Raw genomic sequence first — 56,259 nt, 5'->3', positions numbered from 1 at the left:
CTGGCGCGGGTCAAGGCCTACATGCTGGCCAATCTCGACGATCCCGGGCTCGATCTCGATGCGATCGCCACGGCACAGAACATGGCGCCGCGCACGCTCAATCGCCTGTTCGCGCGCGAAGGCACGACGCCGATCCGCTGGCTGTGGCAGCAGCGCCTTGCCGGCGCCTATCAGGCGCTGGCCGAACGGCGCTTCAGCCATGTCACCGATGTCGCGCTGAGCTTCGGCTTCAGCGACGTCTCGCATTTCAGCCGCGCCTTCAAGGCCGCCTTCGGCCGCTCGCCGCATCAGGTGATGGGGTGAGAATGCGTACAGCGCTGAGAGGCTAATACAGATTGTTATCCGTCATCCTGAGGTGCGAGCCTTGCGGCGCAATTGCGGCGCTGGGCGAGCCTCGAAGGATGTACGGCCACTAGCGGGGCCGTCGATCCTTCGAGACGCGCGTGCCGCGCTCCTCCAGCGACAAAGGCGGAGCCTTTGCGCGGGGATGACGGATAACGGGATAGCGCAGCGCCGAGTCACCTACTGCGCGACCTTGCTGCTGCCTTGTGTGATCAGCCGTGCGGCGCGCTGGTCGCGGGTGTGGATCCAGAGCCAGTTCATCGCCACCGCAATCCGATGCCGCACGCCGATCAGGAAGTAGATGTGGGCGAGGCCCCAAATCCACCATGCCAGAGAGCCGCGCAGCTTGAGCCAGCCGAAATCGATCACCGCCTTCTTCTTGCCGATCTGGGCGAGGCTGCCGGCATGCTTGTAGCGGAACGGCGGCAGTGTCTTGCCGTCGAGCCGGGCCTTGATCAGTGCGGCGACGTAGCGCCCCTCCTGCTTGGCGGCCGGCGCGATGCCCGGCACCGGATTGCCGTCGGGATCCTTGATCGTGACGGTGTCGCCGACGGCGAAGACATCGGGATGGCCCGGCACGGTGAGATCCGGCTCGACCTGCAGCCGATGGGCGCGATCGGCCGGCGCGTTCAGCCACTCGGCGGCGCGCGAGGCGCGCACGCCGGCGGCCCAGACGATGGTACGCGCCTCCAGCCTCTTGCCGCCGAACACCACGCCGTCGGCCGAGCATTCGGTGACCGGCTCGCCCAGCATCACCTCGACGCCGAGTTTTTCCAGCGACGCCTGCGCGTAGGCCGAGAGATCGTCGGGAAATCCTGCCAGCACGCGCGGGCCGGCCTCGATCAGCACCACGCGCGCCTTGCGCGTGTCGATGTGACGGAAGTCTTGCGGCAGCGTGTCCTTGGCGAGGTCGGCGATGGTGCCGGCCATCTCGACGCCGGTCGGCCCGGCGCCGATGATGACGAAGGTCAGCAGCGCAGCGCGCTTGTCCGGATCGGTCTCGCGCTCGGCGCGCTCGAAGGCGACCAGGATACGCCGCCGCAGCGTTGTCGCGTCCTCCAGCGTCTTCAGGCCCGGTGCGAACGGCTCCCATTCGTCATGGCCGAAATAGGCGTGGCGGGCGCCGGTGGCGAGGACCAGCGTGTCGTAGGGAATGCTGCCGCCGTCGTCGAGCTGCACCTGCTTCGCCGCGGCGTCGATGCCGCAGACATTGGCGAACAGCGTCGTCACCTCGGGCCGGTCGCGCAAGAGATAGCGGATCGGCCAGGCGATCTCGCTGGTGGCAAGCGAAGCGGTCGCGACCTGATAGAGCAGCGGCTGGAACAGATGGTGGTTGCGGCGGTCGATCAGCGTGATCTCGACCGGCGCCCCTCTGAGACCGAAAGCGGCTTCCAGGCCGCCGAAGCCGGCGCCGACGATCACCACGCGATGAGGTTTGGCCGGCGCTTGCGTCATCTGATGTCGCTCCCGGTTTCGAACGGCTTCGTCGTTTGATTATGTATTCATTCGCAGCCCCATTCCAACACGAAATGCCCGATCGCCCGATAGCAAAACCCAATCGCCGCAAGCCTCACGCATCCTGCGGCGCGGCCGCGGCGACGGCCCGCCGCCGCATCGGCAGGAACAGTCCCGCGACCGCGCCGGCGAATGACAGCGTTGCGGCAAGGCTCATCGCCGACGCGAATCCGTTTGTGAAATGACCGGATGAATCGGCCGCACCGTTGGCGGAGAAGCTCGCCACCAGCGCCGCGATACCGAACATGCCGCCGAGGAAGCGGCCCATGTTGAAGACGCCCGACGCCTTGCCCATCTCGCTGACGGCGACCGCACCCAGCACCGCGTTCTGCGCGGCCGGCATCGCCATCGACACGCCGACGCCGGCGAGCACCAGCGGCGCGACCAGCGCCGAATAGGGCACTGCGGGGCTCACGATCTCGCTGATCCAGCCGAGCCCGATCGCCTGCATCAAGAGGCCGGTGACGACCAGCGTGCGCTCGCCGAACCGGTTGACCGCGGCGCCGGCGATCGGCGCGGCGACGAACAGCGTCGCCGTCCACGGCAGCAGACGAAGCCCGGCGCCGAAGGCGTCGAAGCCGAGCGCGATCTGCAGGAACTGCGGCAGCAGGAACAGCACGCCATACATCGCGGCGTAGAACAGCACGCTTGCGGCCATGCCCGACGCAAACGGCCGTGCCGCGAACAGCCGCATCGGCACCATCGGGCTTGTGGCGCGCAGCTCCCACAGCACGAACAGCGCCGCCAGCGCGACGCCGGCGATCAGCGCGCCCGTCACTTCCGCGCTGGCCCAGCCGACGCCGTTGCCGCGCAGCAGGCCCCAGACCAGCGCCAGCGCCGCGAGCGCGACCAGCGTGAGTCCGGCGATGTCGAGCGGCGCTGGCGCCCCGAAGCTTTCGCGCAGGCGGGCGATCACGAGGGCGATCGCGACCAGGCCGATCGGCAAATTGATCCAGAAGATCCAGCGCCAGCCGAGATGTTCGGTGATGAAGCCGCCGATCGCGGGACCTATGATCAGCGCGCATCCGGTGATGCCGCTGAAAATGCCGAGCGCGCGGGCGCGCTCCTCCCGGCCGAACGCGCCGCTCAGGATCGCCATCGCCAGCGGCATCACCAGCGCCGCGCCCGCGCCCTGCAGGGCGCGGGCGGCGATCAGGGCCGCGGCGTTGCCGGCCAGCGCGCAGGCCGCCGACGCCACGACGAACAGGCCGATCCCGGCCGCGAACATCCTGCGCCGCCCGAACCGGTCGCCGAGCGCCGCGCCGGTCAGGAGCAGCACCGCGAAGGTCAGGTTGAAGGCGTTGACGGTCCATTGCAGCGTCTCCACGGCGCTTCCGAAATCGGCGCGGATGGTGGCGAAGGCCGTGGTCATGATCATGGCGTCGAGCGCCATCATGAAGGATGCCAGCGCGGTGAGGCCGAGCACCCAGCGCTGTTCGGCGCGCTCTCGAGGGGTCTGCATGGTCGTTTCTCCGTTGCCGCGCCGCGAGATTGCGGCGCGCTTCGCCGGCAAGGACGAACCGGAACGGGCAAAGGATGCGGCCGAAGTTTGTTTTTGCCGGACCGCATCCTTTGGCGGTTCGCAAACGTCCTTGGGTCTGACGCGGCCGGTTCGGGCCGCAGAACCAGGCCAAGGAGGCTGCGATGAGACGGACCCTGATCAGGTACAAGGCGAAGCCGGAGATGGCGGAGAAGAATGCAGCGCTGGTGTCGGCCGTGTTCGCCGAGCTGAAGGCGGCGAGGCCCGACGGCGTGCGCTATCTGACCCTGCGGCTGGAGGACGATACCTTCATCCACATGGTCGAGACCACGGCCGAGGACGGCTCGAGCCCGTTCCCGAAACTGGCCGCGTTCCAGGCGTTCCAGGACGGCATCCGCGATCGTTGCGCCGAGCCGCCGCTGGTTCGCAGTGCGGTGATTGTCGGGAATTATCGTATGCTGGATGAGCCGTGAACCGGCGGGCAGTGCACCGATCTGGCGGAGCCATCATGACGTCACCACACCAAGCGCCGGCCGCGACCGACGTCGACACGCTGTTGGCGGCGATGCGGCCGAGGCTGCATCGCTACTGCGCCCGCATGGTCGGATCCGTCATCGACGGCGAGGATGTGCTGCAGGACGCGCTGATCAAGGCGGTGGAAGCCTTCGGGTCCGCCGCGCCGATCCAGAATCCGCAAGCCTGGCTGTTCCGGATCGCGCACAACACCGCGCTCGATTTCCTCAGGCGGCGCAACCGCCAGGAAGCGCTCCACGCGCCGGAGGAGGTGGACATGATGGCCGGAGAGCTCGATGATTTGGGCCGCCGCGAGATCGCCGCGACCAGCCTGCGCACCTTCATGCGCTTGCCGGTGGCGCAGCGTTCCAGCGTGATCCTGATGGACGTGCTCGGCTGCTCGCTGCAGGAGATCTGCGGCATCATGGATTTCAGCCTGCCCGCGGTGAAGGCCGCGCTGCACCGTGGACGCACGCAGCTGCGCGAGTTTGCCAGCGAGCCGGACGACGCGCCGCGGCCCGGCCTGTCGCCGGCCGATCGCGTCAGGCTCAACGCCTATGTCAGCCATTTCAACGCCCGTGACTTCGACGCCATCCGCGCCATGATCGCCGATGACATCAGGCTCGAGCTCGTCAACCGCACGCGGCTGAACGGCAAGGCCGAGGTGTCGCGCTACTTCGGCAATTATTCGAAGATCGACGACTGGCACCTGGTGACCGGACAGGTCGAGGGACGCCCCGCGATCCTGGTGTTCGACCCGAACGCACAGGGCGCGCCGCCGCGATCGTTCATGCTGCTCGACTGGTCGGCCGACAAGGTCGCGACGATCAGGGATTTCCGCCACGCGTCCTATGCGATCGACGGCGCCGAATGGGCGGTGGACAAGGGGTGATCGGCTTTCGCCCCAGCCTTTGGCTCAGTGATCGCGCCACAAACTCCGCGTCGTCCCGGACAAGCCAACGGGTCGGCGCGAAGCGCCGCCCGATGACAGGCTCCGCGCGATCCGGGACCCATAACCACCAATGGGAATCGTCTTGGTCGCTGGGGCCCCAGCGCTCTTCAACAATCTGATCCTGTGGTTATGGGTCCCTGCTTTCGCACTAGGGGATGCACACATTTCTGAGGCTCCATCCGAGAGCGACGGCGCGGAAGTAATCGAGACCGTTTTTGAAGGTGATGGGGCCTGGTAGCTTGGAGGACGGATAGCCGTCCCATCCTCCAATGCGGCCGATAATCCAGGCCGCCCAGGCAAGACGATCGGAGGGATGCGGGTTCTTCAGTCGTCTGTTCCTGGCTTCAAGCTGCTGATTGAGGGCGGTCAGCGCATCGATCTCGCTGTGATTGAAGGCAACGTGAAGCGACTGCTGGCTCCCGTTGCGCGCTTGCAGGAGCTGGATGGTGATGATCGCGGCCTTGGCAGCGATGGCAACCAATTTGAGAAGCCGGCCGGCGGTGCCGATCTGGCTATCCTCGAGCTTGAAGCCCTGCGTCTTGAGGACGCGGAAGAACTGCTCGATGATCCAGCGCTGCTTGTACCAGGCGACAATGCGCCAGGCATCGTCTGAACTGGTGACCTCGTGAGAGGTGAGAAGACGCCAGTGCAACGGCTCGACGTTGGGATCGGCATTGATCTCGCGGACGTCAACGATGGCCAGATGCAGGCTTTTCGGCAAATGGCGCAGGAACTTGCTTTGCGGCCGGGCCAGCTCGATTGCGCCGAAGCGAAGTTCGAGGTCCATCGGACGTGCAGGCCGCCCCGCACGCGCAGGCAACTCGATGATGCGACGCTCTACCGCCGTCATGGCGTCGATCGCCGCATACAAACCCGTCGTGTCGGCCAGCTTGCGATCATGCATGCTGCGGGCGATCACGCGGTAGTCTTGCTCGGCTGCGCTGGCATAAAGAGCAAAGATGTCGCTCTCGCGGTCACCAAGCAGGGTCACCATTGCAGCACCGGTAAGCAGCGGCTTGACCGCAAGGGCGGTGGCAATCCAGCGCTGCGATTCCTTGTCCGACAGGTCGCGGCTGTCATGCGAGACGCTCCGAGGGCCTTCACGCGTCCACACCTCGCCGCTCAAAAGTCCCAGGCAGGTGCCATTGTCCGCATCCACCGCCAGCATCGGGTGCAGCAGCACGCCGTGGTGATTGCCCTTGCCGATCTCCCCGAGCCCGCGCCGGCGTTGCGGCGTGGTGTTGAAGTGGATCTCGCTGGTGTCCTGGATCGCCAAAACATGGCGGCCTGTAACCGCCGCAGCCGTGCTTTCGCTCCAGCTTTCGATGATGCGCTCCTTCGTCACCTTGGAGTTACCGAGAAAGCGGTTGAACCGCACCTCCAGCGCGCGGTCTCCCTTGGAAAGCCGCCGAAGGCATACATCCTTGCCCGCGACCATGCGTCCGATGAGCGCCGCCCCCCTTTATCGAGACGACCATCCTCGAACCGGCCCAACGTCCAGTCAATCCGCGACAACATGCTGGCACCTCCGCCCAAGCCGAAGTGCCGTAATAGAAGTCACCGAGACCCCCGATTCTGGAATCCCCAATCTCTGATCCGAGTCAATCCGTCGCACCAGATGTGTGCATCCCCTAGTGCTTTCGCAGGGACGACGGCTGCTACCGCGTCTTGCCGCCGAACTCGCCGTTGGCGATCCGCGCGACGCGGCTGCCGCCTGCGGCCGGCGTATTGCGTCTTTCAAACAGACCATCGCCGGTCTCGCGCGGCGATGGCGGGGCTTCTTCGTAATAGCCGCCGCTCCGCCAGACCAGCAGGACGATGTTCATTGCGCCATTGACGGCGGCGCCGACCACCGTTTCGGTGTGCTGATAGGTCAGCGCATATTCGGGAAATCGTCCGGCAATGGCCCTGTCGAGCACGAGGAGGGCGATCCATGCCGCCATCACGCAGACCGGATCCCAGCCCATGTCGCGCACCCGCATCGATTGCAGCATGAAGCAGATGACGAGCATGCCGTAGAAGGCAATGACCAGCACGGGGTTGCTCGATGCCTGTGCCAGCAGCACGTCCATACTGCCGCTCGCCGGTGCGTTGCCGGTGACGCCGTAGACCAGCATCATAAAGCCGAGGCCCACCACGAAGGTGCAGAAGAAGAAAGCCAGTCGGCCCATCCGGGCATTGAAGCCGAAGATGTAATTCAGCATGTGACGCACCCCTTTGGCGGCAGCGTCGGCCAGGGATGCTTTCCGGACCATGAAGCCCGCAGGCGCTTGCCGGCCTGTGGTTTCCGGGTGCTTTACCGGATCGTTAAAGCCTGCTGCAGTGCGGGCGTGGGTCGTTGCGGGAGGCCGGTGCCTGCGACAATCGTTGCCCACGCAACCGGCATTATATTTCTTGCCATGGTCGATTTAGACGAATTATGATGCAAGGTGCTGGGGTATGCGCCGAAGGTTCTAAGTGAGCGCCGTCGGTTCGTGCTTGCTGCAGACTTGCGATATCGCGCACAAAATACGTCACAGAACGACGCGCGCAAAAGCGTGACCCCCGGGCCCTCGTGATCGAGCCTCGTGGGATCTTTGGTTGAGGAGGGGAGTGAATATGAAAAAGGCATTTTGGCTGGCAGGCGCCATGGCTCTGGCGCTGGCGCAGCCCGCGATGGCGGCTGACAGCGTCAAGATCGGCTTCGTTTCGACCTTCAGCGGTCCGACCGCCGTGATCGGCAACGACATGCGCAATTCCTTCGAGCTCGCGCTCGACCATCTCGGCCGCAAGATCGACGGCAAGCCGGTCGAGGTGATCTACGAGGACGACCAGCAGAAGCCGGATGTCGGCAAGCAGAAGACCGAGAAGCTGGTGCAGTCCGACAAGGTCGACTTCATCGTCGGCTACATCTGGTCGAACGTGCTGCTGGCGTCGCTGAAGACCGCGGTCGATTCCAAGACCTTCCTGATCTCGGCCAATGCCGGTCCGTCGCAGCTCGCCGGCGAACTGTGCTCGCCTTACGTGTTCTCGACCTCCTGGCAGAATGACCAGACCCCGCAAGCGGTCGGCACCTACATGAACCAGAAGGGCGTCAAGTCGGTGTTCCTGATCGGCCCGAACTACGCCGCGGGCAAGGACATGCTGGCCGGCGTCAAGAGCACGTTCAAGGGCCAGGTCGTCGGCGAGGAATATACGGTGTGGCCGAGCCAGCTCGACTTCTCCGCCGAGCTCACCAAGGCGAAGAACTCCAAGGCCGAGTCGATCTTCGTGTTCTATCCGGGCGCGGCCGGCGTGCAGTTCCTGAACCAGTATGCGCAGGCCGGTATCAAGCAGCAGATTCCGCTCTACACCGCCTTCACCATCGACGAATTGTCGCTGCCGTTGCAGAAGGACAATGCGCTCGGCGTTCCCGGCGCGCAGCAATGGGTCAACGACCTGCCCAACGAGGAGAACAAGAAGTTCGTCGCCGACTACCGCAAGAAGTATCCGGGCCTGCGGCCGACCTTCTACGGCGCCCAGTCCTACGACGCTGCCAACCTGATCAACAGCGCCGTGGTCGCGGTGAAGGGCGACCTGACGAAGAAGGACGCGATGAAGGCCGAGATGGAGAAGGTGAACTTCAAATCGGTGCGCGGTCCGTTCAAGTACGGCAACAACCACATTCCGATCCAGAACTTCTATCTGCAGGACGTGGTCAAGGACGCCGAGGGCCAGCTCTCGCTAAAGACGGTCGCGACCATCGTCAAGGACGACCAGGATCGCTTCCACGACAAGTGTCCGATGAAGTGATTGTCGGGCGTCTTTTTGGCGCGCGGCTTGCTTCTCTTTACCTCGCCCCGCTCTTGCGGGGAGAGATCAATCGCGAAGCGATTGGGTGAGGGGCTCTTTCCCGGCATTCGGTTTGCGGAAAGAGCCCCTCATCCCAACCCTCTCCCCGCAAGAGCGGGGCGAGGGAGAACCCGCAATGTGCAATGCGGCGGCGTGCTTGCGCTGCCGCTGTTTTGTTTCAGCCCGGTATGAAGGATCCATGTATCTCGTCGTCGAACAACTGCTGAACGGCCTGCAATTCGGCCTCCTGCTGTTCCTGCTGGCGGCCGGGCTGACGCTGGTGTTCGGCATCATGGACTTCGTCAATCTGGCGCACGGCTCGCTCTACATGATGGGAGCCTATTTCGCGGCGACCTTCGTGGCCTGGACCGGCAGTTTTGTCCTTGGCGCGCTGATGGCGCTGGGCGCCACGCTGCTGCTCGGCATCGTGCTGGAATATGTCGCGCTCAGGCATCTCTATGGCCGCGACCATCTCGACCAGGTGCTGGCGACGTTCGGTCTGATCCTGTTCTTCAACGACGCCGTCCGGCTGATCTGGGGCCCGGCGGGCCTCGCGCTGCCGCTGCCAGCCTGGCTCACCGTGCCGGTGCAGATCATTCCCGGCGTTTACTATCCGGCCTACCGCCTCATGATCATCGTGGTCGCGCTGGCGGTCGCAGCAATGCTCTATCTCGTCGTGATGCGTACCCGCATCGGCATGCTGATCCGCGCCGGGGCCTCCAACCGCGAGATGATCGGGGCGCTCGGCATCAACATCAAGCTGCTGTTCACGCTGGTGTTCGGCCTTGGCGCGGCGCTCGCCGGCCTCGCCGGGCTGATGCAGGCACCGATCCTCACCGTGCAGATCGGCATGGGCGAGAACATCCTGATCCTGGCCTTCGTCATCATCGTGATCGGCGGCATCGGCTCGATCCGCGGCGCGTTCATGGCCGCGATCTTCGTCGGCATCATCGACACGATGGGCCGCGCCTTCCTGCCGGACCTGCTGCGCAAGGTGCTGAGCGGGGCGGCGGCGTCCACCGCGGCGCCGGCGCTGTCCTCGATGCTGATCTACCTCCTGATGGCCATCATCCTTGTGCTGCGGCCCGAGGGGCTGTTCCCGGCGGCCAAACGATGATGCGAAAGCTCAACGTCTCCAATGCGGTCGCGGCGCTGATGTGTGCCGCCCTGATCCTGCTGCCGCTCTATTCGGCGATCACGGGCAATATCTTCATCCTCACGCTGTTCACCCGGATCGTGATCTTCGCGCTCGCCGCCGCGAGCCTCAATCTGATCATGGGCTATGGCGGCATGATGAGCTTCGGCCACGCCGCCTATCTCGGCATCGGCGGCTATGCCGTCGGCATCCTCGCCGCCGAGGGCATCGGCTCCGGCTTCATCCAGTGGCCGGTGGCGCTCGTCGTCTCGGCGCTGTTTGCGCTGCTGATCGGCGCCCTGTCACTGCGCACTCGCGGCGTCTATTTCATCATGATCACGCTGGCCTTTGCGCAGATGGCCTACTACATCGCCTCCGCGCTGTCGCGCTACGGCGGTGACGACGGGCTCACCGTCTACAAGCGCAGCGATTTCGCCGGCCTGATCAACCTGTCGGATCGCAACCAGTTCTATTACCTCTGCCTGGCCTGCCTGTTCGGCGGCCTCTATCTGATCTGGCGCATCGTCAATTCGCGCTTCGGCCTCGTGGTGCAGGGCGTCCGCTCCAACGAGCAGCGCATGCAGGCGATCGGCTTCCATGCCAACCGCTACCGCCTGGTCTGCTTCGTGATATCAGGCACGATCTGCGGCCTGGCCGGCGCGCTGCTTGCCAACAACACCGATTTCGTCAGCCCCGCGGTGATGTACTGGACCCGCTCCGGCGACCTCATGGTGATGGTGATCCTCGGCGGCATGGGCTCGCTGTTCGGTCCCGTCATCGGCGCGATCGTCTATCTCCTGCTCGAGGAGCTGCTGTCGCAGTTCACCGAATATTCGGGGCTGATCCTCGGTCCGGTGCTGCTCCTGATCGTGCTGTTCGCGCGCGGCGGCATCATGGGCCTGCTCGGGAGGATGCGCCGTGGTTGACTCCTTGCCTGATCCCTTGCTCCGCGTCGACAATCTGGTCCGCCGCTTCGGCGGCATCACCGCGACCGACAACCTCTCGATGGAGGTGGTGCCAGGCGAATTGCACGCCATCATCGGCCCCAACGGCGCCGGCAAGACCACGCTGATCAGCCAGCTCACCGGGCAGGTGATGCCGAACTCCGGCACCATCCGCTTTGCCGGCCGCGACGTCACGAACCTGCCGTCCTACAAGCGCAGCCGCCTCGGGCTGGCGCGCTCGTTCCAGATCACCTCGCTGCTGAAGGATTTTTCCGCGATCGACAATGTCGCGCTGGCGGCGCAGGCGCATGACGGCCACTCGTTCCGCTTCTGGGGCAATGCGCGCAAGGAGCGGCATCTGCGCGAATCCGCGCGCGCGGCGCTGGAGCGCGTCGGCCTCGGCCCGCGCGCCGATATCGTGGTGTCGCAATTGAGCCATGGCGAGCAGCGCGAGCTCGAGCTCGCGGTCGCGCTCGCCACCAGGCCGCAACTGTTGCTACTGGACGAGCCGATGGCCGGGCTCGGCGTCACCGAATCGACGCGGATGGTTGCGCTGCTGAAGGAGCTGCGCAAGGAAGTCACCATCGTGCTGGTCGAGCACGACATGGAGGCGGTGTTCGCGCTGGCCGACCGCATCACGGTCTTGGTTTATGGCCGCGTCATCGCCTGCGACGTGCCGGACGCGATCCGCAAGCACGAAGAGGTCAAGCGCGCCTATCTCGGCGAACAGCATGCGGTGACGCGCCATGGCTGAGACCAGGATGGCTAATACCAAAACCGCTGAAACCCTGCTCGAAGTGGATGGCATCGAGACCTGCTACGGGCTGAGCCAGGTGCTGTTCGGCCTGTCGCTCCAGATCAAGTCGGGCGAGATGGTCGCGCTGATGGGCCGCAACGGCATGGGCAAGACCACGACGATCCGCTCGATCATGGGCCTGACGCCGGCGCGGTCAGGCGCCATCCGCTTCGCCGGCGAGGCGGTGCGCGGCCTGCCGTCCTACAAGATAGCGAAGCTCGGGATCGGCCTGGTGCCCGAAGGCCGCCAGATCTTCCCGAACCTCACGGTGCGCGAAAATCTCGTCGCCGCGTCAGGCAATCGCTTCAGTGCCTCCGATCCTTGGACCATCGACAAGATCCACGCGCTGTTTCCGCGGCTCGCCGAACGCACGAACAATATGGGCGTCACGCTGTCCGGCGGCGAGCAGCAGATGCTGGCGATCGGCCGCGCGCTGATGACCAATCCGAAATTGCTGATCCTCGACGAGGCGACCGAGGGTCTTGCGCCCTTGATCCGCGACGAGATCTGGAGCTGCCTGTCGATGCTGAAGGAGCGCGGGCAGTCGGTGCTGGTGATCGACAAGAACGTCGGAAACCTCGCCCGCATCGCCGACCGCCATTACATCATCGAGCGCGGCCACACGGTGTGGAGCGGCACCAGCGGGGAGCTGATCGCCGAGCCGGATCTGCAGCACAAGTATCTCGGGATTTGAGCAGCAAGCATTGCCGTATCGCCGTCATCCTGAGGAGCCTGGGTAGCAGGCGTCTCGAAGGATCGATGGCCCGGCGGCCGTGCAGCCTTCGAGACGCGCTACGCGCTCCTCAGGATGACGGATCAGAGAGGCGGGCTGCCGCGGCTTACCGTGAAGAGCCTCGCAGCAGTCGTTTCGCTGCGTCGGCCGCTGCTGCGGCATAGGCGCGATCGCCATGCACCAGCATCAGGGAGATCGCGCCCTCGGACAGCAGCCAGATCTCGCGCGCACGGCGGTGAGCGTCGCGGACACCGGCCCGCTTCAGCAGCGCGCCGAGATGGGTTTCGAGCAAGGCCTTGTGCCGGCGCGCAATTGCGCGTGCGGGATGGCCAGGGAGATCGGCCAGCTCGATGACCAGCCTGGTGAATCCCGAGCCGGCCCATCGCGGCCTGTCCGCCCAGACCGCCAGGTCGCGGAACAGACCGTCGATGATCGCCGCCGGCGAGCCGGACAGCTTGTCGCCGAACGTCGCGAACGCGGCCAAGGCCAGTTCGTTCTGAGCTTCGAGCACGAAGGCGAGCAGCTGATCCTTGCTTTGAAAATGATTGTAGAGCGTGCGCTTCGTCACCCTCGTCGCCGATGCGATTTCGTCCATGCTCACGCGGCTATATCCGCGCTGGCGAAACAGGACGTATGCGGCAGCAAGGATGCGCCGCCGTGTCGGTTCTGCAGATCGCGCCATGCAGTCACCTCTTAAATATACCGAGTAGTGAATTTACATCGGTTGAAAAACCAATTGGAATGGCTTCCGGGATTTTTCGGCCCGCGCCAGTCAGCTTCCTCGCGCTGCGAAAGCCATTGCCATGCCCGATTCGTTGACGCTCAGAGAAATCAAAGCTCGTCCGGTGGTGCTCAAGCTGAAGCGGCCCGTGGTCGCGCGCATTGTCACGATATCGGAGTGGCCGCTCGTCCTCATCGATCTGGTGACGGAGGAGGGCATTGTCGGGCGAAGCTATCTCGAGCCTTACATCGTGAAATCGCTGCGATATCTGGTTCCGGCGTTGCATGATCTCGGCGAATTGCTCAGAGGTCGGAGCGTGGCGCCTGTCGAGTTGTTCGAGGCGGCGCGCAAATCGCTTCACTTTGTCGGCTATGAGGGATTGTCGATGATCGCGGCGTCGGGCCTCGACATGGCCGCGTGGGACGCGTTGGCGAAAGCCGCAAACAAGCCGCTGTGCGTGCTGTTGGGGGCGACGGTCGGCGCCGTGAGATCCTACAATAGCAACGGCCTTTGGCTGAAGGAGCCGGCCGCCGTCGCGGCCGAGGCTTTGGAATTGCGCGACGAAGGAGGGTTCTCAGCCCTGAAATTGCGCCTCGGCAGAAGCGATCCGCACGAGGATCTGACGACCCTCGACGCCGTTCGAAAAGCAGTCGGGGATCGGATGCATTTGATGGTGGACTACAACCAGGGGCTAAATCTCGCCGAAGCCATCGAGCGGTGCCATGCGATCGATGATTATGGCCTCGACTGGATCGAAGAGCCTGTCGTCTATGACAATCTCGACGGACACGCCCAACTGGCGGCGGAGCTGAAGACGCCGATCCAGATCGGCGAGAACTTCTATGGTCCGAGGGAGATGCATAAGGCGATCGCGAGAAAGGCCTGCGACCTGGTGATGCCGGATTTCATGCGCATCGGAGGAGTGACGGGCTGGATGCGGGCGGCTGCGATCGCCGGCGCCGCGGGCATCCCCATCTCAACGCATCTTTATCCGGAAGTCGCTGCCCACGTCATGCGCGCGACGGAGGCCGCTCACTGGTTGGAATGGCAGGACTGGGCCGATCCGATTCTTGAACGGCCGTATGAAATCAAGGATGGTCTTTTGCATATTCCCGACACGCCGGGTGTCGGTCTGGAATGGAACGAAGCGGCCGTTGCGGCTCACCTTGCAAGCGTTTAAAGCGCGATGAGATTGGGTTGAATCGTCATCGCGCTTTAGCTCTTTGTTTGAGCATGATCTTTCGGAAAACCGCTTCACACTTTTCCGGATCATGCTCTAGAGCGGCGGAGCGCCTGCGCCGACGCTTCCGTCAAAACATCTCGAAATATTCGCGGTGCTCCCAGTCCGACACCTCGGCCTGGAAGCGTTCGATCTCCGCGTTCTTGATGAAGACGTAATAGTCCACGAACTCCGGCCCGAGCGCCTGGCGGAAGAACGGATCGTCGTTGAGCGCGAACACGGCCTCGCGCAGCGACTTCGGCAACAGCGCGGCCTTGGCCTCGTAGGGCGTGTCGGCCGACGGGCCGGGGTCGAGCTTGCGGTCGACGCCGTCGAGGCCGGAGAGGATCTGGCTTGCCATGTAGAGATAGGGATTGGCGGCGGGTTCGCCGATCCGGTTCTCCAGCCGGGTTGCGGGATCGCCGGCGCCGCCGAGCACGCGGATCATAACGCCGCGGTTGTCGCGGCCCCAGATCGCGCGGTCCGGCGCCAGCGAATAGGAGCGGTAGCGCTTGTAGCCGTTGATGGTCGGCGTCGTGAATACGGTCGAGGCCCGCGCGTGCTCGATCAGGCCGGCGAGCCAGGCGCGGCCGAGCGCGCTGAGCGGCTCGCCGGTCTCCTTGGCCATGAAGACGTTCTCGCCATTGGCGCGCGACACCAGCGACTGGTGCAGGTGCCAGCCGCTCGCGAACACGTTCGGCAGCTTCGGCCGGCACATGAAGGTCGCGTGATAGCCGCGGCGGCGCGCGATCTGTTTCACCGCCGAACGAAACAGCACCATGGTGTCGGCCGGCGCGAGCCCGACGGTCGGCGCGAAGGTGAATTCGCACTGGCTCGGGCCGAACTCGACCTCGACCGAGCGCAACGGCAGGTCGAGCGCGATGATGTCGCGGCGGATGATCTCGAGCGCCGGCTCCATCAGGTCGTAGCGCTGCTCGGTGAGGTACTGATAGCCGTGCGACAGCAGGCTGACCGACGGCGGCCGTCCGGGCTGGCCGGCATCCTCCGGCGCCATATGAGCGTCGTCGAGCTTGAACAGATGGAATTCGACCTCGAGGCCGGCGACGAAATCGTAGCCGCGGCCTGCGAGCTGATCGAGCACCTTGCGATAGAGGTTGCGGGTCGCGAACGGCACCGGCCGTCCGTCGCTGAAATGGAGGTCGCAGAGCAGCCAGCCGGTGTTTTGCGCCCAGGGCAGCACGCGGAACGTGGTGGGATCGGCGACCATCAGCACGTCGGCCGCGCCCTCCATCTCCTTCATGCCGAAGCCGCCGCCTGATGTGAACACCGGAAACACCGTCTTGTGCGAGGTGTCCTTGGCGAGCATCGTCGTGGTGATGGAGCAGCCGCCCTCCAGCGAGCGCACCGCTTCGCCGGCGATCAGCGTCTTGCCGCGCAGGATGCCGTGCTGGTCGGGGAACGACAGGCGGATGACTTCGAGGTTCTTCTCCTCGACGATGCGGCGGAGGCGTTGTGCGGCCTCCTTCTGCTCATCCGACCACAGGCCGTGACGCTCGACGAAGCTCACCGCGTCGCTCCTTCACTTCTCCCTCGCCCCGCTCTTCGCGGGGAGAGGGTCGGGGTGAGGGGCTCTCTCCGCCGACTCGATATGCCGATAGACCTGTACCCCCTCACCCGGATCGCTAACGCGATCCGACCTCTCCCCGCAAGCGGGGCGAGGTGAAGGATACAATGCGGAGCCATTGATACCATCTTCACTCCGCCGCCGTCAGATGATGCACCTTGCCGGCGATCTCGCGCGGCACGGGAGCTGCCCATGGTGCGCCGCGGCGGCGCTTGACGTCGACTTCCATCCAGTAGAGCTCCCAGCCCTGGGTCGGGCCGATGCCGTCCATCGTGGCCGGGCCCTGGATACTGCGCGCGGAGGCCTCGTCGAGGAACAGCATCGGCTTCTCGCCGCCGGAGACCTTCTCGATCTCCTGCCGCAGCAGGCGGCGGTACTGCACGATCGCCTTGTCGCTCTGGCCGAGATGCTCGTTGGTGCGGTCCTGAATCGCCCCCATCGACTCCACCGCCCACTGGTCGTGGACATTGATGTCGGCGCCCATGCCGGTATAGGTCGCGGTCGCCTGCTCGTGCGGATCGAAGCCGTAGTCGTTGCTGCGGTTCTTGCGCGACTTGTAGTCCGGCAGCGTATAGAGCTCGAGCCGCTGGTCGCGCATCTTCTGCTTGTCGACCGGCGCCGCGTAGCTGGTGAAGATCGCATACCAGTAGCAATTCTCGTCATCGACCGGCACGTGCCACTGCGAGATCGTCATCTCGGTCGACATCGGGATCACGAAGCCGTGCGGGAACAGCTGGTTGGTGACGCGCACATGGGTGCGCTCCGCGTCGAGCTCGCGCAGCGCGATCAGGCGCAGGCCGTATTCGGTGTGCTCGACATTGATGATCGGCCGGTCATATTCGCGCAGGATCTTGGTCATCGGCATGTCGCTGCCGGCCGACGCGCCGCGGAATTGCTTGCCGTAGGCGGCCGAGGTGTCCTCGTCCTCGAAGAAGCGGTGCAGAAAGGAGGCGTGCGCCGGATCGATGCCGACTTCGAGCGCCTGCAGCCAGTTGCAGTTCATGTGGCCCTTGAACGCGAACGTATGGCTGCCGGGCGCGACGAAGCAGTCGAGCTCCGGAAAGGCGGGCGGGGCGCCTTCGCCGAGCCAGGCCCACAGGATGCCGCTCTTCTCGACCACGGGATAGGAGCGCTGCCTGATGCCCTTGCAGAGTTGCGAGCCGGCCGGCTCCGCCGGCGTCTCGATGCACTGGCCTGACGTGTCGAACAGCCAGCCGTGGAAGGCGCAGCGCAGCCCGCCATGCTCGAGCCGGCCGAAGGCGAGATCGGCGCCGCGATGCGCGCAGTGGCGATCGATCAGCCCGTAGCTTCCGTCCTCGCCGCGGAACAGAACCAGGTTTTCGCCAAGCAGCCGCACCGGCCGAACCGGGCGCGGTCCTTCCAGCTCGTCGACCAGCGCCGCCGGCTGCCAGTAACTCCGCATCAGCCTGCCACACGGGTCCTTGCGGCCGATGCGGGTGATCAGATCGTTCGCTTCCTGGCTCATCATGGCGCCGTCTCCCGGATTTGGATTTGTTCGCCTATTGAACGAATGTGCGAATTATGCCATGTCTGTTTTGGACAGCAAGCGCAATTTTTGAACCGTTCAAAGCCGCGACCCAACCTAAAACGCCATGCCCAAGCTGAAGCGGACCGACCAGGACGAGCGCGCCACCGACTTCGTCGAGGCGCTCGATCGCGGCCTGCGCCTGCTGCAGGTGTTCGGCACCGTGTCCGGCCCGGCGACGCTGAGCGATCTGGCGCGCGCCGCCGATCTGCCGCGCGCCACCGCGCGCCGCATCCTGTTCACGCTCGCGCATGGCGGCTTCGTTGCCACCGACGGCAAGCTGTTCACGCTGACGCCGCATGTGCTGACGCTGGCGGGCTCGTTCCTGCAATCCAACCAGGTGGTGACGGTGCTGCAACCGGTGCTCGACCGCATCGCGACGGCAGCGCAGGAGATCGCCTCACTGGCCTTGCTCGACGGCGACGACGTCGTGTTCGTGGCGCGCTCGAGCCCGACGCGCGTGTTCTCCGCCGGTCTCGACATCGGCTACCGGCTGCCGGCGTTCTGCACCTCGGTCGGTCGCGCGATGCTCGGCCGCCTCACTGATGCCGAACTCGCGACGCGGCTGAAGGCGATGCGCCGCGATCCGGTGACGCCGCAGACCACGACCGATCCGAAGAGGCTGCTCGCCACCATCATCGCCGATCGCGTGCAGGGTTATTCCCTGGTCGACCGCGAGGCCGAGCCGCATTTCCGCTCGATCTCGGTGCCGGTGCGCCGCTACGACGGCACCATCGTCGCCGCGATCAACATGGGCGCGCATGTCGACCGCGTGCCGATGCAGGAATTGATCGACCGCTTCCTGCCGCTGCTGCGGGATGGTGCAGATGATGTGAAGAGCAGACTCTTGTAGGGGGGAGGATCTCTCACACCATCGCATGGTTCGTCATTGCGAGGAGCGATAGCGACGAAGCAATCCATGCATCCACGCGCGCGGAGAGATGGATTGCTTCGCTTCGCTCGCAATGACGGGGGTAGTGTTTCTTTTTGTGCTGTGAGATTACAGCGCCACGCTGCGCAGACCGAACGAGCGCGCCTCGTTCTGCAGTACCGGCCGCACCGAATCGATCAGCCGCGCGGCGGCGGCGTCGACCGAGAGGCCGGCGGTGTCGACCACCGCTGATGCGCGGGCGTAGAGCGGCTCGCGGCTGACCAGGATGTTGCGCAATTCCGCCATCGCCGAGCGATCGTCCGCCATCGGGCGCAGATCGCCTTGGCGGCGCACGCGCGCCATGTGCTCCTCCGGCTCGGCCTTCAGCCAGATCGTGTAGAACGACGACAGGATCAAATCGAAGGTCAGCGCCTCGGAGACGATGCCGCCGCCGGTCGCCAGCACCATCAATTCCTTGCGCGCCAACAGCTGCGTCAGCGCGGCCTGCTCCATGCGGCGAAAGCCTTCCTGGCCGTACAGCGCGATGATCTCGGCGACCGAGAGGCCGTTCTGCGCCTCGATCTCCTTGTTGAGCTCGACGAAGCTCCAGCCGATCTTCTTCGCCAGCATCCGCCCGAGCGTGGTCTTGCCGGCGCCGCGCAGGCCGATCAGCGCGATGCCGGAGAACGAGGCGCGCCGCGGCGCCAACGGGCTGCTGCCGGCGAGCATGTCCTTGGCCTGCGCGATCTGGTTCGGCGACGCCTTGCGCAGCAGGTCGCGGATCACGGCCCAGTCCGGCACGGGCTCGCTGGACGGGATCAGGTCCTCGAGATGCGCGCCCATTGCGCCTGCGACACGGCGCAGCAGCACGATCGAGACATTGCCTTTGCCGCTTTCGAGCTGGGCGATGTAGCGTTCGGAAATGCCGGAAACCTTGGCGAGCACCTTGCGCGACATGCCGCGCAGGGCGCGCATCGTGCGCACGCGCTGGCCGAGCTGTTCAAGGAAGTCGGTTTCCGGGTCGTTGGCTGCGGTCATGATCCCTGTGCGACGCGCGGTCCTGACTGAATCAGACCGAGGTTCTAGGAAACATAGTGCCGATAAGGATTGACAGCAAGCCAACGTGGTGGCTTTGTATGAATTATAATTCTTAAATTCACAGGAGAGGGAAGCGTGGCACGTTCGGGTCCGAGGAGCGGAGCATGACTTACAACGCGGTCTCCTGGCTGCTCGACCGCAACGTCGATGAAGGCCGCGGCGACAAGGTCGTGTTCGACGATACCTTGTCGCAAATCACCTATGGCCAGTTGCAGCAGCAGACCCGCCGCGTCGGCAACATGCTGCGCCGGCTCGGCGTCCGCCGCGAGGAGCGGGTCGCCATGATCATGCTGGACACGGTCGATTTCCCGATCGTGTTCCTCGGCGCGATCCGCGCCGGCGTGGTGCCGGTGCCGCTCAACACGCTGCTGACTGCGGAGCAGTATGCCTACATCCTCGGTGATTGCCGCGCCCGCGTGCTGTTCGTGTCGGAAGCGCTGCTGCCGGTCGTGAACGACATCATCGCGCGGATGCCCGACCTCGAGCATGTGGTGGTCTCCGGCAAGGACGCGCACGGCCACAAGAAGCTGTCCGATGAGATCGCGCGCGAGAGCGACGTGTTCGCGACTGCGCCAACCCACGCCGACGAGCCGGCATTCTGGCTCTATTCGTCGGGCTCGACCGGCATGCCGAAGGGCGTGCGCCATCTGCATTCAAATCTCGCGGCAACCGCAGAGACCTACGCCAAGCAGGTGCTCGGGATCCGCGAGGATGATGTCGGCCTGTCGGCGGCAAAGCTGTTCTTCGCCTACGGGCTCGGCAACGCGCTGACGTTCCCGATGTCGGTCGGCGCCACCACGGTGTTGAACTCCGAGCGGCCGACGCCGGCGGTGATGTTCGCGCTGATGAACAAATATCACCCCAGCATCTTCTTCGGCGTGCCGACCCTGTTCGCGGCGATGCTGAACGACGAGGCGACCAAGGCGCAGTCCGGCGGCAACCGTTTGCGCGTCTGCACCTCGGCCGGCGAGGCGCTGCCGGAATCGGTCGGCAATGCGTGGCGCGCGCGGTTCGGCGTCGACATCCTCGACGGCGTCGGCTCGACCGAGCTGTTGCACATCTTCCTGTCGAACGCGCCCGGCGACATCAAATACGGCTCGTCCGGCCGTCCGGTGCCCGGCTACAAGGTGCGGCTGGTCAACGAGATCGGCGCCGACGTCGCGGACGGCGAGGTCGGCGAGCTGCTGGTCGATGCGCCCTCGGCCGGCGAGAGCTACTGGAATCAGCGCGCCAAGAGCCGCGCCACCTTCGAGGGCGCCTGGACCCGCACCGGCGACAAATACACGCGCGATGCCGACGGCCGTTACACCTTCTGCGGCCGCGCCGACGACATGTTCAAGGTCTCCGGCATCTGGGTGTCGCCGTTCGAGGTCGAGAGCGCGCTGATCACCCATCCCGCGGTGCTGGAGGCGGCGGTCGTGCCGGAGGCCGACCCGGAAGGCCTGCTCAAGCCGAAGGCCTATGTGGTGCTGCGGCCCGACAGTTCAGCCGCCGGCCTGCACGAGGCGCTCAAGGAGCACGTCAAGCAGAAGATCGGCCCGTGGAAATATCCGCGCTGGATCGACGTCGTCGACAACCTGCCGAAGACCGCGACCGGGAAGATCCAGCGCTTCAAGTTGCGGGAACACGAGCACTAGCTCCCCGCGTCGTCCCGGCCTAGTGCGCAATTGCGCACGGGAGCCGGGACCCATACGCCGCGGCCTTCGTTTCGAGAGACGCTGTTCAACGGCTTTGCGCAACAACTAACGCCTGTGGTTATGGGTCCCGGCTTTCGCCGGGACGACGATGAGGAAGGCTCCACCATGACGAACTTGAATCCCACAGGCTTCCTCAGCATCGACGGCGCCGAGCTCGAATACCGCATGATCGGCCCGTCACCCGAGACGACGCCGACCATCGTGATGCTGCATGAAGGCCTCGGCTGCGTCGGGCTGTGGGGCGACTTCCCCGAGAAGCTGCAGGCGGCGACCGGCGCCGGCGTGTTCGCCTATTCGCGCGCGGGTTATGGCGCCTCGTCGCCGACGAAGCTGCCGCGTCCGGTCGACTACATGCATCGCGAGGCGCTCGACGTGCTGCCGCAGCTGTTTGATCGGATCGGTTTCCGCCGCGGCTTGCTGCTCGGTCATTCCGACGGCGCGTCGATTGCCGCGATCTATGCCGGCGCGCATCAGGATCATCGCCTGCACGGCCTGGTGCTGCTGGCGCCGCACTTCATCGTTGAGGACATCTCGGTGAAGTCGATCGCCGAGATCAAGACGGCGTACGAGACCACCAATCTGAAGGAGAAGCTGGCGCGCTGGCACAAGGACGTCGACAACGCCTTCTATGGCTGGAACGGCGCCTGGCTCGATCCGGCATTCCGCGACTGGGATATCTCCGACTATCTCGCCTATATCCGCGTGCCCGTGCTGATCGTGCAGGGCGCGGCCGACCAGTACGGCACCATGCGCCAGGTCGAGATCGCCCAGGAGGAGTGCTACTGCCCGGTCGATGTCACGGCCATCGATGGTGCCGGCCATTCGCCGCATCGCGAGGCGCCCGCGGTGACGCTCGAGGCGGTCGCCGAATTCGCCAAAGCGGCGCTGCGCGACGACCCGGCACTGGCGGCCTGACCTTTGGTGCCGGTGCCAGGTCATTGGCCGAGCTGGCGATTTTCCTGAACATGAAACAAAATGCATGTTTTTGCGTTTTGAACTAGACCAGACCGAAAACATGCATTATTGTGCATGAAGACCTCGACGACGAACCTTCAAACGAACTACAGCAAGACAACAGATAAGGGTGGCCCATGGCTGGTGACGATCGCGTCCTTGCAGGCGGGGCGAAGTACATCGACTTCCAGACCGACCCGTCGCGCTACCGGCACTGGAAGCTCGACGTCGCGGGCGATGTCGCGACGCTGACCATGGACGTCGACGAGAACGCCGGCCTGTTCGAGGGCTATCAGCTCAAGCTGAATTCCTATGACCTCGGCGTCGACATCGAGCTTGCGGACGCCGTGCAGCGCCTGCGCTTCGAGCATCCCGAGGTCAAGGTCGTGGTGATGCGCTCGGGCAAGAACCGGGTGTTCTGCGCCGGCGCCAACATCCGCATGCTGGCGGGCTCGACCCACGCCCACAAGGTCAACTTCTGCAAATTCACCAACGAGACCCGCAACGGCTTGGAAGACTCCAGCGAGAATTCCGGGCAGAGCTTCATCACCGTCGTCAACGGCACCGCGGCCGGCGGCGGCTATGAGCTGGCGCTCGCGACCGACCACATCATGATGGCCGACGACGGCGCTGCCGCCGTCGCGCTACCGGAAGTACCGCTGCTCGCGGTGCTGCCGGGCACCGGCGGGCTCACCCGCGTCGTCGACAAGCGCAAGGTGCGCCGCGACCACGCCGACTTCTTCTGCACCATCGAGGAAGGCATCAAGGGCAAGCGCGCCGTCTCCTGGCGCCTGGTCGACGAGATCGCGCCGAACTCCAAGCTCGAGGGCAAGCTGGCCGAGCGCGTCAAGGAATTCGCCGCGAAGTCGAAGCGCAACGGCGCCGGCAAAGGCATCGCGCTTGCGCCGCTGACGCGCACCATCGACGACAGCGCGATCCGCTACGGTTTCGTCAGCGTCGACATCGATCGCGCAGCGCGCATCGCCACCATCTCGATCAAGGCGCCGGAAACCACGGCGCCCGCGGATATCGACGGCATGATCGCGCAAGGCGCTGCGTTCTGGCCGCTGCAGGTCGCCCGCGAACTCGATGACGCGATCCTGCATCTGCGCATCAACGAGCTCGAGATCGCGATGCTGGTGTTCAAGAGCCACGGCGACCGCGGCAATGTCGTGTCCTATGACGCGTTCCTGGAGGCCAACAAGGCGCACTGGCTGGTCAACGAGGTCAGGCACTACTGGAAGCGCGTGCTCAAGCGCATCGACGTCACCTCGCGCACGCTGGTGACGCTGGTCGAGCCCGGCTCCTGCTTCGTCGGCACGCTGGCCGAGCTCGTGTTCGCCGCCGACCGCTCCTACATGCTGATCGGCCAGAAGCAGGGCGACAACCGTCCGCCGCCGGCGATCGAGCTGACGGCGATGAATTTCGGGCCCTATCCGATGAGCCACGGCCTGACCCGGCTGCAATCGCGCTTCCAGGCCGATCCGTCGGATCTGGAGCGCGCGCAAGGCTCGATCGGCAAGGCGCTCGACGCGGAGGAGGCCGAGGAGCTCGGTCTCGTCACCTTCGCGCTCGACGACATCGACTGGGACGACGAGGTTCGCGTGTTCTTCGAGGAGCGCACCTCGTTCTCGCCCGACGGTCTCACCGGCATGGAAGCCAATCTGCGCTTCGTCGGCCCGGAGACCATGGAATCGAAGATCTTCTCCCGCCTCACGGCGTGGCAGAACTGGATCTTCCAGCGGCCCAACGCGGTCGGTGAGGACGGCGCGCTGCGCCGCTACGGCACCGGCCAGAAGGCGCAATTCGACATGACGCGAGTTTAAGGGAGCACGGCCATGAACATCATGAACGTCGATTACTCGACCAAGATTCCGAACAATGTGAATCTCGCCGAGGACCGCCAGGTGCTCAAGGCGCTGGAAGGCTGGCACCCCGGCTACATGGACTGGTGGAGCGACATGGGTCCGGACGGCTTCCAGGAATCGCTGGTCTATCTACGCACCGCCTATTCGGTCGATCCGCGCGGCTGGGCCAAGTTCGACTATGTGCGGATGCCCGAATATCGCTGGGGCATCTTGCTCGCGCCGCAGGAAGAGAACCGCGTCATCCCGTTCGGCGAGGACTATGGCAAGCCGGCCTGGCAGGAAGTCCCCGGCGAGCACCGCGCGATGCTGCGCCGCCTGATCGTGATCCAGGGCGACACCGAGCCGGCCTCGGTCGAGCAGCAGCGCCATCTCGGCAAGACCGCGCCGTCGCTCTACGACATGCGCAACCTGTTCCAGGTCAATGTCGAGGAAGGCCGCCATCTCTGGGCGATGGTCTACCTCTTGCAGAAGTATTTCGGCCGCGACGGCCGCGAGGAGGCGGACGACTTGTTGCGCCGCCGCTCGGGCGACGCGGATAGCCCGCGCATGCTCGGGGCCTTCAACGAGGCGACGCCGGACTGGCTGTCGTTCTTCATGTTCACCTACTTCACCGACCGCGACGGCAAGATGCAGCTGCACTCGCTGGCGCAGTCGGGCTTCGATCCGCTGTCGCGCACCTGCCGCTTCATGCTGACCGAGGAAGCCCACCACATGTTCGTCGGCGAGACCGGCATCACCCGCGTCGTGCAGCGCACCTGCGATGCGATGAAGGAAGCCGGCATCACCGATCCGAACGACATCGCCAGGATCCGCGCGCTTGGCGTGATCGACCTGCCGACCATCCAGAAGAAGCTGAACCTGCACTATTCGCTGTCGCTCGATTTGTTCGGCTCGGAAGTGTCGACCAACGCGGCCAATGCCTTCAACGCCGGCATCAAGGGCCGCTACAAGGAGACCACGATCGACGACGACCACCAGCTCAAGAGCTCGACCTATCCGGTCATGAAGATGGTGGACGGCCAGATCAAGATGGTCGACGAGCCGGCGCTGACCGCGCTCAACATGCGGCTGCGCGACGACTACACGCAGGATTGCGTCAAGGGCATGCTGCGCTGGAACAAGGTGATCTCGACCGCCGGCATCGACTACAAGCTCGCGGTGCCGAACACTGCCTTCCACCGCCAGATCGGCGAGTTCAAGGACGTCCACGCGACGCCCGATGGCCTCTTGATCGACGACGCCACCTGGGCCAAGCGCAAGAACGACTGGCTGCCGTCGACCGCGGACGGCGACTTCATCGCCTCGCTGATGAAGCCGGTGACCGAACCCGGCCAGTTCGCCTCCTGGATCTCGCCGCCCAAGGTCGGCATCGACAACAAGCCCGGCGACTTCGAATATGTGAGGATCGAGAGCTGATCGGCGCGAGCATGATCCGGAAAAGTGTGAAGCGGTTTTCCGAAGAGATCATGCTCAGGCAACGGATTAGGTCGTGATGCGAAAATCGCATCACGACCTAATAGTTTCTTTCCGCAGGGAGAGAACAGGAAGGGGCGAGCCGAAGAGGTCCCGGGCTCGTCCCTTTCTTTTTTTGGTCAGATGCCGGTACGGAGGCGCGGCCTCAATCGTCATTTGTAAGTTCGTCGGGCCACATCTGCGCGCCGTGAAGCACGCGCAAGATGCGAACAGTCTCACCGTCGACAAGGTACGCCGCGACATAAGGTGTGCGCGGGATGACCAACTCGCGCGTGCCGGCGACACGGCCCGGGCCAGCCGCTGTCAGGAAACTCGAGCGGGCGCCGCGCAGCATCGGCAATCTGTTCGTCAACATGGACCGCCGCGCGAGGATTCTCGGCCTCGATGTAGCTGAAAATGTCGTCGCGATCGGATAACGCGAAGCGCGACCAGACGAGTTTCACCGCTTACGCCTTGTCGCTTTTCGAAGCGCGGCGGCGCGGCGTTGCGCGAAATGCGCTTCGACCTCGGAATCATCGAGACCGGGCCGGGCATCCGCCAACGCCTGGTGCACCTTCTCGCGAAACCAGCTGTCGTAAGCCTGGCTGTTGCTCACGAGTTCCAGTGGAAGCATTCCTTCATTGGCCGTGCGTGTCAGCAGAATCCGCACGGCGTCGGATACCGTGAGACCCATGTTCTCCAGAACCTCGGTGGCCTTTTCCTTTACGTCCGCATCGATGCGGGTTTGGACCAGGGCATTCGAAGCCATAGCGATCTCCTTCACTCGCATCCAATGTAATGCATTTGAATGACAAGCGCCAGAGGTGTCACAGCCCTATGGAAGCAGGTGAGCCAGCGACGAAAACGGCCCGGCCCTTCGGCGGAGCCGTTGCCGTAGGTCGGTCGCGCGGCTGCTTAGCCCGCGATCTCCAGCCCCGCGGTCGCGTAGACCACGCCGCCATCGACCGCGATGGTGTTGCCCACGACATAGTCGCCGGCGCGCGAGGCGAGGTAGATCGCGGTGCCCGCCATGTCCTCGTCGGTACCGACGCGCTTCGCCGGCACGCGCTTGGCGACTTCGTCGGCGTGGTCGCGCGCGGCGCGGTTCATGTCCGACTTGAAGGCGCCCGGTGCGATCGCGGTGACGTTGATGTTGTCCTTGATCAGGCGTGTCGCCATGCGGCGCGTCAGATGGATCACCGCAGCCTTGCTGGCGGCATAGGAATAGGTCTCCATCGGGTTGACGAAGATGCCGTCGATCGAGGCAATGTTGATCACCTTGCCCGGCCTGTCGTGCGTCGCCGCCGCACGCAGCGGCTTGGCCAGCGCCTTGGTCAGGAAGAAGATGGACTTGACGTTGAGGTTCATCACCTTGTCCCAGCCGCTCTCCGGAAATTCGTCGAAGTCCGCGCCCCAGGCCGCGCCGGCATTGTTGACGAGGATGTCGAGCTTCCGCTCGCGCTTGATGATCTCGCCCGCGAGCTTGTCGCAGCCCTCGACGGTCGAGATGTCGATCGGCAGCGCGATGCATTCGCCGTCATAGGCGGCGGACAGCTCCTGCGCGGTCGCCTCGCAGGGACCTGCCTTGCGCGCGGTGATGTAGACCCTGGCGGCACCCTGCGCGAGGAAGCCGGCAGCGATCATCTTGCCGATGCCGCGCGATCCTCCGGTCACCAATGCGACGCGGCCCTTCAGCGAGAACAGATCCTTGAACATGCGCTCCTCCTTTGCGTTGCCAGTGGTTCTGGGCGCGCCCGGGGAACGAGTCAAGGAGATGGAAGGGATCGGTAGCCCGGATGCAGCGGAGCGAAATCCGGGAAAATGCTATCCGCGGATGCGACTGCCCGGATTACGCTTCGCTGCATCCGAGCTACGAAGAGCAGGTCACGCCGCGTCGATGCGGCGAAAACCGTTCCACACCGCGGTGGCGGCGCCTGATGTCAGCACCGGTAAGAGGCGCGCGTCCTGGTAATTGCCGTTCAGCGAGACCCGCTGCAACGCAGTCAGATGGTCGGCGCTTTCGGGAAACAGCATGCCGGGCCGCGTCGTCACCGCGGTCCGAAAGCCGATCGACCGGGCGAGGGCGAATTCACGCTGCCCGGCGGCGATCCGGTCGCCATAGGGATAAGCCAGATGCAATGCTGGCCGCTGCAGCGCATCCTCGATCCGCGCCCGGCTGGTCGCGAGCTCGAACGATGCGATGGTCTCGCTCTGCTTGGCGAGATTGCAATGGGTGATGGTGTGCGCACCGATCGTCACCAGCGGGTCGTCGGCAAAGCCGCGCAACTCGTCCCAGGACATGCAGAGCTCGCGCGCGATGCCGGTCTCGTCGACGCCGTGGCGGGCGCACAGCGCTGATATCTCGGCCTGCATCTCCTGCTCGCCGGGCAGTGAACGCAGCCAGTCGTGGATGCGGCCGAAAGCAGTGCGCTTGGCCTGCGGTGTCGCGGTGTCGATCCGCGTCATGGTGCCGTCGATCGGCACCTCGATCGCGGACGCCGCCGCGATCACCCGCTCCAGCGCGATCCACCACAATCTGCCGCAGCCCTCGGCGAAATCGCTCGCGACATAGACCGTGAACGGGGCGCCGAACTCGCGCATCACAGGCAGCGCGAAATCGCGGTTGTCGCGATAGCCGTCGTCGAAGGTAAAGCAGGCGAAGCGCCGCGCGAAATTCCGTTCGGCGAGACGGCGATGCGCCTCGTCGATGCTGATCACGTCGACGTCGAGCGCGCGCAGATGCGCCAGCATCGCGCGCAGGAAGTCCGGCGTGACCTCGAGATGATGGTTCGGCTGGAACGCGTCGCCGCGCCGCGGGCGGACGTGGTGCAGCATGAAGATGGCGCCGACGCCGGCGAAGATCGGCCGCAGCAGGATATGCGCACCCGAGAAATACAACGCCTCCATGCCGGCACGGATCACGGTGTTGCGGAGTTGTTTCATGTGGGCGCGGGCCGGTCGATTTGCATTCCGCGGCAAACTTAGCGAAAGACCACTGAAGAAACTGTTATCCCGGTCCGACATGGCGCCCCCGCCATGGCGCGTCATTTGGGGTTTGACAGTCAGCCAAGGGTTTGTTTTCTCTCTGGTTCCCGACCCCGCAGGACGCTGAATGCACGGACTTTTCAAGTGGAGTAGCAAGTGGTGGCCGGGGGTGATTCCACTGGTCGTGCTTTGGGGTATTGCGGCCTGGACGAGCACCGCAACGGTCGAAGCGGACCTTGCCGCGCGCTCTAATGCCGCACTCAAGGACACCGTGCTCGACAAGCGCCGCATCAGCGTCGACGGCCGCGACGTGACGTTCGCGGCCAACGCCTTCTCCGAAGACGGCCGTCTCAGCGCGGTGGCGTCGGTCGAAGCCGTGCCCGGCGTGCGGCTGGTCAACGACGAGACCCGCCTTGTTCCCGAAGCCAAGCCCTTTGTCTGGTCCGCCGAACGCGACGTGGTGCGGGTCACACTCGGCGGCAATGCGCCGCTGCCGTCGAGCAAGGGCAAGTTGACCGAGGCCGCGAAGGCCAGTCTCGGCGGCGTCGAGGTGGTGGATCAGATGGTGCTCGCCCGCGGCGCGCCGCTGCGGTTCGACGCGGCGGCGCTGCTGTTGCTCGACCAGATCGGCAAGCTGAAGGAAGGCAAGATCACGCTCACCGACAGCAAGGTTGCCCTCGCCGGCATGGCGCGCGAGCTCGGCGGACGCGAAGCGGTCGCCGCGGCGCTGAAGAACCTGCCGGAAGGCTATTCGATCGCCGCCAACGACATCAAGGCGCCGCCTTACGTGTTCCAGGCCTACAAGGACCCGGTTGCGGTGACGCTGACGCTGACCGGCTACGTGCCCGACAACAACGTGCATGCCGCGCTGGTCGCCGCCGCCGGCCGCAAGTTCTTCAGCGAGAAGGTGGTCGACAATCTCAAGGCCAGCATCGGCGCGCCGTCGGGTTTCGCGGCCGCGGTGGGGCCTGCGCTCGGCGCACTGTCGCGGCTGTCGACCGGAACGCTGGTGGTATCGGACCGCGAGGTGAAGCTGTCGGGCGATGCGCTCTACGATGCCGCCGCCGGCCAGATCCGCGACGGGCTCGGCAAGGATTTTCCGCAGGGCTGGCAGTACAAGGCCGAGGTCACGGTCAAGCCGGCGGCTGCCCCGGTCGATCCCACGGTGTGCCAGCAGCTGTTTTCCGAAATTCTCTCGAAGGGCAAGATCCGCTTCGAGTCCGGCAAGGCCGACATCGTGCCGGATTCCGCCGGCCTGCTCGACCGCCTGATCGAGACCGCGTTGCGCTGCCCCAATGCGACGATCGAGATCGCCGGCCATACCGACAGCGACGGCGAGGAGGCGGCCAACCAGGCGCTGTCGGAGCGCCGCGCGCAGGCCGTGGTGGATTACCTCGTGCGCGCCGGGCTGCCTGCCAGCCGCTTCACGCCGATCGGCTATGGCAGCACGCAGCCGCTGGCCGGCAACGAGAGTGAAGACGGCAAGGCGCAGAACCGCCGCATCGAATTCGTGGTGAAGTAGCGATGACCGTGCTCGCGACATTCTTCTGGGGTTGGCTGCTCGGCGCGGCGCTGCTCGGCTTTTGCATGGGCTGGATCGCGGTGGTGCATCGGGCGCAGGGCGTCTCGAAGGTCTGGATGCGCTGGCTGGCGCTGCTCTCCGCCGCGCTGGTGGCGACGTCGTTCGCGCGGATCGTGCCCGGCCGGTTCGGCTACTGGCTCGATCTCTTCCTGGTCATGTTCGCGCTCTATCTCGTCGGCTGCGCGATCGGCTCCTGGCTGCGCGACTGGGTGGTTTCGCGCAGCAAGCCCGCGAGCTGACCTCAACCTCTTGATCCGGCAGGCCTGAGCGGCGTTGCCAAGCGCAAGGGCGAGCCGCATTCGTTTTAGCGCTTGACATAAATACGTACGTGCGTATTAAATTGCGGCCATGCCAAAACCCTCTCTCCGCGATGCCATCCTCGACGCCGGCCTGAAGGAAATGTTCCGGACCGGCTATCACGGCACAAGCGTGCGCGACGTCACCGCCGCCGCCGGCGCGCCGCAGGGCTCGTTCACCAACCATTTCCGCTCGAAGGAGCTGTTCGCGTCCGAGGTGCTGGACCGCTACTTCCTCTATGTCCGTGGCCTGGTCGCGGAAGCCCTCGGCGACACGACGCTGACCCCGCGCGAAAGGCTGAGAAGCTATCTCGATCTGATCACCGGCAAGCTCGCGCATGACGGTTTCACCCGCGGCTGCCTGATCGGCGATTTCAGCCTCGAGGCGTCGGGCTCGAGCGAGATGCTGCGCGAGCAGCTCGACGACATCTTCCGGGAATGGCGCGCGCCGTTTGCGGCCTGCATTGCCGAAGCGCAGGCCAAAGGCGAGATCGCCTCCGACTTCGATCCCGATCAGCTGGCCGATTTCCTGCTCGCATCCTGGCAGGGCGCGATGCTGCGCATGAAGGTCGAACGCAGCGAAGCTGCGCTGACGCGTTTCAAGACGATCGCATTCCAAACCGTGTTCAAGGAGTTGCCATGACCAGATCCCCCGATATCAGCCTGCATCATCGCGCCGTGCTTGGGTCTACGATGGCCTATCGCGAGACCGGCCGCAGCGACGCGCCGCACGTGCTGTTCCTGCACGGCAATCCGACGTCGTCCTACATCTGGCGCAACATCATGCCGCTGGTCGCCCCCGTCGGGCACTGCATCGCGCCCGACCTGATCGGCTACGGCCAGTCCGGCAAACCCGACATCGGCTATTGCTTTTTCGACCAGGCGGACTATCTCGACACGCTGATCGACGAGCTCGGCATCGCCTCGGCCTATCTCGTCGCCCAGGACTGGGGCACGGCGCTCGCCTTCCACCTCGCGGCACGCCGTCCGCAACTGGTGCGCGGGCTCGCCTTCATGGAGTTCATCCGCCCGATGCGCGATTGGTCGGACTTCCACCAGCACGACGCCGCGCGTGAGACGTTCCGGAAATTCCGCACGCCGGGCGAGGGTGAGGCGATGGTCCTCGACAACAATGCGTTCGTCGAACGCGTGCTGCCCGGCTCGATCCTGCGCACGCTCGGCGACGAGGAGATGGCCGCCTACCGCGCGCCGTTTGCGACACGCGAGAGCCGCAAGCCGACCTTGATGCTGGCGCGCGAACTGCCGATCGCGGGCGAGCCGGCCGATGTCGCCGAGGCGCTCACCGTAGCGCATGCGGCGCTCGCGGCATCGACCTATCCGAAGCTGCTGTTTGCGGGGTCGCCCGGGGCGCTGGTGTCACCGGCCTTTGCCGCCGAATTCGCCAAGACGCTCAAGCATTGCGCGGTCGTTCAACTCGGCGCGGGCGCGCACTATCTGCAGGAGGATCATCCGGAGGCGATCGGCCGCTCTGTGGCCGGCTGGATCGCCGGCGTCGAGGCTGCCTCCGCGCAGCGCGACGCCGCATGAGGGCACGGAGCGCGTGACATGAAGAATGTCTCGATCACCTATTGCCGGCCGTGCGGCTATGAGAAGCGTGCCAAAGAGGCCGCGGCGCTGTTGCGCGAGCGCCTTGGCGTCGATGCGACGCTGATCCCCGGCAAGGGCGGCATCTTCGAGGTCAAGCTTGGCGACGAGGTTGTCGCCAGGCGCGCCAAGGGACATTTTCCCGATGCCGCCGAGATCGTCGCCGCGGTCACGGCCGCGCAGGATTGATGATCGGCGGAGCGCCTCCCGGCGGGTACCGGAAGATCATTCTCTATTCGGCCGTGCCGGTGCTTCACCGTAGTTTTCCGGATGGCCTTGCGGACCGTTCGGCGGGCTAACTGCCGCACGCGCATGTCAAGTCTTGTCGAAGGCGGCGGGAAACGCGCATATTTGTGCACCCGCTGTCATGAATCATCCGTAATATCTTGAAGATGCGCGTTTTATTGTCTTTTGACGAATTCCACTCCGGTTTAAAACGCGCTACACGGGCCAGGGCACAGCGAAGCGCCGGCGGAGTTCGCCCGGGAGCCGTCGTCGCGGGATCGCAATTCGAGGTCTAGATGCTGGAAGCAATACGCAGGGCGATGGCGTTTCTGCGCCAGAAGCAAATCCTGCATCGGCTGGGTGTTGTCATCAGCATCGCCGTCATCGGCATCGCCTGCTACGTCCTGTATCACATGCTGCGCGGCATCGACACCAACGAGGTGCTCGAGGCCATCAAGAGCACCGAGCCGCGGCAGATTGCCCTGGCGGGACTGTTCGTCGCGGCGGGCTACTTCACGTTGACCTTCTACGATCTGTTCGCGGTGCGCGCGATCGGCCACGCCCATGTGCCCTATCGCATCAACGCGCTCGCGGCCTTCACCTCCTATTCGATCGGCCACAATGTCGGCGCCAGCGTCTTCACCGGCGGCGCGGTGCGCTACCGGATCTATTCGGCGTGGGGGTTGAACGCGATCGACGTCGCCAAGATCTGCTTTCTCGCCGGGCTCACCTTCTGGCTCGGCAATGCCGCGGTGCTCGGGCTCGGCATCGCCTACCACCCCGAGGCCGCCGCCAACATCGACCAACTGCCGCCCTGGCTCAACCGGGCGCTGGCATTCGCGATCATCACCGCGCTGGTCGCCTATGTGGTCTGGGTCTGGACCCAGCCGCGGGTGGTCGGCCGCGGCCCCTGGACGGTGACCCTGCCGGGTGGCCCGCTGACGCTGCTGCAGATCGCAATCGGCATCCTCGACCTCGGCTTCTGCGCGCTGGCGATGTACGTGCTGGTGCCGGACGAGCCAAATCTCGGCTTCGTCGTGGTCGCCGTCATCTTCGTGTCGGCGACCCTGCTCGGCTTCGCCAGCCACTCCCCCGGCGGCCTCGGGGTGTTCGACGCCGCCATGCTGGTCGGCCTCTGGCAGATGGACCGCGAGGACCTGCTCGGCGGTATGCTGCTGTTCCGGCTCCTCTACTATATTGCGCCCTTCGTCATATCTGTAATCTTGCTGACGTTTCGGGAGGTTATCGTCGGCGCCCGACTCAAACGGCTGCCGCAGGCTGATTCGGGTCCCCGCGCCGAGCCGCACCATGAGGCGGTTCTGGTTCGAAAGCGCGGTGATTCCGGGGTCTGATGAAGCGGCCCGATGCCTCCCGAGGGAAGGTCGCTATGACCGCGCCTGGGCGAGACATGAACCGACGGGATGAAAGCCGCCGCGATGGCAATTGACGATTCGCATTCCTCCATCTTCTCGCCCTGGCCCGACCGGTTGCGCCACTCCGCGCTGATCCTGCTTGCCGCAGCGCTGGCCTTGAGCGTGGTGGTCGCGCTTGGCGAATTGTCGCTGGTGCGCGCCTGCGCCGTGTTCGTCTGCATCGCGGCCGCGGCGCTGGTGCCGTGGCGGCTGCATGATGCCGGAACCTCGCGCGAGGATGTCCGCGGCGTCAATCCGGTCGAGGCCGCCGCCGTCAGCGCGGTCGTCGCCGGCATGCCGGATCCGGCCGTGCTGCTCGATCGCGCCGGCCGCGTCATCCATCTCAACGCCGCCGCGGCGCAGCTCGCGCCCGCGCTGCGCAAGAACGAACTGGCGCAATTTGCCCTGCGCTCGCCGGAGATCATCACCGCGCTGCGCGAGGCGATCGCGACCACCGAGCCGCGCCGCGCCACCTACACCGACCACGTTCCGGTCGATCGCTGGATGGAATTGGTGATCACGCCGGTGCCGGTGCCGACCCAGTTCGGCGGCACCGAGAAGTGCATGCTGATGACCTTCCACGACCTGACGCCACTGCGCCGGGTCGAGGAGATGCGCGCCGATTTCGTCGCCAATGCCAGCCACGAGCTGCGCACGCCGCTCGCCGCCTTGTCCGGCTTCATCGACACGCTGCAGGGGCCGGCGCGTGAGGACGCGCGGGCGCGCGAGCGCTTCCTCGGCATCATGCACACCCAGGCGACCCGTATGGCGCGGCTGATTGACGATTTGCTGTCGCTGTCGCGGGTCGAGCTGTCGGCCCATGTGCGGCCCGAGGCCTCGATCGATATCGTGCCGATCATCCGCCAGGTCGCCGACGGGCTCGAGGCGCTGGCGAGCGAGCGCCAGGTCGAGATCGAGGTCGACCTGCCTCAGGCCCCGGTCATGATCGCCGGCGACCGCGAGGAACTGCTCCGCCTGTTCGAGAACCTGATCGAGAATGCCCTCAAATACGGCGCCTCCGGGGGCCGCGTCATAGTGTCGCTGAATCAGGCCGTTTCGGGCGCATCGGGCGAAGGGACCCCCGAAATCCGTGTCATGGTACGGGATTTCGGCCCCGGCATCGCCCCGGAGCACCTGCCACGGCTGACCGAGCGCTTCTACCGGGTCGACGTCGGCGACAGCCGCAACCAGGGCGGAACGGGCCTCGGATTATCGCTGGTGAAACATATTCTTAACCGTCATCGCGGGCGTCTTTTGATCGAGAGCGTGCCGAAGAACGGCGCCACTTTTACCGCCTGTTTTCCCCGGCCGAAGACCCCGTTACCAACTCAAAGCTGAGCGTTTTCAGCCGCTTAGCGTTGTCATCCAACTGTCATCCAACCTTCGTAAAAGCAGCACCGACCGCTCCTAGATGGACCGGCGTGAGCGCGATCGGGCGCATTCGGCGCTTCGCTCACAGGATGGAGACCACCCATGAATTTCATCAAAGCAATCGTCGCAGCCGGCATGATCGCCGCTTCGACGTCGGCCTTCGCTGCCGATATTACCGGCGCGGGCGCGACGTTTCCGTTTCCGATCTATTCGAAGTGGGCTGACGCCTACAAGAAGGAGACCGGCAACGGTCTGAACTACCAGTCGATCGGCTCCGGCGCCGGCATCAAGCAGATCCAGGCCAAGACCGTGACCTTCGGCGCCACCGACGCGCCGCTCAAGCACGAGCAGCTCGAGAAGGACGGCCTCGTCCAGTGGCCGATGGTGATGGGCGCGATCGTCCCGGTCGTGAACCTCGAAGGCATCAAGCCGGGCGACCTGATCCTGTCGGGCGAAGTGCTCGGCGACATCTATCTCGGCAAGATCACCAAGTGGAATGACGCGGCGATCGCCAAGCTCAATCCGAAGCTGCCCCTGCCGGGCGATGCCATCACCGTCGTGCGCCGTTCGGACGGTTCGGGCACCACCTTCAACTTCACCGACTATCTCTCCAAGTCGAACGCCGACTGGAAGTCCAAGGTCGGTTCCGGCACCGCGGTCGAGTGGCCGGTCGGCGTCGGCGCCAAGGGCAACGAAGGCGTTGCCGGCAACATCAGCCAGACCAAGAACGCGATCGGCTATGTCGAGTATGCCTACGCCAAGCAGAACAAGCTGACCTACACCGGGCTGGTCAACAAGGCCGGCAAGACCGTGCAGCCGACCATGGCTGCCTTCCAGGCTGCCGCCTCGAATGCCGACTGGGCCAAGGCTCCCGGCTACTACGTGATCCTGACCGACCAGCCGGGCGAAGCCTCCTGGCCGATCACCGCGGCGACCTTCATCCTGATGCACAAGGACTCGACCGACAAGGCGGCCTCGCAGGAAGCGCTCAAGTTCTTCAAGTACGCCTTCGAGAAGGGCGACAAGGCGGCCGAAGAGCTCGACTACATTCCGATGCCGGACTCGGTCGTCAAGCTGATCGAGAAGACCTGGTCGTCGGACATCAAGAGCTAAGTCCGACGCTGCGACAGGGCCTGTGCCGACAGGATCGCGGCACAGGTTGAGCGACCAAGACCCGGCCTCCATCACCGCGGCGACAAGCGCGGGATCGAGGCCGGGGTTCGCGCCTCAAGGGGCGTGGCTGGAACGACGACGCCCGGCCAAATGCGTCAGTGAAGATCGCTTCGGGGCGTAGCGGTTTGCGTGGCTTTTGCATACTAAAGAGGGGATTGGCGTGGCAGACATGGCTGTTCAGAGCGATGTGATGGAAGCCGCGGGACCTTACGATCGCGCCAAGGCCCTCAGCGCCTTCAAGCTTGGTGACCTCACCTTCTATTGGATCACCCGTATCTCGGCGATCTCGGTTCTGTTGATCCTCGGCGGCATCATCCTGTCGCTGATCGTCGGCGCCTGGCCGGCGATGAAGGAATACGGCTTCGCCTTCCTGTGGACGCAGCGCTGGGCGCCCTCGGCCGATCCGCCGGTGCTCGGCGCGCTCGGCCCGATCTACGGCACGCTGATTACCTCGGTCATCGCGATGCTGATCGCCATTCCGGTCGGCATCGGCATCGCCGTGTTCCTCACCGAGCTCTGCCCGCAAGTGCTGCGCCGCCCGATCGGCATCGCGATCGAGCTGCTCGCCGGCATCCCCTCGATCATCTACGGCATGTGGGGCTTCTTCGTGCTCGGCCCGTTCCTGGCCAACACGTTCCAGCCCTTCATGATCCGGATCTTCGAGGGCGTCCCGGTGCTGGGCGCGGTGTTCGCCGGCCCGCCGTCCTATCTCAGCCTGTTCAACGCTGCGCTGATCCTTGCGATCATGGTGCTGCCCTTCATCACCGCGATCTCGGTCGACGTGTTCAAGACCGTGCCGCCGGTGCTGAAAGAGGCCGCCTACGGCATGGGCTGCACCACCTGGGAAGTCGTTCGCAGCGTCGTGATCCCCTACACCCGCGTCGGCGTGATCGGCGGCATCATGCTGGCGCTCGGCCGCGCCCTCGGCGAGACCATGGCGGTGACCTTCATCATCGGCAACTCGTTCCGGATCTCGTCGTCGATCTTCGCGCCGGGCACCACGATCTCGGCGGCGATCGCCAGCGAATTCGCCGAGAGCGACGGCCTGCACCAGTCCGGCCTGATCCTGCTCGGCCTGCTGCTGTTCGTGCTGACCTTCTTCGTGCTCGCCGGCGCGCGGCTGATGCTGATGCGGCTTGAAAAGAAGGCGGGGAAGTAACGCCATGAACCCGATCTACAAATCCCGCCGCCGCAGCGACATCGTCATCCGCGCACTCTGTGTCGGTGCGGCGCTGTTCGGCGTCACCTGGCTGGCGCTGATCCTGATCACGCTGCTCTATAACGGCCTTGCCGGCCTCAGCGTGCAGCTGTTCACCCAGAACACGCCGCCGCCCGGCTCGACCGAAGGCGGCCTGCTCAACGCCATCGTCGGCTCGGTCATCATGACCGTGATCGGCGTCGGCATCGGCGCGCCGCTTGGCCTGTTCGCCGGCACCTACCTCGCCGAATACGGCAAGCACGACAAGCTGACCTCGGTGATCCGCTTCATCAACGACATCCTGCTCAGCGCGCCCTCGATCATCATCGGCCTGTTCATCTATGGTGCGGTGGTGGTGCCGATGCGCGGCTTCTCAGCGATCGCAGGCAGTCTTGCGCTCGCGGTGATCGTGATCCCGGTCGTGCTGCGTACCACCGAGGACATGCTGCTCTTGGTGCCCAATCCGCTGCGCGAGGCCGCCTCCGCGCTCGGCCTGCCGCGTTCGCTGGTGATCAAGCGGATCGCTTATCGTGCCGCGCGATCGGGTCTGATCACCGGTGTGCTGCTGGCGACCGCCCGCGTCGCCGGCGAGACCGCGCCGCTGCTGTTCACCGCGCTGTCGAACCAGTTCTTCAGCCTGGATCTGACCAAGACGATGGCCAACCTGCCAGTGACCATCAACAACTTCGTGCAGAGCCCCTACGCCTACTGGAAAGAGCTGGCGTGGAGCGGCGCGCTGCTCATCACATTCACCGTGCTCGCGTTGAATATCGGCGCGCGTATCCTTGGTGCCGAAAGGGCCGCAAAATGACCGAGCTTTCCGTCTCCACGACTGCCGCAGGCCACATTCCCCAGGTTCCGCTGCCGGAAGCGCCGCCGAAAGTCACGGTGCGCAACCTCAACTTCTATTACGGCGAGCACCACGCGCTGAAGAACATCAACCTGACGCTCGGCACCAACCGCGTCACGGCGTTCATCGGCCCGTCCGGCTGCGGCAAGTCGACCCTGCTGCGCATCTTCAACCGGATGTACGACCTGTATCCGGGCCAGCGCGCGGTCGGCCAGCTGATGCTGGACCAGACCAACATTCTCGACCCCAAGCTCGACCTCAACTTGCTGCGCGCGCGGGTCGGCATGGTGTTCCAGAAGCCGACGCCGTTCCCGATGACGATCTACGAGAACATCGCCTTCGGCATCCGCCTCTACGAGAAGATCTCGAAGTCCGAGATGGACGACCGGGTCGAGAAGGCGCTGCGCGGCGGCGCGCTGTGGAACGAGGTCAAGGACAAGCTGAACGCCTCCGGCCTGTCGCTCTCCGGCGGCCAGCAGCAGCGCCTGTGCATCGCGCGCACCGTGGCGGTGCGCCCCGAGGTGATCCTGTTCGACGAGCCGTGCTCGGCGCTCGACCCGATCTCGACCGCCAAGGTCGAGGAACTGATCCAGGAGCTCTCCGAGGACTACACGATCGCGATCGTCACCCACAACATGCAGCAGGCGGCGCGCGTCTCCGACAAGACCGCCTTCATGTATCTCGGCGAGCTGATCGAGTTCGACGACACCAACAAGATCTTCACCTCACCGAGCGATCGGCGCACCCAGGACTACATCACCGGCCGGTTCGGTTGACCGGCGCATGATCCGGAAAAGTGGAAACCGGTTTTCCGATCAGGTCATGCTAAAATTCAGGACACGAAGCCATGATCCCCGGGATCATGGTTGAGGGAGACAAGCGATGGCTTCTGAACATACCGCCAAGGCATTCGACAGCGACCTGCAGGAGTTGACCCGCCTGGTCGCCGAGATGGGCGGCCTGGTCGAACGAATGATTACCGAGTCGGTCGACGCGCTGATCCGTCGCGACGTCGCGCTCGGCAAGCGCGTGGTCGCCGCCGACATCGAGATCGACAATCTGCAGCGCAACATCGAAGAGCGCGCGGTGCTGACGATCGCGCGCCGCCAGCCGATGGCGATCGACCTGCGTGAGATCGTCAGCGCGATGCGCGTCGCTACCGATCTCGAGCGGATCGGCGACCTCGCCAAGAACATGGGCAAGCGCGTCGCGGCGCTGGAGAGCGATTTCCAGCCGCTGAAGCTGATCCGCGGCCTCGAGCACATGACCGACCTCGTGCTGTCGCAGGTCAAGTCGGTGCTCGACGCCTATGCCGCGCACGACCTGCCGGCGGCGATGAACGTCTGGAAGGGCGACGAGGAGGTCGATGCGATCTGCACCTCGCTGTTCCGCGAACTGCTCACCTACATGATGGAAGATCCGCGCAACATCTCGTTCTGCATCCATCTGATGTTCTGCGCCAAGAACATCGAGCGGATCGGCGATCACGCCACCAATATCGCCGAGACCGTGTTCTACATGATCGAGGGCCAGCAGATCACCGACAAGCGCCCGAAGGGGGACATGACCACTTTTGCCACCACGGTGCCGGGCAACTGAGGCATGATCGGCAAGCACGGAACCGGCAAGAGCGAAACTGGATGATCCTCGCGACAAATCGTTTCCGCGGGGACTATGCTCAAGGAAGTAAGCGTTTCGGTTTGCGTCTGGGCAACGGATCACCACAGAGAAAGAACTTAGACCGATGAGCGCACGCATTCTGGTAGTCGAAGACGAGGAAGCGCTGACGACGCTGTTGCGCTACAATCTCGATGCGGAAGGCTACGATGTCGAGACGGTGGGGCGCGGCGACGATGCGGATACACGGCTGAAGGAGCGCGTTCCCGACCTCGTGGTGCTGGACTGGATGCTGCCGGGCCTGTCCGGCATCGAACTGTGCCGCCGCCTGCGGGCGCGGCCCGAGACCAAGCAGCTTCCGATCATCATGCTGACCGCGCGCGGCGAGGAAAGCGAGCGCGTGCGCGGGCTTGCCACCGGCGCGGACGATTACATCGTCAAGCCGTTCTCGGTGCCGGAGCTGCTGGCGCGGGTGAAGGGCCTGTTGCGCCGCGCCAGCCCGGAGCGGCTTGCGACCGTGCTGACCTATGGCGACATCGAGCTCGACCGCGAGAAGCGCCGCGTGGCGCGCTCGGGCCGTCCGATCGATCTCGGGCCGACCGAGTATCGCCTGCTCGAATTCTTCCTCGAGCATCCCGGCCGCGTGTTCAGCCGCGAGCAACTGCTCGACAGCGTCTGGGGCCGCGACATCTACATCGATGAGCGCACCGTCGACGTGCATATCGGCCGCTTGCGCAAGCTGCTCAATCCGGGCCGCGAGCAGGATCCGATCCGCACCGTGCGCGGCGCCGGCTACGCGCTCGACGACCGCTTTGCCAAGGCCGAGCCACAGCCGTAACGGCCATGCGGCATTCATAAACCGCAACACGGCGTCGTCCCGGCGAAAGCCGGGACCCATACGCCGCGGCCAGTGCAATCGGCACGCGGCCAGACGGCTTTCTAACAACACGCATTAGTGGTTATGGGTCCCGGCTTTCGCCGGGACGACGCCGGTGGTGTAATGGGCTACGCATCACACAAAAAATCCCCGCTTTCGCGGGGATTTGTTTTTGAGGTCTTCCGTCGTTTTCCCGAGTGCTCACTTGATCTGCGGTTTCGCCGACGGCCGGCGGCGATCGGCGGCGGGCTGGTAGGCGACGCGCGAGTGATGCGCGCAATAGGGCAGGCCGGCGAGCGCCTTGCCGCCGCAGAAGAAGAATTCCGGGCTCGAGGGATCGCCGACCGGCCAATGACAGGTGGCCTCGTTGAGCTCCAGCAGCGAGAGCCGCTGGCTCATCGGCACCACATTGTCGTAGGAGATCGGATCGGGCTCCATCTCGACCTCGAAGGCGTGCGCCAGCGCGGTGTTGCCGCGCGAGACCGGACGCGCCACCCGCATCATGTGCTGGGCCGGGCGAGCCTTGCGCTGCCGCGGCGCGGCCGTGGAGGGTGCCTTGGCGCGGCCGGAGAGGCCGAGCCGATGCACTTTGCCGATCACGGCGTTTCGCGTCACATTGCCAAGTTCCGCCGCGATCTGGCTGGCCGACAGGCCGGACTCCCAGAGTTTCTTCAGCTGCTCGACGCGATCGTCGGACCAGGTCAATACAGTCATCGCATTCTTCCCTTCGCGTAGCGCCGGCCAATCATTGGAGCGGCGCTGCGAGCCAATCTGGACAAATATCCCTGCGGCCAGAATCCCTTAGCCCTCGCCGGGCACGGTGTTGCGCCCGAACGTTTACGCGAGACACAAAGGCTACTTAGAGGGTCCAGTACCGCCGCACGAGATGTCGTACCCGACAGGCCAAACGCTACAATATGGCGTGACTCTGGCGCAAGAGTCCGCGGCCGTGCGTCCACATGTTCCCACACAGTTAAGCATCACGATGAGGCTTTTCCACCGCACCGGAATGCTCCGGATTGCGCTCGTTTCGCATTGCAGGAAGGCCACTTCGTGGCGATTGACACTTACCGACCGCAGCATAGAATGCCCGCCACGTGCCGCCCGCAAAGGCGGCCGTTTTGTTTTCCGAAGCTGGCCGTTGCTGCGCTGGCGTCAAGGCGCAGCGGCAATTGTCGGCTTAAAAACCGTCAGTGATCGCCATGACCAACGCTGCCACGTCGCATCTGCTCCCCGTCTTCGCCAGGGTCGATCTCGGCTTCGAGCGCGGCGAGGGCGCCTGGCTGATCGCAACCAACGGCGACCGCTATCTCGATTTCACCTCGGGCGTCGCGGTCAACGCGCTCGGGCACGCGCATCCGCATCTGGTCAAGGCGCTGCAGGAACAGGCGACCAAGCTCTGGCACATGTCGAACCTGTTCAAGAGCCCGGACGGCGAGGTGCTTGCCGCACGGCTGTGCGAGCAGAGCTTTGCCGACTTCGTGTTCTTCTGCAATTCCGGCGCCGAAGCGATGGAGGGCGTGATCAAGCTGGTCCGCCACTATCACTTCTCCAAGGGCCATGGCGAGCGCTACCGCATCATCACCTTCGAGGGCGCCTTCCACGGCCGCACGCTGGGCACGCTGGCGGCGACAGGCTCGGCGAAATATCTCGAAGGCTTCGGCCCGCCGATGGACGGCTTCGACCAGGTGCCGCATGGCGACATCGAGGCGGTGAAGAAGGCGATCGGCCCGCACACCGCCGGCATCCTGATCGAGCCGGTGCAGGGCGAGGGCGGCGTGCGCTCGGCGCCGCAGGCGTTCTTCAAGGCACTGCGCGCGCTGTGTGACGAGCACGGCCTGCTGCTCGCCTTCGACGAGGTGCAGACCGGCATGGGCCGCACCGGCGAGCTGTTCGCCTACAAGCGCACCGGCGTCACGCCGGACGTGATGTCGCTGGCCAAGGCGCTCGGCGGCGGTTTTCCGATCGGCGCGGTGCTGGCGACCGCGCAGGCTGCGGCCGGCATGGCGCCCGGCTCGCACGGCTCGACCTTCGGCGGCAATCCGCTCGCGGTCGCCGCCGCCAATGCCGTGCTCGACGTCATGCTGAAACCCGGCTTCTTCGAGCATGTGCAGAAGATGTCGCTGCTGCTCAAGCAGAAGCTCGCTTCCGTCGTCGACCGCTATCCCGGCGTGCTGTCGGAGGTGCGCGGCGAGGGGCTGTTGATCGGCGTCAAGGCCGTGGTGCCGTCGGGCGACCTGATCGCCGCGCTGCGCAGCGAGAAGCTGCTCACCGTCGGCGCCGGCGACAATGTGGTGCGGTTCCTGGCGCCGCTGATCGTGACCGAGCCCGAGATCGACCAGTCGATCACCGCGCTCGAGCGCGCCTGCTCTGTGCTGTCGGCGGCGCAGCCGAAGAAGGCGGCTGGATAATGAGCAAGCCGGTCCGTCACTTCCTCGATATCAACGAGCTGCCGCTCGGCGAGCTGCGCAACATGCTGTCCGCCGGAGCCGCCATGAAGGCGAAGCTGAAGGCGCATGAGAAGGGCAGGAAGCCGCTCGAAGGCAAGACGCTGGCGATGATCTTCGAGCGCCCGTCGACCCGCACAAGGGTGTCGTTCGACGTCGGCATGCGCCAGCTCGGCGGTGAATCCATCATGCTGACCGGCGCCGAGATGCAGCTCGGCCGCGGCGAGACCATCGCCGACACCGCGCGCGTGCTGTCGCGCTATGTCGATGCGATCATGATCCGCATCCTCAACCATGACGCGCTGCTCGAGCTCGCGGCGCACGCTACCGTTCCCGTCATCAACGGCCTGACCCGGCGTTCGCATCCCTGCCAGGTGATGGCCGACCTCATGACCTATGAGGAAAACCGCGGCTCGATCGAGGGCAAGACCGTGGCCTGGACCGGCGACGACAACAACGTGCTGGCCTCCTGGGCGCATGCCGCAGAGCGGTTCAAGTTCCAGCTCAATGTCGCGACCCCGCCGGAGCTCTCGCCGAAGAAGCCGATGCGCGACTGGATCAAGGCGACCGGCGCGCCGATCATGCTCGGCACCGATCCGGAAGCCGCCGTGCGCGGCGCCGACTGCGTCGTCACCGACACCTGGGTGTCGATGGGCGACAAGGAGGGCGAGCACCGCCACAACGTGCTGCGGCCCTATCAGGTCAATGCCAAGCTGATGTCGCTCGCCAAGCCGGACGCACTGTTCATGCACTGCCTGCCCGCGCATCGCGGCGAGGAGGTCACCGACGAGGTGATCGACGGGCCGCAATCCGTGGTGTTCGACGAGGCGGAAAACCGCCTGCATGCGCAGAAGGGCATTCTGGCCTGGTGTTTCGACGCGGTCGCGTAGTCGTAGATCAGTAAGCGTTGTCGTCCCGGGCAAGCGAAGCGCGACCCGGGACCCATAACCACCGCTGTCAATTGTTGCGAAGGCTGGGGCACCAGCTTGATGCAGCAGCTCACATCGGTGGTTATGGGTCCCTGCTCCAGTGCGCAATTGCGCACAAGGCAGGGACGACGGAGATATCCGCGTTAGTGAACCCCTTTATTTCATGGTCCGAGACCCCAGATAGAGCGCCATGGTTTCACAATCCCCCGACATCAAAATCACGCCCGAGGCGCCGGTTCGCGCGCCATCAGCGGTTCCGGTCGACGATGCCGTGCTGGCCTTCGAGGTCGGCGCGCTGGACCTGCGCGGCCGGCTGACCCGGCTCGGCCCCGCGCTCGACGAGATCTTGCACAAGCACGATTATCCGCCCGCGGTCGGCAAGCTGCTCGGCGAGGCGATCGTGCTCACCACGCTGCTCGGCTCGTCGGTCAAGTTCGAGGGCCGCTTCATCCTGCAGACCCGGACCGAAGGTCCGGTCTCGCTCCTGATCGTCGATTTCCAGGCGCCCGACCGGCTGCGCGCCTATGCGCGCTACGACGCATCGCGCCTCAAGAATGGCCAGAGTTCGGGCGAGCTGCTCGGCAAGGGCCACCTTGCGATGACCATCGATCAGGGCTCTAACACCAGCCGCTACCAGGGACTGGTCGCGCTCGACGGCGGCGGCCTGGAAGAGGCGGCCCACGAATATTTCCTGCGCTCGGAGCAGATCCCGACGCGGGTGCGGCTTGCGGTCGGCGAGGAGATGCGCGGCGGCGAAGGCGGCAAGCTGCGCTGGCGCGCCGGCGGCATCCTGCTGCAATTCCTGCCCAAGGCGCCCGAGCGCGCCAAGCAGGCCGATCTGCATCCCGGCGATGCGCCGGAAGGCACGGCCACGCATAGCGTGCCGGACGATGACGCCTGGGTCGAGGGCCAGTCGCTGATCTCGACCGTCGAGGACGTCGAGCTGATCGATCCCGATCTGTCCGGCGAGCGGCTGCTCTATCGCCTGTTCCACGAACGCGGCGTGCGCGTCTTCAACCCGCAAACGCTGCGCGCGCAATGCTCCTGCTCGCGCGACGCGGTGTCGTCGATGCTGAAGAGCTTTGCGCCGAACGACCGCGCCGAGATGGTCAAGGACGGCAAGGTCGTCGTGACCTGCGAGTTCTGCTCGTCGGTGTATGAATTCACGCCGCAGGAAGCCGGCGTGGAGTAACAGGTGACCTTCGTCATGGCTGGGCTCGACCCGGCCATCCATCATGGCAAAAGCGTTTTTGAAGCGATGGATCGCCGGGTCAAGCCCGGCGATGACGTGCATTGCTGCGCGTCAGTTCAGCACCCTTTTCCCGCCCGGGCTCGGGCTGTCCAGCGAGAATGTCGGCACGTCGATGTCGAAGCGCTCGCCGGCTTCGGTGACCATCTGATAGCTGCCGGTCATGAATCCGGAGGCGGTCGGCAGCGGCACGCCGCTCGTGTATTCGAAGCGTTCGCCGGGCGCGAGCACCGGCTGCTCGCCGACCACGCCCTCGCCGCGCACCTCCTGGCGGCGGCCGGTGGCGTCGGTGATGATCCAGTGCCGCGTCCGCAGCTGCACCGTTTCCGGGCCCGAATTGACGATCACGATCTTGTACGACCAGAAATATTCGCGCCGGTCGACCGACGAGCGCTCCGGCATGAAGTTCGGCTCGACGGTGACTTCGATCTGGCGGGTAACGGCGCGGTACATGCGGCTCAATCCGATGGTCCTGGCGCATGGTCCGTTTTCGACCGGATCATGCTCAAACAGGGCGCTATCATAGCCAATTGAACCGCCGGAACCAATCGCCTGCCAGGCCGCGAAAAGGCGGTCCAAGGGCGGTCCGTTCATCGCGGTTTCAACATAGTTCCGCTCTAAAGCGCGGCCGCATGCCGCCGCACTCCGTGCTTTGTCGGCAACTCGCGGACCGATATTATCTTTTCAGCACGGCGTGCGGGGCGTCCGCGGCCGACACGGTGTTTGATGAGCTCGATTGCCGATCCCATAGCCGGTTCGCCGGTGGCTGACGTCAAGGCCGAAGTAAAGGTTGAGGCCGAGGCGAAGGTTGCTGCGCCCGCGATCACGCTGCCGGCGACCGGCGAGCGCGAGCTCCGCCTCGATCTGTTCCGCGGGCTCGCGCTGTGGCTGATCTTCATCGATCATCTGCCGACCAATCTTCTGACCTGGCTGACGATCCGCAATTACGGCTTCTCCGACGCCACCGAGATCTTCATCTTCATCTCCGGCTACACCGCGGCCTTCGTCTACGGCCGCGCGATGCTGGAGGGCGGTTTCGTGATCGCGACGGCGCGCATCCTGCGCCGGGTCTGGCAGATCTATGTCGCGCACGTCTTCCTGTTCACGATCTTCCTCGCCGAGATCTCCTATGTCGCGACCTCGTTCGAGAATCCGCTCTACAGCGAGGAAATGGGGATCATGGACTTCCTCAAGCAGCCCGACGTCACCATCGTCCAGGCGCTGCTGCTGCGCTTCCGTCCCGTCAACATGGACGTGCTGCCGCTCTACATCGTGCTGATGCTGTTCCTGCCGCTGATCCTGTGGCTGATGAAGTGGAAGCCCGACGTCACGCTCGGCCTGTCGGTCGTGCTCTACGCGCTGACCTGGCAGTTCGATCTTTACCTCTCGGCTTATCCGAACGGCTTCTGGGCGTTCAATCCGTTCGCCTGGCAATTGCTGTTCGTGTTCGGCGCCTGGTGCGCGCTTGGCGGCGCGCGGCGGATGTCGCGGATCCTGTCGTCGAACATCACGATGTGGATCTGCATCGTCTATCTGGTCGCGGCGTTCTTCGTGACCATGACATGGTACGTGCCGCAGCTCGGCCACATCATGCCGAAGGTGATCGAGCAATGGATGTATCCGATCAACAAGACCGACCTGGACGTGTTGCGGTTCGCGCACTTCCTGGCGCTCGCCGCGCTCACCGTGCGCTTCCTGCCCAAGGACTGGCCGGGGCTGAAATCGCCCTGGCTGCGACCTTTGATCCTGTGTGGCCAGCATTCGCTTGAGATATTCTGCCTCGGGGTCTTCCTCGCCTTCGCCGGTCACTTCGTGCTTGCCGAAGTATCTGGCGGTGCCGCACTGCACGCCTTGATCAGCGTCTGCGGCATCCTCATCATGTGCGGCATGGCGTGGATCATTTCGTGGTACAAACACTCCGCCGACAAAGGCGCCTCGAAAAAAGGCGCCGCCGGCAACGCCGATCTGGCGGGAGGGGGAGCATGAAGTCCGCGCGGACGATGCTGGGCCTGACGCTGCTCGCAGCCTGCCTGACGGCCGGTTTGGCGGCGGCGCCCGCGTGCGCCGGCGACACCGCGGAGCCGCCCCCGCCGCCGCCCCTGCGACGTGCCCGCCTATCTGCTTACGAGCGAGAGCTCGCTGCCCAAGGTCACCGACGCCATCAAGTCCAACCGGCCGCTCAACGTGCTGGTGGTCGGCAGCCGCTCCTCGACCATCCAGGGCAACGAGGCGAGCGCCTATCCGGCCACGCTGCAGGCGGCGCTGAAGGAAGCGTTGCCGTCGTCGACGATCGATCTATCCGTAGAATTACAGGGAAAGAGCACCGCCGAGGAGACCGCGGGAACTCTTGTTAAGCTTGTTGAAGCAAAAAAGCCTACTTTGGTTATCTGGCAGACCGGAACCGTCGATGCTATGCGAGCGGTCGATCCCGACGATTTCCGTACCGCCATCAACGAAGGCGTTGTTGCGTTGCGGGACGCCGGGACCGACGTGGTGCTGGTCAATCTGCAATACAGCCCGCGTACGGAGACGATGATCTCTGCGCCGCCCTATCTCGACAACATGAAGGTGGTGGCGCAGCAGCACGACGTTCCGCTGTTCGACCGGTTCGCGATTATGAAGCAGTGGAGCGACGCCGGATATTTTGACCTGTTCAGCACCTCGCATGGTGTCGATCTGGCCAAGAAGGTTCATGCCTGTCTCGGCCGCGCACTGGCGAAATTCGTGATCGATGCGGCCCATCTGGGCCCGGTGCAGCAGAATTAAGGAAGCAGAGTAAATGCGTTTTGCCTTCCCTTTTTGTGCTTCCGCAGGGCGGAGTCTGTGCGCCGTTGCGGCGCTGGCACTGCTCGCGCCGCTCGCGGTCGCGCCATTGCGCGCGCAGACCGACCAGCATGCAGCGCTTTCGTCCGACGGCAAGACCGAGGCTGCAAAGCCTGATGCGACGCAGCCCGCTGCGACGGCTGACGCGACCAATCCGCCGCAACCCGGCGTCGCCGCGAAGGCGTTCGACAGGGTGAAGCAGGCCGCGAAATCCGCCAGCGACATCTTCCACCGCGTGCCCTGTCATCAGCCCAAGGGTGTGCCGAACAGCACCGGCTCGCTGCCGCATGTCGCGGCCAAGCTCGTCGCCGGCAAGCCGGTCATCATCATCGCGTTCGGCTCGTCCTCGACCCAGGGCTATGGTTCGTCGGCGCCGGAATTCACCTATCCGAACCGGCTCGCCGGACAGTTGCGCCGGCAGTATCCGTCCGCCGACATCACGGTGCTCAATCGCGGCAAGGGCGGCGAGGACGCGCCCGAGATGATGGCGCGGCTGCAAACCGAGGTGATCGACGTCCATCCCGACATGGTGATCTGGCAGGTCGGCACCAACGCGGTGCTGCGCAACCTCGATCCCGCCGAGACCGCCAGGCAGGTCGAGGACGGCGTGGCGCGCCTTCAGGCGTCCGGCGCCGACGTCGTGCTGGTCGATCCGCAATACTCGCCGCGCGTCACCGAGCGCCCCGAAAGCGCGCGCGGCATGGTGAAGCTGCTCGGCCGCATCGCCGCCCTGCGTCATGTCGGCATCTTCCCGCGCTTCGAGGTGATGCGCGACTGGCACGAGAAACAGGCGATCCCGATCACCGATTTCGTCATCGCCGACGGCCTGCACATGAACGACTGGGGCTATGCCTGCTTCGCCCAGCTGCTCGGCGACGACATCATCCGCTCGGTCGGCGCGATCAAGATCGGCGTCAACGTCCCCGCCGATGTGCGGACCTACCGGCCGATGTGATCGGGCTGCCCGGCCGCTCCAACCGTCGTTGCGAGCGAAGCGAAGCAATCCATTCGTCCGCTTGCGCTGATGGATGGATTGCTTCGTCGCTTCGCTCCTCGCAATGACGGTTGAGGCGGTGCGCTCATTTCCATCACCGTCACCCTGAGGTGGCCGCTTCTTCGGCGGCCCTCGAAGGGTCGACGGCCCGACTTGGGGGGCCGTGCATCCTTCGAGGCTCGCTCCGCTCGCACCTCAGGATGACGGGACTGATACCCTCGCGGACTCTTGCCTCGACCATCCGGCCACGCCCGCCTCCAATCTTGACCTCGCCGCGGTAATCCGCTCCCTTGACGCCTGCACCGATCCCTCTCGGGATGAAGCTGTTTAAGGGAAACGCTCATGTCTTTCGTGCTGGCCATCGATCAGGGCACCACATCGTCGCGCGCCATGGTGTTTCGCGGCGACATCTCCATCGCCGCCGTCGCGCAGCAGGAGTTTCCGCAGCATTTCCCCGCCTCCGGCTGGGTCGAGCACGAGCCGGAGGACATCTGGACCTCGACCGTGATGGTGTGCCGCGAGGCGCTGGAGAAGGCCGGCCTCAAGGCGAAGGACATCGCCGCGATCGGCATCACCAACCAGCGCGAGACCACCGTGGTGTGGGACCGCGCCACCGGACAGGCCGTGCACCGCGCCATCGTCTGGCAGGACCGCCGCACCGCCGACATCTGCGCAAAACTCAAGGCCGAGGGCCATGAGCCGGCGATCTCGGCCAAGACCGGTCTGATCATCGATCCCTATTTCTCGGGCACCAAAGTCGCCTGGATCCTCGATCACGTGCCGGGCGCGCGCGAGCGCGCCGAGCGCGGCGAGCTGCTGTTCGGCACCGTCGACTGCTATCTGCTGTGGCGGCTCACCGGCGGGCGAGTCCACGCCACCGACGCCACCAACGCCTCGCGCACGCTGCTGTTCAACATCCACACCGGCGCCTGGGACGACGACCTCGTCAACCTCTTGCGCGTGCCGCGCTCGATGCTTCCCGAAGTGAGGGATTCCTCCGCCCGCTTCGGCGAGAGCGCCGCCGATCTGTTCGGCGGCCCGATCGCGATCTCCGGCATTGCCGGCGATCAGCAGGCCGCGACCATCGGCCAGGCCTGCTTCGAGCCCGGCATGATGAAGTCGACCTACGGCACCGGCTGCTTCGCGCTGCTCAACACCGGCACCACGCCGGTGGCCTCGAAGAACAAGCTGCTCACCACCATCGCCTACCAGCTCGGCGGCCAGCGCACCTACGCGCTCGAGGGCTCGATCTTCGTCGCCGGCAGCGCGGTGCAGTGGCTGCGCGACGGGCTCGGCATCATCAAGCACGCCGCCGAGACCGGACCGCTTGCCGACAAATCGGACTCCATGCAGAGCGTCTATTTGGTGCCCGCCTTCGTCGGCATGGGCGCGCCGTACTGGAATCCGCGCGTGCGCGGCGCGCTGTTCGGGCTCACCCGCAACACCGGCCCGGCCGAGCTCGCGCATGCGACGCTGGAGAGCGTGTGCTACCAGACCTTCGATCTGTGGGCCGCGATGCGCACCGACTGGCCGGAGGCCAACGCCGCCAACACCGTGCTGCGCGTCGACGGCGGCATGACCGCCTCGGACTGGACCATGCAGCGGCTCGCCGATCTGCTCAACGCCCCGGTCGACCGTCCGATGATCCAGGAGACCACCGCACTCGGCGCCGCCTATCTCGCCGGCCTCGATGCCGGCGTCTATCCGGAGCCCGCCAAGTTCGCCGACAACTGGCGGCTCGAGCACCGCTTCAGGCCGGCGATGAGCCAGGCGACGCGCGAGCGCAAGCTCGCCGGCTGGGCCCGCGCCGTGAAGGGCGTGCTGGCGAGCGACGAGGGGGAATGATGAACTGATGCTGCGGCAAGCTCGCTGCACCTCTCCCGCTAGCGGGGTCGAGACGAGCGAAGCTCGCTCTTAGGTTGTAGCGCATCATCAGATGCGCTACGGGTGGGGGCTCTCTCCACACCAAGCAAGCGGCGCCGCTGCGGCTGCCGCTCAATCTCGCCAAGTGCGCGCAACAATCAATAACAACCATCGGAGAACAACATGAACACGGATCTCAACCGCGTCACCACGCTACTCGCCGCCGCACTCTGCGCCGCAATACTTGCCGCTCCCGCCACCGCGCGTGAGAAGCCGAGCCCGCTCGTCGCGGCGCGCGAGGTCAAGACCGACGTCGCCGGGCTGAAGGCGCCGGGGCAGATCCTGGTCGATGTCTGGGGCATCCCGCACATCTATGCCGGCAACGAGCACGACCTGTTCTTCCTGCAGGGCTTCAACGCCGCGCGCGATCGGCTCTGGCAGATCGATCTCTGGCGCAAGCGCGGGCTCGGCCTCTTGGCGAAGGATTTCGGCCCTGCCTATGCCGAGCAGGACAAGGCGCTGCGCCTGTTCCTCTATCGCGGCGACATGAATGCGGAATGGGCCGCCTATGGCCCGAAGGCGAAATCCTATGCGGAGGCGTTCGTCGCCGGCGTCAACGCCTATGTCGCCGACGTCCAGGCGGGCAAGCGCGCGCTGCCGATCGAGTTCAGGATCGCAGGCACGATGCCGGATTTGTGGTCGGCAGAGGATGTCGTGCGCGTCCGCAGCCATGGCCTGACCCGCAATGTCGCCTCCGAGGTGAAGCGCTCGCGGGTCGCCTGCGCTGCAGGCCTCGATGCCGATCGCTTCCGCGTCAAGCTGGAGCCCACCTGGACCACCAGGATCCCCGATGGGCTCGATCCCTGCAGCGTGCCGAAGGCGGTACTCGCCGCCTACGACCTTGCCACGCGGCCGGTGAAGTTCGCCGCGCCGAAGGACCAGAAGGCGGCGCTGGCGCATGATCCCGACACCTACCTCGCCGAGGCCGACCAGCAGCGCGACACCATCGGCTCCAACAACTGGGTGATCGCGGCATCGCGCACCGCGACCGGACGTCCGATCCTCGCCAACGATCCGCATCGCGAGCACTCGGTGCCGTCGCTGCGCTACATCGTCGGGCTCAACGCACCCGGCATCTCCGTGATCGGTGCCGGCGAGCCGGCGCTGCCGGGCATCTCGATCGGCCACAACGACACCATCGCGTTCGGGCTGACCATCTTCAACGTCGATCAGGAAGACCTCTACGTCTACGAGCTCAATCCCGACAATCCGAACCAGTACCGCTACGGCAGCGGCTGGGAGGACATGCGGATCGTGCATGAGAAGGAAGCGGTGAAGGGCGAGGCCGACCGCGACCTCGAGCTGAGGTTCACCCGCCACGGCCCGGTGATCTTCGTCGACGCCGACAACAAGCATGCGTTCGCGGTGCGCTCGATCTGGTTCGAGCCGGGCACCTCGGCCTATTTCGGCTCGTCCGACTACATGACGGCGAAGAATTGGAACGGCTTCCTCGGCGCGATGCGGCGCTGGGGCGCGCCGTCGGAGAACCAGGTCTATGCCGACACGTCAGGCAATATCGGCTGGGTCGCCGCCGGCAAGACGCCGCGCCGAGCCAATTTCGACGGCCTGATGCCGGTGCCCGGCGACGGCCGCTATGAGTGGCAGGGCTTTCTGTCGCTCGACGAATTGCCGAAGCTGTATCAGCCGAAGCAGGGCTTTATCGCCACCGCCAACCAGATGAACCTGCCGGCGGATTATCCGGTGGGTGAGCGCAGGGTCGGATTCGAATGGGCCGACAGCGCGCGCTGGCAGCGCATCACCGAGGTGCTGCAGGCCAACAGCAAGGTGACGCTGGCGGACGCGATGGCGCTGCAGAACGACGACACCGGCATGCTCGCGCGGCGCCTCGTCGCGCTGCTGAAGCCGCTCACGTCGGATGATGTGAACGTCAAGAAGGGCCTTGATCTGCTCAAGGCGTGGGATGCGCGCGACGCGGCCGACAGCGCAGCCGCCGCGGTCTATGAGGTGTGGATCGCAAACCATCTCGGCCCGGTGCTGCTCAAGACCACCGCGCCGAAGGCGGCCGAGCTGATCGCGCCGGAGGCCTCCAGCATCTCCGCCATTGTCGGCTATCTCGAAAAGCCCGACGCCGCCCTCGGCAGCGATCCCTCAACCGAGCGCGACCGCGTGCTGCGCGACAGTCTCGGCGAGGCGGTCGCTGATGTTGCCGACAAGCTCGGCCCCGATGCGTCGACCTGGCGCTGGGGCCGGCTGCATGTCGCGCAATTCAATCACGCGCTAATGCCGCTCGCCGACAAGGCAACCGCGGCGCAGATGCAGGTCGGCCCGCTCGCCTTCGGCGGCGCCGCCAACGTGCCGCGCGCCGCCACCTATCGCCGCTCCGACTATCATCTGATCTCCGGCGCTTCATTCCGCATGGTGCTCGATGTCGGCAATTGGGATGCGAGCCGCGCCGTCAACACGCCGGGCCAATCCGGCGATCCCTTCAGCGGCCACTACCGCGACCTCGCGCCGCTATGGGCGACGGGCCAGTACGTGCCGCTGCTCTACAGCCGTGGCGCCGTGGAAGCTGCAACCGCTGACGCGATCACGCTGACGCCGAGGTGAGGGGCGAGTACGTCTCACCGGCTGCGCCACAAACTCCAACGTCGTCCCGGCGAAAGCCGGGACCCATTACCACAGGATTGCGTCGTTGAACGGCGCTGTGGCCCCAGCACCGCAAAGCAATCGGCATTGGTGGTTATGGGTCCCGGCCTTCGCCGGGACGACACCGAGTGTTCGGCACGGCCGTAGCCGCAACCGCGGAAGCGATCACGCTGGCGCCGAGGTGAGGGAGCGAGTACGTCTCATCGGCTGCGCCACAAACTGTAATGTCGTCCCGGGTCAACACTTGTCTCGCCGAACTCGAAGAGTGAAAGCGGAAGCGCGACCCGGGACTCATCGGTGCGAATGCCGACGCGGACTGCGGCGGTCAGCCACTATTCACTTTGTGCCATCAACGCGGCGGCGCATCTGGATCACTACAAGTTGACGTTTGCGATTTGCGCACGGACTTCCCGCGACGCTGTGCGCGGGCGTCCAAGAAGCGTCGCCTTCTGCCTGCTAGTCTGACCGATCGTGATCGCCGCCGGCCTGTGACGGTTCTCACATCCGGCGCGAGCACGCATTTTCTGGAAGCGATTGAAAGCTCAGCTGGTTACTTCACAGGAGCTGACCATGACGAAAATCATTCTTGTTTCGCTCGCAGTTGTTTCTCTGTCCACGGCGGCATTCGCGGATGGACGCACGGCACAACACCGGACCCACCAGCGTCTCGTGATGGGTACAGCACTAAGTCCTGCCGTGCTCAATGCCAACGCCAGTCTCAATGGCGATGTCAGCGACCGCGCGATGCGCATGCGGAGTCTTCGCGAGTCCGGCTACAACCCGAAGAACGATTTCGACGCCAACGGCAACGTGTGGGTCGGCAACTAACCGGGTACGGGAGGGCCTGGGGAGCCCTCCCTCAAAGCGCGCTCAAACTGGTTTATCCCGCTCGTTGGACCTGGCCGCTCGAATGAGGAGCGGCGGATGCGGCGGATTACCTCGTCTGCTTCTCCTGACCAGGCATTGCGTGCAGCGTTGCATTGCATCTGCGGCGACGTGCGGTTATGTCCCGCCGACAGCCTGCAAACAGAGGTCGCGCGATGCTGCTGCCCGATGGTTACTCCGACATCCCCCACGGCAAGATCGCTGCCGTCGTCACCCATCTGGAAATGACCGCGCGTCCGCCGCTGCGCGTCGACCCGCCCGGCGCGTGGCGCCTGCGCAAGGTCGATCCGCCCGCGCTCGACTGGTATCGCGATATCTATCGCCGGGTCGGCGAGGAGTGGCTGTGGTTCACCCGCACCGGGCTCGAAGACGCCGATCTCGCTTCGAGGATTCACGCCCCCGGCAACGAGCTCTACGGGCTGGCCGTCGACGGCCAGGATGAAGGCCTGCTCGAACTCGATTTCAGCGTGCCCGGCGAATGCCAGCTGCTCTATTTCGGCGTCACCGCAAAATTCATCGGCACCGGCGCCGCGCGCTTCCTGATGAACCGCGCGCTCGAGATCGCCTGGTCACGCGACGTCAGCCGCGTCTGGGTGCACACCTGCACCTTCGACCATCCCTCGGCCGTCGCATTCTACCAGCGCTCCGGCTTCCGTCCGTTCCTGCGGCAGATCGAAGTGGCCGATGATCCCAGGCTCGACGGCAAATTGCCGCGCGATGCGGCGAGGCACGTGCCGGTGATTGCATAGCTCGCCTAACGGACCGGATCAGGATCCGGTTGCAATGCGGCGCGGCCCATCTACGATGGTGCAAAGCGCAACCTTTGACCCGGCGTGGCCGCACACTTCGAAAGCTCTGCTTTCGAGGCACGGCCTCCTGCGGCATGACCGACGAGATGACAGATGTTTTTGATCGGCCAGTACGACTCGCCCTTTGTCCGCCGCACCGCGATCGCGCTGCGGCTCTATGGATTGCCGTTCGAGCACAAGCCGTGGTCGACCTTCGGCGATGCGGAGAAGGTTGCGGCCTACAATCCGGTGCGGCGGGTGCCGACGCTAGTGCTCGATGACGGCGAGGCGCTGATCGAGAGTAGTGCGATCCTGGATTATCTCGACGAGCTGGTCGGGCCGGACAAGGCGATGATCGCGCGCTCGGGGCCGGAGCGGCGCAAGGATCTGCGCATCACGGCGCTGGCGACCGGGCTTGCCGACAAGGCGGTGAGCCTTGTCTATGAGCGGGTGCTGCGCAAGGAGCAGCTGAAGCTCTGGGTCGAGCGCTGCGAGGCGCAGGTCGCGGGCGTGCTCGCGGTGCTGGAGCAGGAGCGCGCGGCGGTGCAGACGCCTTATTGGCTGGGTGATCGCATCGGCCATGCCGACATCGCGGTGGCCTGCGCGCTGCGCTTCACCGGCGAGGCGCATCCGCATCTGTTCGACGCGCGCTATCCGGCGCTCAAGGCCCACGCCGCGCGCTGCGAGGCGCTGCCGCCGTTCCGGGAGATCGTGCAGCCGCTGGCGCCGCCGAGCGGTTAGTGGATGGCGCGACCCAGGCTGATTGACGTGCACCCCTCGCGCGCGGATGTCGCGAGAACGCGTGATTATGACTCACAAGCAGCACCACACATTTGCTGTCGTCCCTGCGAAAGACGCGGGGACGACACCGGTAGTTGCGGGCGACTCGGTACGCCGCGGCCCATCGGCTCAAGCAACGACAGCCTCTGGAATACTGGATCACCCGCATGCGCGCATGATGACACCGCGGTGTTTGACCTCTTGAATCACGAACCGTCCTCATCGTCGTCCTGGCGAAAGCCAGGACCCAGTACCCCAAATCTCAATTGTTGAGCGACACCGGGCCGCGATCCCGCTCATCACCGAAGACGGTGGCTGATGGTGTGGACGGCCCCCTACGGCATCAGTGTGCCAGAATGAGGTTGTCTAGATCTCATACAAGGGAGCCGTCCGTGAACCAGATTATCCGCAT

Annotated in this window: 52 protein-coding genes and 1 pseudogene (2 of these 53 only partly in view); 39 read left to right on the top strand and 14 right to left on the bottom strand. The window is 65.1% G+C overall.

Going from position 1 to position 56,259, the window contains the following annotated elements; translation table 11 throughout:
* A protein-coding gene (locus tag ACVIHF_RS31595; protein WP_310882351.1) for an AraC-like ligand-binding domain-containing protein crosses the window boundary here: on the top strand, positions 1-303 show its final stretch. The gene continues 648 nt to the left of window position 1, outside the view; the window shows 303 of its 951 coding nt (coding positions 649-951); the start codon falls outside the window, past its left edge; the stop codon is at positions 301-303.
* A 219-nt stretch (positions 304-522) separates the two neighbouring features.
* Here the strand turns inward: ACVIHF_RS31595 and ACVIHF_RS31590 are convergent, their stop codons facing one another.
* Positions 523-1,797, bottom strand: a complete 1,275-nt coding sequence (locus tag ACVIHF_RS31590) for an NAD(P)/FAD-dependent oxidoreductase (RefSeq protein WP_310882350.1) — start codon at positions 1,795-1,797, stop codon at positions 523-525.
* 115 nt (positions 1,798-1,912) lie between these two features.
* Entirely contained in the window at positions 1,913-3,319 is a 1,407-nt protein-coding gene (locus ACVIHF_RS31585; RefSeq protein ID WP_456793077.1) for a DHA2 family efflux MFS transporter permease subunit, read from the bottom strand.
* Between the two features lie 182 nt (positions 3,320-3,501).
* On the opposite strand from ACVIHF_RS31585, the gene ACVIHF_RS31580 reads away from it, so the two are divergent.
* Together ACVIHF_RS31580 and ACVIHF_RS31575 are read left to right on the top strand one after the other, a co-directional pair.
* Entirely contained in the window at positions 3,502-3,810 is a 309-nt protein-coding gene (locus ACVIHF_RS31580) for a hypothetical protein (RefSeq protein WP_456793076.1), read from the top strand.
* Positions 3,811-3,845: 35 nt separating this feature from the next.
* Complete coding sequence (locus tag ACVIHF_RS31575; protein ID WP_310882348.1) at positions 3,846-4,742, top strand: sigma-70 family RNA polymerase sigma factor; 897 nt, start codon at positions 3,846-3,848, stop codon at positions 4,740-4,742.
* A gap of 208 nt (positions 4,743-4,950) precedes the next feature.
* On the opposite strand, the gene ACVIHF_RS31570 is transcribed toward ACVIHF_RS31575, so the two are convergent.
* Together ACVIHF_RS31570 and ACVIHF_RS31565 are read right to left on the bottom strand one after the other, a co-directional pair.
* The gene (locus ACVIHF_RS31570; protein ID WP_456793075.1) at positions 4,951-6,240 is read right to left on the bottom strand and encodes an IS4 family transposase; all 1,290 of its coding nucleotides are present in this window, start codon (positions 6,238-6,240) and stop codon (positions 4,951-4,953) included.
* Between the two features lie 220 nt (positions 6,241-6,460).
* A complete protein-coding gene (locus tag ACVIHF_RS31565; protein ID WP_456793074.1) occupies positions 6,461-7,177 on the bottom strand; it encodes a DUF805 domain-containing protein in 717 nt (238 codons plus the stop codon).
* Between the two features lie 223 nt (positions 7,178-7,400).
* Between ACVIHF_RS31565 and ACVIHF_RS31560 the strand changes: the two genes are divergently transcribed.
* The 5 genes from ACVIHF_RS31560 to ACVIHF_RS31540 all read left to right on the top strand — a co-directional run bounded on the left by ACVIHF_RS31560 (position 7,401) and on the right by ACVIHF_RS31540 (position 12,181).
* Positions 7,401-8,573, top strand: coding sequence for an ABC transporter substrate-binding protein (locus tag ACVIHF_RS31560; RefSeq protein ID WP_050386773.1), 1,173 nt, complete (start codon positions 7,401-7,403; stop codon positions 8,571-8,573).
* A gap of 238 nt (positions 8,574-8,811) precedes the next feature.
* Positions 8,812-9,729, top strand: coding sequence for a branched-chain amino acid ABC transporter permease (locus ACVIHF_RS31555; protein ID WP_018269575.1), 918 nt, complete (start codon positions 8,812-8,814; stop codon positions 9,727-9,729).
* Positions 9,726-10,673, top strand: a complete 948-nt coding sequence (locus ACVIHF_RS31550) for a branched-chain amino acid ABC transporter permease (RefSeq protein ID WP_456793073.1) — start codon at positions 9,726-9,728, stop codon at positions 10,671-10,673. Before ACVIHF_RS31555 ends, ACVIHF_RS31550 begins: the two co-directional genes overlap by 4 nt.
* Before the next feature lie 4 nt (positions 10,674-10,677).
* The gene (locus ACVIHF_RS31545) at positions 10,678-11,445 is read left to right on the top strand and encodes an ABC transporter ATP-binding protein (protein WP_310882372.1); all 768 of its coding nucleotides are present in this window, start codon (positions 10,678-10,680) and stop codon (positions 11,443-11,445) included.
* 7 nt (positions 11,446-11,452) lie between these two features.
* Positions 11,453-12,181, top strand: coding sequence for an ABC transporter ATP-binding protein (locus ACVIHF_RS31540; protein WP_310882345.1), 729 nt, complete (start codon positions 11,453-11,455; stop codon positions 12,179-12,181).
* A gap of 145 nt (positions 12,182-12,326) precedes the next feature.
* On the opposite strand, the gene ACVIHF_RS31535 is transcribed toward ACVIHF_RS31540, so the two are convergent.
* Positions 12,327-12,902, bottom strand: coding sequence for a TetR/AcrR family transcriptional regulator (locus tag ACVIHF_RS31535; RefSeq protein WP_057019467.1), 576 nt, complete (start codon positions 12,900-12,902; stop codon positions 12,327-12,329).
* Between the two features lie 121 nt (positions 12,903-13,023).
* Here ACVIHF_RS31535 and ACVIHF_RS31530 point away from each other — a divergent pair, with 121 nt between their 5' ends.
* A complete protein-coding gene (locus ACVIHF_RS31530) occupies positions 13,024-14,121 on the top strand; it encodes an enolase C-terminal domain-like protein (protein ID WP_456793072.1) in 1,098 nt (365 codons plus the stop codon).
* A gap of 130 nt (positions 14,122-14,251) precedes the next feature.
* On the opposite strand, the gene ACVIHF_RS31525 is transcribed toward ACVIHF_RS31530, so the two are convergent.
* Together ACVIHF_RS31525 and ACVIHF_RS31520 are read right to left on the bottom strand one after the other, a co-directional pair.
* The gene (locus ACVIHF_RS31525) at positions 14,252-15,688 is read right to left on the bottom strand and encodes a glutamine synthetase family protein (RefSeq protein WP_456793071.1); all 1,437 of its coding nucleotides are present in this window, start codon (positions 15,686-15,688) and stop codon (positions 14,252-14,254) included.
* 187 nt (positions 15,689-15,875) lie between these two features.
* Complete coding sequence (locus ACVIHF_RS31520) at positions 15,876-17,234, bottom strand: aromatic ring-hydroxylating dioxygenase subunit alpha (RefSeq protein ID WP_456793070.1); 1,359 nt, start codon at positions 17,232-17,234, stop codon at positions 15,876-15,878.
* A 124-nt stretch (positions 17,235-17,358) separates the two neighbouring features.
* Between ACVIHF_RS31520 and ACVIHF_RS31515 the strand changes: the two genes are divergently transcribed.
* Positions 17,359-18,144 carry an IclR family transcriptional regulator domain-containing protein gene (locus tag ACVIHF_RS31515; protein WP_092078526.1) on the top strand — a complete coding sequence of 262 codons (786 nt, stop codon included), beginning with the start codon at positions 17,359-17,361 and terminating at the stop codon, positions 18,142-18,144.
* A gap of 147 nt (positions 18,145-18,291) precedes the next feature.
* Here the strand turns inward: ACVIHF_RS31515 and ACVIHF_RS31510 are convergent, their stop codons facing one another.
* Positions 18,292-19,284 (bottom strand): helix-turn-helix transcriptional regulator, encoded by a 993-nt coding sequence (locus tag ACVIHF_RS31510; protein ID WP_256521265.1) that lies wholly within the window; start codon positions 19,282-19,284, stop codon positions 18,292-18,294.
* An 80-nt stretch (positions 19,285-19,364) separates the two neighbouring features.
* Here ACVIHF_RS31510 and ACVIHF_RS31505 point away from each other — a divergent pair, with 80 nt between their 5' ends.
* The 4 genes from ACVIHF_RS31505 to boxB all read left to right on the top strand — a co-directional run bounded on the left by ACVIHF_RS31505 (position 19,365) and on the right by boxB (position 25,195).
* Positions 19,365-20,897 carry a benzoate-CoA ligase family protein gene (locus ACVIHF_RS31505; RefSeq protein ID WP_456793069.1) on the top strand — a complete coding sequence of 511 codons (1,533 nt, stop codon included), beginning with the start codon at positions 19,365-19,367 and terminating at the stop codon, positions 20,895-20,897.
* Positions 20,898-21,062: 165 nt separating this feature from the next.
* The gene (locus ACVIHF_RS31500; RefSeq protein ID WP_456793068.1) at positions 21,063-21,872 is read left to right on the top strand and encodes an alpha/beta fold hydrolase; all 810 of its coding nucleotides are present in this window, start codon (positions 21,063-21,065) and stop codon (positions 21,870-21,872) included.
* Positions 21,873-22,048: 176 nt separating this feature from the next.
* Positions 22,049-23,737: a 2,3-epoxybenzoyl-CoA dihydrolase gene (gene boxC / locus ACVIHF_RS31495; RefSeq protein ID WP_253606406.1), complete on the top strand. Its 1,689-nt coding sequence runs from the start codon at positions 22,049-22,051 to the stop codon at positions 23,735-23,737.
* Between the two features lie 21 nt (positions 23,738-23,758).
* The gene (boxB, locus tag ACVIHF_RS31490; RefSeq protein ID WP_050386785.1) at positions 23,759-25,195 is read left to right on the top strand and encodes a benzoyl-CoA 2,3-epoxidase subunit BoxB; all 1,437 of its coding nucleotides are present in this window, start codon (positions 23,759-23,761) and stop codon (positions 25,193-25,195) included.
* A 202-nt stretch (positions 25,196-25,397) separates the two neighbouring features.
* Here the strand turns inward: boxB and ACVIHF_RS31485 are convergent.
* The 4 genes and pseudogenes from ACVIHF_RS31485 to ACVIHF_RS31470 form a co-directional block, all read right to left on the bottom strand.
* A pseudogene (locus ACVIHF_RS31485) lies at positions 25,398-25,695 on the bottom strand (type II toxin-antitoxin system RelE/ParE family toxin).
* Positions 25,692-26,000: a type II toxin-antitoxin system RelB/DinJ family antitoxin gene (locus ACVIHF_RS31480; protein WP_253588712.1), complete on the bottom strand. Its 309-nt coding sequence runs from the start codon at positions 25,998-26,000 to the stop codon at positions 25,692-25,694. The pseudogene ACVIHF_RS31485 and the gene ACVIHF_RS31480 overlap by 4 nt, the downstream one beginning before the upstream one ends.
* 146 nt (positions 26,001-26,146) lie before the next feature.
* The gene (locus ACVIHF_RS31475; RefSeq protein WP_456793067.1) at positions 26,147-26,947 is read right to left on the bottom strand and encodes an SDR family NAD(P)-dependent oxidoreductase; all 801 of its coding nucleotides are present in this window, start codon (positions 26,945-26,947) and stop codon (positions 26,147-26,149) included.
* A gap of 168 nt (positions 26,948-27,115) precedes the next feature.
* Positions 27,116-28,174, bottom strand: coding sequence for a polysaccharide deacetylase family protein (locus ACVIHF_RS31470; protein WP_253606411.1), 1,059 nt, complete (start codon positions 28,172-28,174; stop codon positions 27,116-27,118).
* Positions 28,175-28,343: 169 nt separating this feature from the next.
* Between ACVIHF_RS31470 and ACVIHF_RS31465 the strand changes: the two genes are divergently transcribed.
* The 13 genes from ACVIHF_RS31465 (at position 28,344) to phoB (ending at position 40,383) form a co-directional block, all read left to right on the top strand.
* Positions 28,344-29,738, top strand: coding sequence for an OmpA family protein (locus tag ACVIHF_RS31465; protein WP_225647813.1), 1,395 nt, complete (start codon positions 28,344-28,346; stop codon positions 29,736-29,738).
* 2 nt (positions 29,739-29,740) lie between these two features.
* A complete protein-coding gene (locus ACVIHF_RS31460; protein ID WP_456793066.1) occupies positions 29,741-30,037 on the top strand; it encodes a hypothetical protein in 297 nt (98 codons plus the stop codon).
* Positions 30,038-30,146: 109 nt separating this feature from the next.
* A complete protein-coding gene (locus ACVIHF_RS31455; RefSeq protein WP_310882334.1) occupies positions 30,147-30,737 on the top strand; it encodes a TetR/AcrR family transcriptional regulator in 591 nt (196 codons plus the stop codon).
* Positions 30,734-31,642, top strand: coding sequence for a haloalkane dehalogenase (locus ACVIHF_RS31450; protein WP_456793065.1), 909 nt, complete (start codon positions 30,734-30,736; stop codon positions 31,640-31,642). Before ACVIHF_RS31455 ends, ACVIHF_RS31450 begins: the two co-directional genes overlap by 4 nt.
* Before the next feature lie 18 nt (positions 31,643-31,660).
* Complete coding sequence (locus tag ACVIHF_RS31445) at positions 31,661-31,888, top strand: SelT/SelW/SelH family protein (RefSeq protein ID WP_456793064.1); 228 nt, start codon at positions 31,661-31,663, stop codon at positions 31,886-31,888.
* A 332-nt stretch (positions 31,889-32,220) separates the two neighbouring features.
* Positions 32,221-33,276 (top strand): putative bifunctional lysylphosphatidylglycerol flippase/synthetase, encoded by a 1,056-nt coding sequence (locus ACVIHF_RS31440; protein WP_026192163.1) that lies wholly within the window; start codon positions 32,221-32,223, stop codon positions 33,274-33,276.
* 84 nt (positions 33,277-33,360) lie between these two features.
* Positions 33,361-34,674, top strand: a complete 1,314-nt coding sequence (locus ACVIHF_RS31435) for an ATP-binding protein (protein WP_092079263.1) — start codon at positions 33,361-33,363, stop codon at positions 34,672-34,674.
* A gap of 135 nt (positions 34,675-34,809) precedes the next feature.
* Positions 34,810-35,820 (top strand): phosphate ABC transporter substrate-binding protein PstS, encoded by a 1,011-nt coding sequence (gene pstS / locus ACVIHF_RS31430; RefSeq protein WP_253606421.1) that lies wholly within the window; start codon positions 34,810-34,812, stop codon positions 35,818-35,820.
* A gap of 229 nt (positions 35,821-36,049) precedes the next feature.
* A complete protein-coding gene (pstC, locus tag ACVIHF_RS31425; RefSeq protein WP_016844063.1) occupies positions 36,050-37,039 on the top strand; it encodes a phosphate ABC transporter permease subunit PstC in 990 nt (329 codons plus the stop codon).
* A gap of 4 nt (positions 37,040-37,043) precedes the next feature.
* The gene (gene pstA, locus ACVIHF_RS31420) at positions 37,044-37,889 is read left to right on the top strand and encodes a phosphate ABC transporter permease PstA (protein ID WP_050386784.1); all 846 of its coding nucleotides are present in this window, start codon (positions 37,044-37,046) and stop codon (positions 37,887-37,889) included.
* On the top strand, positions 37,886-38,704 hold the full coding sequence (gene pstB / locus ACVIHF_RS31415) for a phosphate ABC transporter ATP-binding protein PstB (RefSeq protein ID WP_074131128.1): 819 nt from the start codon (positions 37,886-37,888) through the stop codon (positions 38,702-38,704). Before pstA ends, pstB begins: the two co-directional genes overlap by 4 nt.
* A 106-nt stretch (positions 38,705-38,810) precedes the next feature.
* Entirely contained in the window at positions 38,811-39,527 is a 717-nt protein-coding gene (phoU, locus tag ACVIHF_RS31410; protein WP_016844066.1) for a phosphate signaling complex protein PhoU, read from the top strand.
* 145 nt (positions 39,528-39,672) lie between these two features.
* Positions 39,673-40,383: a phosphate regulon transcriptional regulator PhoB gene (gene phoB, locus ACVIHF_RS31405; protein WP_016844067.1), complete on the top strand. Its 711-nt coding sequence runs from the start codon at positions 39,673-39,675 to the stop codon at positions 40,381-40,383.
* A 240-nt stretch (positions 40,384-40,623) separates the two neighbouring features.
* Here phoB and ACVIHF_RS31400 read toward each other — a convergent pair whose 3' ends face one another.
* Positions 40,624-41,136 (bottom strand): GcrA family cell cycle regulator, encoded by a 513-nt coding sequence (locus ACVIHF_RS31400; RefSeq protein ID WP_018269585.1) that lies wholly within the window; start codon positions 41,134-41,136, stop codon positions 40,624-40,626.
* A gap of 488 nt (positions 41,137-41,624) precedes the next feature.
* Here ACVIHF_RS31400 and ACVIHF_RS31395 point away from each other — a divergent pair, with 488 nt between their 5' ends.
* The 3 genes from ACVIHF_RS31395 to ACVIHF_RS31385 all read left to right on the top strand — a co-directional run bounded on the left by ACVIHF_RS31395 (position 41,625) and on the right by ACVIHF_RS31385 (position 44,990).
* Positions 41,625-42,833, top strand: a complete 1,209-nt coding sequence (locus tag ACVIHF_RS31395) for an acetylornithine transaminase (RefSeq protein ID WP_456793063.1) — start codon at positions 41,625-41,627, stop codon at positions 42,831-42,833.
* Complete coding sequence (gene argF, locus ACVIHF_RS31390) at positions 42,833-43,759, top strand: ornithine carbamoyltransferase (protein ID WP_028342316.1); 927 nt, start codon at positions 42,833-42,835, stop codon at positions 43,757-43,759. The genes ACVIHF_RS31395 and argF overlap by 1 nt, the downstream gene beginning before the upstream one ends.
* A gap of 229 nt (positions 43,760-43,988) precedes the next feature.
* A complete protein-coding gene (locus ACVIHF_RS31385) occupies positions 43,989-44,990 on the top strand; it encodes an Hsp33 family molecular chaperone (RefSeq protein ID WP_253606424.1) in 1,002 nt (333 codons plus the stop codon).
* 111 nt (positions 44,991-45,101) lie between these two features.
* Here ACVIHF_RS31385 and apaG read toward each other — a convergent pair whose 3' ends face one another.
* Positions 45,102-45,500: a Co2+/Mg2+ efflux protein ApaG gene (gene apaG, locus ACVIHF_RS31380; protein WP_028333747.1), complete on the bottom strand. Its 399-nt coding sequence runs from the start codon at positions 45,498-45,500 to the stop codon at positions 45,102-45,104.
* A 273-nt stretch (positions 45,501-45,773) separates the two neighbouring features.
* Here apaG and ACVIHF_RS31375 point away from each other — a divergent pair, with 273 nt between their 5' ends.
* The 9 genes from ACVIHF_RS31375 to ACVIHF_RS31335 form a co-directional block, all read left to right on the top strand.
* Positions 45,774-47,033, top strand: a complete 1,260-nt coding sequence (locus tag ACVIHF_RS31375) for an OpgC domain-containing protein (protein ID WP_456793062.1) — start codon at positions 45,774-45,776, stop codon at positions 47,031-47,033.
* 120 nt (positions 47,034-47,153) lie between these two features.
* On the top strand, positions 47,154-47,813 hold the full coding sequence (locus tag ACVIHF_RS31370; protein ID WP_456793061.1) for an SGNH/GDSL hydrolase family protein: 660 nt from the start codon (positions 47,154-47,156) through the stop codon (positions 47,811-47,813).
* Positions 47,814-47,826: 13 nt separating this feature from the next.
* Entirely contained in the window at positions 47,827-48,825 is a 999-nt protein-coding gene (locus ACVIHF_RS31365; RefSeq protein WP_456793060.1) for an SGNH/GDSL hydrolase family protein, read from the top strand.
* 381 nt (positions 48,826-49,206) lie between these two features.
* Positions 49,207-50,709, top strand: coding sequence for a glycerol kinase GlpK (glpK, locus tag ACVIHF_RS31360; protein ID WP_456793059.1), 1,503 nt, complete (start codon positions 49,207-49,209; stop codon positions 50,707-50,709).
* A gap of 201 nt (positions 50,710-50,910) precedes the next feature.
* On the top strand, positions 50,911-53,355 hold the full coding sequence (locus ACVIHF_RS31355) for a penicillin acylase family protein (RefSeq protein WP_456793058.1): 2,445 nt from the start codon (positions 50,911-50,913) through the stop codon (positions 53,353-53,355).
* A 609-nt stretch (positions 53,356-53,964) separates the two neighbouring features.
* Positions 53,965-54,222: a hypothetical protein gene (locus tag ACVIHF_RS31350; protein ID WP_456793057.1), complete on the top strand. Its 258-nt coding sequence runs from the start codon at positions 53,965-53,967 to the stop codon at positions 54,220-54,222.
* Between the two features lie 212 nt (positions 54,223-54,434).
* Complete coding sequence (locus ACVIHF_RS31345) at positions 54,435-55,028, top strand: GNAT family N-acetyltransferase (RefSeq protein WP_310882331.1); 594 nt, start codon at positions 54,435-54,437, stop codon at positions 55,026-55,028.
* Positions 55,029-55,181: 153 nt separating this feature from the next.
* Entirely contained in the window at positions 55,182-55,808 is a 627-nt protein-coding gene (locus tag ACVIHF_RS31340; RefSeq protein ID WP_456793056.1) for a glutathione S-transferase family protein, read from the top strand.
* A gap of 431 nt (positions 55,809-56,239) precedes the next feature.
* Positions 56,240-56,259, top strand: the 5' portion of a protein-coding gene (locus tag ACVIHF_RS31335) for an IS110 family RNA-guided transposase (protein WP_253605065.1). The gene runs 1,018 nt beyond the window's last position; the window shows 20 of its 1,038 coding nt (coding positions 1-20); it begins with the start codon at positions 56,240-56,242; the stop codon falls past the right edge of the window.

It is taken from the genome of Bradyrhizobium sp. USDA 4506 (assembly GCF_054058795.1).
The sequence above is the reverse complement of the archived record's forward strand: the minus strand, read 5'-3'. Positions and strand labels throughout refer to the sequence as shown.

Excerpts from the sequence above, each read along its gene's own strand:
- ACVIHF_RS31590 (WP_310882350.1), bottom strand. The coding sequence starts at position 1,797 with ATGACGCAAGCGCCGGCCAAACCTCATCGCGTGGTGATCGTCGGCGCC.
- ACVIHF_RS31585 (WP_456793077.1), bottom strand. The coding sequence starts at position 3,319 with ATGCAGACCCCTCGAGAGCGCGCCGAACAGCGCTGGGTGCTCGGCCTC.
- ACVIHF_RS31580 (WP_456793076.1), top strand. The coding sequence starts at position 3,502 with ATGAGACGGACCCTGATCAGGTACAAGGCGAAGCCGGAGATGGCGGAG.
- ACVIHF_RS31575 (WP_310882348.1), top strand. The coding sequence starts at position 3,846 with ATGACGTCACCACACCAAGCGCCGGCCGCGACCGACGTCGACACGCTG.
- ACVIHF_RS31570 (WP_456793075.1), bottom strand. The coding sequence starts at position 6,240 with ATGGTCGCGGGCAAGGATGTATGCCTTCGGCGGCTTTCCAAGGGAGAC.
- ACVIHF_RS31560 (WP_050386773.1), top strand. The coding sequence starts at position 7,401 with ATGAAAAAGGCATTTTGGCTGGCAGGCGCCATGGCTCTGGCGCTGGCG.
- ACVIHF_RS31555 (WP_018269575.1), top strand. The coding sequence starts at position 8,812 with ATGTATCTCGTCGTCGAACAACTGCTGAACGGCCTGCAATTCGGCCTC.
- ACVIHF_RS31550 (WP_456793073.1), top strand. The coding sequence starts at position 9,726 with ATGATGCGAAAGCTCAACGTCTCCAATGCGGTCGCGGCGCTGATGTGT.
- ACVIHF_RS31540 (WP_310882345.1), top strand. The coding sequence starts at position 11,453 with ATGGCTAATACCAAAACCGCTGAAACCCTGCTCGAAGTGGATGGCATC.
- ACVIHF_RS31535 (WP_057019467.1), bottom strand. The coding sequence starts at position 12,902 with ATGGCGCGATCTGCAGAACCGACACGGCGGCGCATCCTTGCTGCCGCA.
- ACVIHF_RS31530 (WP_456793072.1), top strand. The coding sequence starts at position 13,024 with ATGCCCGATTCGTTGACGCTCAGAGAAATCAAAGCTCGTCCGGTGGTG.
- ACVIHF_RS31520 (WP_456793070.1), bottom strand. The coding sequence starts at position 17,234 with ATGATGAGCCAGGAAGCGAACGATCTGATCACCCGCATCGGCCGCAAG.
- ACVIHF_RS31515 (WP_092078526.1), top strand. The coding sequence starts at position 17,359 with ATGCCCAAGCTGAAGCGGACCGACCAGGACGAGCGCGCCACCGACTTC.
- ACVIHF_RS31505 (WP_456793069.1), top strand. The coding sequence starts at position 19,365 with ATGACTTACAACGCGGTCTCCTGGCTGCTCGACCGCAACGTCGATGAA.
- ACVIHF_RS31500 (WP_456793068.1), top strand. The coding sequence starts at position 21,063 with ATGACGAACTTGAATCCCACAGGCTTCCTCAGCATCGACGGCGCCGAG.
- boxC (WP_253606406.1), top strand. The coding sequence starts at position 22,049 with ATGGCTGGTGACGATCGCGTCCTTGCAGGCGGGGCGAAGTACATCGAC.
- boxB (WP_050386785.1), top strand. The coding sequence starts at position 23,759 with ATGAACGTCGATTACTCGACCAAGATTCCGAACAATGTGAATCTCGCC.
- ACVIHF_RS31480 (WP_253588712.1), bottom strand. The coding sequence starts at position 26,000 with ATGGCTTCGAATGCCCTGGTCCAAACCCGCATCGATGCGGACGTAAAG.
- ACVIHF_RS31475 (WP_456793067.1), bottom strand. The coding sequence starts at position 26,947 with ATGTTCAAGGATCTGTTCTCGCTGAAGGGCCGCGTCGCATTGGTGACC.
- ACVIHF_RS31470 (WP_253606411.1), bottom strand. The coding sequence starts at position 28,174 with ATGAAACAACTCCGCAACACCGTGATCCGTGCCGGCATGGAGGCGTTG.
- ACVIHF_RS31465 (WP_225647813.1), top strand. The coding sequence starts at position 28,344 with ATGCACGGACTTTTCAAGTGGAGTAGCAAGTGGTGGCCGGGGGTGATT.
- ACVIHF_RS31460 (WP_456793066.1), top strand. The coding sequence starts at position 29,741 with ATGACCGTGCTCGCGACATTCTTCTGGGGTTGGCTGCTCGGCGCGGCG.
- ACVIHF_RS31455 (WP_310882334.1), top strand. The coding sequence starts at position 30,147 with ATGCCAAAACCCTCTCTCCGCGATGCCATCCTCGACGCCGGCCTGAAG.
- ACVIHF_RS31450 (WP_456793065.1), top strand. The coding sequence starts at position 30,734 with ATGACCAGATCCCCCGATATCAGCCTGCATCATCGCGCCGTGCTTGGG.
- ACVIHF_RS31445 (WP_456793064.1), top strand. The coding sequence starts at position 31,661 with ATGAAGAATGTCTCGATCACCTATTGCCGGCCGTGCGGCTATGAGAAG.
- ACVIHF_RS31440 (WP_026192163.1), top strand. The coding sequence starts at position 32,221 with ATGCTGGAAGCAATACGCAGGGCGATGGCGTTTCTGCGCCAGAAGCAA.
- ACVIHF_RS31435 (WP_092079263.1), top strand. The coding sequence starts at position 33,361 with ATGGCAATTGACGATTCGCATTCCTCCATCTTCTCGCCCTGGCCCGAC.
- pstS (WP_253606421.1), top strand. The coding sequence starts at position 34,810 with ATGAATTTCATCAAAGCAATCGTCGCAGCCGGCATGATCGCCGCTTCG.
- pstC (WP_016844063.1), top strand. The coding sequence starts at position 36,050 with ATGGCTGTTCAGAGCGATGTGATGGAAGCCGCGGGACCTTACGATCGC.
- pstA (WP_050386784.1), top strand. The coding sequence starts at position 37,044 with ATGAACCCGATCTACAAATCCCGCCGCCGCAGCGACATCGTCATCCGC.
- pstB (WP_074131128.1), top strand. The coding sequence starts at position 37,886 with ATGACCGAGCTTTCCGTCTCCACGACTGCCGCAGGCCACATTCCCCAG.
- phoU (WP_016844066.1), top strand. The coding sequence starts at position 38,811 with ATGGCTTCTGAACATACCGCCAAGGCATTCGACAGCGACCTGCAGGAG.
- phoB (WP_016844067.1), top strand. The coding sequence starts at position 39,673 with ATGAGCGCACGCATTCTGGTAGTCGAAGACGAGGAAGCGCTGACGACG.
- ACVIHF_RS31400 (WP_018269585.1), bottom strand. The coding sequence starts at position 41,136 with ATGACTGTATTGACCTGGTCCGACGATCGCGTCGAGCAGCTGAAGAAA.
- ACVIHF_RS31395 (WP_456793063.1), top strand. The coding sequence starts at position 41,625 with ATGACCAACGCTGCCACGTCGCATCTGCTCCCCGTCTTCGCCAGGGTC.
- argF (WP_028342316.1), top strand. The coding sequence starts at position 42,833 with ATGAGCAAGCCGGTCCGTCACTTCCTCGATATCAACGAGCTGCCGCTC.
- ACVIHF_RS31385 (WP_253606424.1), top strand. The coding sequence starts at position 43,989 with ATGGTTTCACAATCCCCCGACATCAAAATCACGCCCGAGGCGCCGGTT.
- apaG (WP_028333747.1), bottom strand. The coding sequence starts at position 45,500 with ATGTACCGCGCCGTTACCCGCCAGATCGAAGTCACCGTCGAGCCGAAC.
- ACVIHF_RS31375 (WP_456793062.1), top strand. The coding sequence starts at position 45,774 with ATGAGCTCGATTGCCGATCCCATAGCCGGTTCGCCGGTGGCTGACGTC.
- ACVIHF_RS31365 (WP_456793060.1), top strand. The coding sequence starts at position 47,827 with ATGCGTTTTGCCTTCCCTTTTTGTGCTTCCGCAGGGCGGAGTCTGTGC.
- glpK (WP_456793059.1), top strand. The coding sequence starts at position 49,207 with ATGTCTTTCGTGCTGGCCATCGATCAGGGCACCACATCGTCGCGCGCC.
- ACVIHF_RS31355 (WP_456793058.1), top strand. The coding sequence starts at position 50,911 with ATGAACACGGATCTCAACCGCGTCACCACGCTACTCGCCGCCGCACTC.
- ACVIHF_RS31350 (WP_456793057.1), top strand. The coding sequence starts at position 53,965 with ATGACGAAAATCATTCTTGTTTCGCTCGCAGTTGTTTCTCTGTCCACG.
- ACVIHF_RS31345 (WP_310882331.1), top strand. The coding sequence starts at position 54,435 with ATGCTGCTGCCCGATGGTTACTCCGACATCCCCCACGGCAAGATCGCT.
- ACVIHF_RS31340 (WP_456793056.1), top strand. The coding sequence starts at position 55,182 with ATGTTTTTGATCGGCCAGTACGACTCGCCCTTTGTCCGCCGCACCGCG.